We start from the raw sequence: 57671 nt of genomic DNA, 5'->3' as shown, positions 1-57671 counted from the left end.
CAAGCAATACTTCAGCTTTATCCTTTCTAAAAGCCACCATACCTACTTTATCCCTTTTTTCGTAAGCATCTGTAAGCAAAGACATGATAGCTCCCTTCACTGCTTTCATCCTCTGATTTACGCCCATGGAACTACTGGCATCCACTACAAAAACTATGGTAGCTCCAGTTCTTTTTTCTCTTACCTTTTCCTTTATATCTTGCTCTTTTATGCATATGCATGTGTTTCCACTGTGCTCTCTAAATTTTTGATATGGCGCTGCAGCTCTTATGGTAGCGTCAAATGCAAGATCTCTAACTGCCCCTCTGCATTCTTTGTATCTTATATACCTACCCTGTAATGCATTGGTCTTTGTTTTTGTTCGTTTTCCGCTACCCGCCCTCTTTTTTCTGTCTCTAACCTTAATGTTAAGCTTTTTTACTTTAAAGACTTTTCCTATATCAAAAATCTCTTCAGTTAAATCATCTACACCACTATTTTCATGATCATTCTCTTCACGTTCATTTTCCTCAGTGTCATTGCTATCGTCATTCTGATCATCTTCTTTGTTTTCTGTATCCTCTTCATCATGAGATAACTGTTCATCAGGATTTTTTTCTGGATTATCCCCATTTTTATTGTCTTCACTATTTTCCTCTTCATTGCCTTCTTGTTTATCATCCTTATTTTCATCCTGTGGTGGTTCCATTGGTGCTTCCTTCATCCTATGTGGCAGAGCTAGCTCCGATGCTTCCTTCAAATCCTCTACATTTACATACCTTCTATTGTCCATGGCGGCAATAGCCTTTGCAGTCTCAATAAGCACTAGTTCTCCTCTATGTCCATCACAATTTGCCTTGGATGCTAGTTGTGCTGCAAGATTTAAAGCTTGTTCTTTTACTTGTACACTTTCTAATTTCTTTCTCGCATTATTTATCTTTTCCCTCAAAATATTCTGCTCATCGCACCAAAGCTCTTCATAACCATAAGAATCTTTTTCAAACTCCATTCTTCTTTTGATAATTTCCACTCTGTCAGCTACACTTCCACAACTGGTTACTTCAACATAAAGCCCAAATCGATCGAGAAATTGACTCCTAAGAGCTCCCTCTTCTGGATTCATGGTTCCTACTAAAATAAAATTACATGGATGTTCCTCTGAAAGGCCCTCACGTTCTATCCTATTTGTACCAGAAGCGCCTAAAATACAATTTACTATATGTTCACTTAAAAGGTTTACCTCATCTACATAAAGTATATTATTATTAGCCTTTTTTAGAATACCACCCTCCAGCTCTCTTACACCTTTTTTTATGGCACTTTCAATATTTACACCGCCAATAAGCCTGTCTTCTGTTACATTCAGTGGAAGATCTACTACCTCCATGCCGTCCATAATCTTGGCAAGTCCCCTTACCGCTGTGGATTTAGCCGTTCCCTTTTCACCACATATAAGTACCCCGCCGATTTTAGGATTTATCACATTTAAGATAAGGGCTTTCTTTAGCTTCTCCTGACCTATAATGGCCGTAAAAGGAAATATACTATTTTTTCTCATAGTTTCATCTCCCTATTCTTCCATAATCCTTTTGACAAGTTCAAAATCAAAGGAATTTTCTTCAAATGGCCTCTTTCTCATTCTATGTGGCAGCACGAGTTCACTGGCTTCAATTAAATCTTCTGCTGTTATTTTTTCTTTTCCATTGAATGCCGCTATGGTTAGTGCAGTCTTTATCATGCTTATATCAGCTCTATGTCCATCCACTTGAAGTTCTATACAAAGTCTGGCAATTTTCTCTAAAAGTTTTTCATCCATATTTACTTTAGATAGCATTTCCTGGGCTTTTACTATTCTTTCCCTAAGCTTATGTTGATTATCTTCTTGCTTTGCTATGAATTCCTCTGGATTTTTTTCAAATTCAAGTCTATTCTTTATTACCTCTACTCTTTTATCCACACTTTTTTCGCCGATGACATCTACTACAAGACCAAATCTGTCTAAAAGTTGTGGTCTCAAATCTCCTTCCTCTGGATTCATAGTTCCTATAAGGACAAATCTTGCAGGATGAGAGTATGATATTCCCTCTCTTTCAATGGTATTTACGCCCATAGCCGCTGAATCAAGTAAAATATCAACTACACTATCTTCAAGAAGATTTACTTCATCTACATATAAGATATTTCTATTAGCTTGTGCCAGTATGCCTTTTTCAAATTTCTTTTCTCCATTTTTTATAGCATATTCAATATCAAGAGTACCTACCACCCTATCCTCTGTGGCACTGACTGGAAGATCTATGACTTTCATCTTCCCCATAACACCCTCTATTTTTTTACCCTTCTCCATTTTCTTCATACATTCCTCACAGGCATTTCCCCTATCATGAGGATCACAAGCAAACATACAACCCTTAACCTCTTCACGTGCTGGCAGAAGTTCAGCTAGTGCTCGTACAGCAGTAGATTTTGCTGTTCCTTTTTCACCTTTAATTAGAACTCCACCTAGTTCTGGATTTATTATATTTAATATTAACGCTTTTTTCATAGTATCCTGTCCAACAATTGCTGTAAAGGGATAAACACACTTTCTTTTCATTACTCTAATTCTCCTTTGTCCTTGGCTCTAACTCTTAATCTCTATTTTCCTCTGCTATGGAAAAGCATACCTTTCTCAATGCACATTCTTCTTTTGAAAGAATGCCATCTCTGCTATTTAATATAGCCCTCGATGGACATACCTTCCGGCACATCTCACAATAACTACAATTTTTGCATTCATCAAATTCAATATCTTTTAATGCCTTAAGGGCATAACTTGTGTTAATATTGCCAAGATAATACTCTTCTTTTCCCACCAATGATCCGCACAAATACATATCACCCTTGGGAGTAATAACAGCTGCCTGACCTTTTGATGCGTAACAGTAATTGCAAGCTTTATAGGAAGTATCTATTCTTCTTTTCGCATCTTCTATTTCTCTTATTAAAACCTTTCTACCTGTAAGAGATGATAACTTTTCAACCCTATTCCACATTTCCCTTATTCCTTGGTATACTTGAGTTTCGTTGACCCTAAGACTTAAATCATTACTTCTAAGCAAATCAAGACCTATGGCATTGACGTTTTCCATATAGTATGCAAGATCAACCAATTCATGAAGCTTTTCAATATTGTTCTTTGTTATAACAGCATTGAGATTTACCTGCACCCCTTGATTTTTCAAATTTAGTATACCTTCCATGGCCTCCCTACCCTTACTTCTGCAAAGATTATTAACTTTTATTTTTCCATCAAGACTTACGCCAACACCAATAGAAAGATTTTTAATCTCCCAAGCCATATTTTCATCTATAAGAGTCCCATTAGTCTGGATACTAACCTTAATATCTCTACTTTGGCTTTTTATATAGGAACAGATGTCTTTCACCAACTGAAAATTAAGTAAAGGCTCTCCTCCAGCCAATACCAAAGTTCCACGGTCCTCCAATATATCTATGGCCTTTTTTGCCGTGTCTAGGTCCATATCCTCATTTCCCAGATTATCTTTTGCATAACAATAAGTACATCTAAGATTGCACATATTAGTACACCATATCACCAAGTAGTTTACTTTTTCTTTTGCTTGCATAAGGTTAATGTTCTCCATATTAGATCCATGACCTATAAATTAATAGTCTTCTAGGTCACCCTCCGTATCCATGTATATTTTTCTTAGTTCCTTTAATCTATCCTCAGTTGTATTCCACATACCCCTTTGATTGGCTTCTAAAAGCCTCTCACTCATGTTGTGCATGGCCCATTTGTTCACTTCACTTATCCATTCTCGTCTTTCCTTATTTAAGACGTAGGCATCGCACATTTTATCGTACATCCAGTCCTCTACCACCTCTGATGTAGCATCCCAACCAAAAGCAATGTCAATCATAGCCGAAATTTCCTGTGCACCCTTATAGCCATGTTCTTTAAGTCCGTCAAACCACTTTGGATTTAAAATCCTTGACCTCATTATAAATGCAGTTTCTTCATTGACATCTTTCAGCTTTGTATCTGAAGGATCGCTAGTATCCCCACAATATGCTTTTGCATACTGCCCTCTAGCCATTTTAACAGCAGCCATGGCGCCTCCATGATAATTGTAAAAATCATCACTCTCCAACATGTCAATTTCCTTTGAACATTCATTCTTTACCGTAATATCTGTTTTAGATAACCTAGCAATAAAAGAAGATTCTAATTTCTTTCCATGAAGCTTTTTGCTATATGCATGGGCACTCCAATTTACATATGATCTCCCAAGGTCGTCACTGTTTTGCCACTGCTTACTTTCTATAAGCTGGGATACTCCAGCACCGTATGTTCCTGCAGGACATCCAAACACTCTTATGCCTGACATTTCTGAAGCCTCTTCCAGTGAAATTCCATCTTTCATAAGATTGCTTATCTCTTCTTCAATATTTTTCTTTATATAATTAACTTCATAGGACTCCTCCAATTGACTCACCAAAGTTACAGCCTCTTCAATAAGCTCAATTAAATTAGGAAATGTATCTCTGAAAAGTCCACTTATTCTCAAAGTTACATCTATCCTAGGCCTATTTAATTCCTCCATAGGAATTACTTCAAGATCAATAACTCTGTCCGTACCCTCTAGCCAAATTGGCTTAACACCCATTAAATTTAAAATTTCGGCAATATCGTCTCCATTAGTTTTCATAGTTTCCCCTGAATAAACGATAATCATGATACTGTCAGGATACTTGCCTTCATCTCTTATATACCTTTCTAACAAATCCTTTGCAAGAGAAGTACCAACTTTATAGCTACTTCTAGAAGGTACACAATTAGGATCTATGGAATAAAAATTTCTTCCACTTGGCAAAATATCTATATTCCCTCTAGTAGGACATCCTGATTTTCCTGGTTTCACGAATTCGCCCCTAGCACCCTTGCAGAAATTAGTTAACTCCTCTTTTGTGTCATATAATTTTCCAAGAATTACACCGCTAATGTATTTTAAAAGCTTGTTTATAGACACTCTTCCCTGTTGGCATTGGGCAAAGCCCATATTACTTATAGAAAGCACACCTTCATGCTTATTTAATGCCTCATCTATGCACTGATCTATAGTATCAATTTCAAAATCATGGATAGAAAATTCATCAATAATCTCTAAAGATAGTTTATTAATATCATCGAGAATCATTAGATTTGTAAGGCCGCCTTTATACATCTCTGTGCCATGTTCTTTCATATAAGTAAAATCCAATCCAAAAATTTCAGCTACAGCTCGTCCTATAGACGGCATATTGTGACTATCTATTCTAAGTAATGCAAATATCATATTGTTTAATTTATGCTCCTTAGGGCACTGTCCAAAAATATGAAGTCCATCCTTTATTATATTTCCCTTAAGCTCTTCAATATAAGCGTGAAGAGTGCTCATAAAATCCTGGAAATTTTTCTCCATATACTCTCTATTTACTTTAAGGTCCTCATCATATTTATTTTCAATGCAAAGGTCAATGATACTCTGCTTAATTAATGGCATTTTCCCCTGATCCATTATTACAGCCTGATAATACTGTTTTATAAGATCGTCTAGTTGTGATATGTCATCATAGCCTTCACTGAGAGTCATAGGTGCAATAAGATGGGACAATATAACACCATTAGATCTTCTCTTTACCTGTATACCCTCTCCCGTTACATTTATGCTATAAGGATACAGATGAGGGAGATCATCTATCATAACATCGGGATAGCATTGATTACTTAAGCCAACCTCTTTACCTGGTAGCCATTCCAGCGTTCCATGAGTCCCAATGTGTGCAATTACGTGGGCTCCAAAGTCCTCCTTAATCCATTTATAAAATCCGTAATACTGATGAGGTGGCACAAGCTCTGTGCTGTGATAAGCCTGTTCTGCCTTCTCTATATATCCTCTTGATGGCTGAAGTCCAATAAATACATTGCCATTTAAAATACCTGGTATAGGCATCTTTCCATCAAACACAAGGAAATCTCCAGGAGCCTCACCCCAGTCTCTTTCCATTTCAGATTTTACCTTTTCATCTAAGTTTTCAAACCATCCTCTATACTTATCTGCCTCAATAATATCAATGGATTTGTCTAAAGCTTTTTCCGCTGTGAGCCATCTCTTATCATTGGAAACACCATCAATGATTCTGTAGATGATTTCATCACCATTTTTAAAATCATAATCTAGTTTTACGCCCTCTTTTTTTAAATCATTCACAATGTTAAAAACTGTCGCTGGAGTGTCAAGCCCAAAAGCACATCCTATCATATCATTTCTAGGTGGCATGTTGTGGAAAATGATAGCAACCTTTCGTTCTTCTGGTTTGGTCCTCTTTAATCTTATCCAATTTTTTGTAAGTCTTACAATCTTATTAATTCTCTCTGGTATTGGCTTATACAAAATTCTATCGCCATTTTCATCACTTTCGTATTCAGCATAAGAAGCCGTAACGCTTATAATCTGTCCATCAAATTCGGGGTAGTATACATTGCTGGTAAGAGACATGGCATCAATTCCTTGCACACTATTCTTCCAAGTTTCATAGCTTTGATACGTAGTCATAGCTTGTATTACTGGCATGTCCAACTGTTCAAATATACTTGTATCTACAACCTTATTCCCATCACCTGGAGTAGATAGTATACTAGTAGACATACCCATGCAATTAATCACAGCCTCTGGCAAAAGTTTTCCCTTCACTGTAAATAGGTTGTCAAAACTCCATTGAATACCCTTAGCTCCTATTTCCTCATCTTTATTTGTATGCGTGAACACTGGCAATGCTGTGGCATTTTCACTTTCAATTTGTTTTATAATCTCGTCTACATGTTGTAAATTATCTTGGTGGACAGAACTTCCATAAAATAAAACTCCAATTACAGGCTTTTCATCACTATATACCCTATAAAGAAAGTCTTGCTGTTCTTCTTCTGAAAGTATCCTTCCACCATAATACAAACCTTCCCACTGTGGCAAAGTTACATTTCCATATTCTATGTCTATATGTCCCAATTTTCTAGCAGCAAACCTTATCATGTTCTCTATATTTTCTTCACCATCATTTAAGAAATAAGATAACATGCCATTGTAAACCACCTGTGACATATTTGATTTGTTCATTAATTCTTTGCACTCATCCTCCATGCCAGAATGCATAAAGAAATACTTATCTTTCCCGAATTTCATCATCATCTGAGGATAATGTTTAAAATTATTTATACCACCATGGGCAAAATAACAGACTAAATCTGCTTTCTCTATCTCATGAAATGCCTCATTAAGCACCCTATTATCATTGTCCATATAATAAGTAGAAATACTTTTAAAAGACAATATTCCTTGGTACTGCTGCTGCAATTTTTTGCTCACTTTATTTATGATGTAATTTGAATCGTGCATGGTTGTCAAAAAAACTATTCTAAACATATGCTTCCCTTCCGGCTGAGAAAGCCACTGTAACTACAAATGCATCTATGATGCCTTTTATTAACTCTTCCTTATCCTTAGAAGAACATTTTATATACCCATGATGTGGAGATGCTTGTCCATGCTCTTCCTTCCAATTCCGTATATTTTCTAGAATCATATTGCATCCACTAATTACATCTTCACTCTTTATCAAATCCCAATCGTATTCATCAATAAGATGGGCATACATGGTGGTAAAAGTAATAATTTTCGAATTTTTATCAAGAATGTGCACATTGTGCATAAATTCAGGAATAGTCATTTTAGCTTTATCCTTATCCTTCATATGGCTTTCGTATATTTTTTCATAACATCTCCATATAGAATCTTCAGTGACACCAAACCTTCTCATTCTCCTTAGCATGCTGTATTGCATATCTGCACATACTCCAGTTTGAAGATAAAGTGCTTCCTTTACGGCCTTCTTTACTACTCTTCCAATATATTCACCTAACTTAGAGTGCTTGCCAGCGTTAGTAAGCTTTATTTCAGACTCACTATTACATACCACAATGGTGCCATCTGTGCCAGATCCTGTTGCTATGCCCCTAGAATACCTACTATCTAGCATCAGTTCTTGAATAGCCGCAGTTTTAGCTTCAGTACAAGTAACCAGTGCCCTTGCCATGGTACCAGCAGGCAAATCGGCATCGATAACTAATATTATATTTATGGTACCCTCTTTGACCTTTGTAGCTTTTCCCTGCTTTTCATCATATGAGGCCACGTCACCCACACGTCCCCCATTGACTTCAATTCCCCCTGTTACAAGTGCAGTCACAGTGAAATCTTCATAGGTCTCACTCTGTATAGATAAATTCTCCATATGGGCTGCAGTCGATAAGCCGGCACAACTGTCTGGGTCAAGTCCTATTTCCTCTGCTATTATGCGCATATGTTCTTCATAGGTAGGTGCCTTCATTTTACAAGGCACACCAGCCCCTATGTTTCCATCATGATTAAATACGTACTTTAAATTCTCTTGATATCCACCGTTAAATGGTGAAGTACTCAGCACCTTTCTTTTTCCTTTAAATTGTAAAACTACACTTCTCTCATATCTGTGAACATCATCACCCGTAGACAATTTATAAATTCTCACCATCATTCACCCCACCGTTAATTTCGCTTACAATGCAAGAAATACTATCTTTGTATACAATTTTGGCGTTATATTTTCCAAACACATCTTTTCCTTCACTCTTCCTTCGAAGTGAATAAACCCTTTTACCCTGCTCCACAGCATCACAAATTATTTTCACGTTTTCTTTATTTATGTTTCCAATGGGAAACCCAGAATCAACAACGTAATCCATGCTTTTTAGATTTTCAATAGCTTTCTTATAAGCTTTTTCATCAATATTTTTAAAAGGTGCCACAGTACACATGCCTATTCCCATAGTTCTTCCAATTTCGTAATCAACATCGTTTTCATGCAATACCGCCGCGTAGACACCAATCTCCTTTTTTGTAAGGGCTCTAAAAATAGGGATAGCAGTACCAGCACCACCAACTACAAAAGTTTTCTTTTCACTAGGATTTTTTAATTCTATAGCTCCTAAGAGATTGTTGTAGTTCTTATTTTTAAGACCATAAAGCCCATTTAAAATTTCCTCATCTACCACATCCTCTGGCTCTCCATAAGCTGCCACCTTATTTCCCTTTATTAGCATAACTTTGTCGCAACTCTTTAGGGCTATATCGATTTCGTGCAAGGATAAAACCACGGCTATATTATTTTTTTTACTCAAAGTTTTAAGAATCTCCATGAGCTCTAGCCTATGCTTTATATCAAGGTGTGACGTGGGCTCATCTAATATTATTATTTCCGGCTCCTGTACTAGAGCTCTTGCCACAAGTACCTTTTGTTTTTCACCATCGCTTAGTTCGTCAAAATACCTTTGAATTAAGTTTTCAGCGTTTACAGTTTTCAAAGCTTCAAATACCTTGCTCTTATCATTGTCATTTAACTTTCCAAAAAAACCTGTGTGAGGATATCTACCCATGGAAACTATGTTATACACAGTCATTAAACTACCAGTAAATCTACTTGTAAGCACAAGGGCCATCTTTTTTGCCAACTCTTTCTTGGCAATATGACTTATATCCTTACCCTTAAACAAAACTTTTCCCTGCATTGGGTTTAAAAGTCCAGATATGGTCCTTAGTGTGGTAGTTTTTCCGGCACCATTAGCACCAAGGAGACACAATATTTCTCCCTTTTTAACTTTTATATTCACATCCCCTACCACAACTTTTTTACCGTAGCCAACATTTAAATTTTCAGTTTCTAACATAATCATAATGTGGTCTTCCTCCTCAATATAAGAACAATAACCACTGGTGCACCGATGAAAGCTGTAATAGAACTTATGGGAAGCTCCATAGGTGACAGCACGGTTCTTGAAATAAGATCGCAAAGGCAAGTTACAATTCCGCCTAAAAGCATGGTTCCGGGAACCAAGATTTTATTATCCGCTGTTCTAAATGTAAGGCGGGCAATTTGAGGCACAGCCAAACCTATAAATCCAACTGGACCTGCAAAGGCTGTCACTGCAGCCGCCAAAAGACTAGCAATGGTTACCACAGAAATTCTAAACAATTTTATATTAATACCCATACTTTTTGCGTATTCTTCACCTAGTAAGAAAGCATTTAGTGGCTTAACAAGAAACATACTTAAAAGCAATGCAGGAATAGCTATAATACAAAGCACCTTTACTTGCTCCCATGTAAAGCCTCCAAAGCTCCCCATTGTCCAAATTGAAAACCCTTTTATTTTTTCTTTATCTGCAAAAACTGTAAGTATACTTGTGACACCACTACATATGTAGCCTGTCATCATCCCAATCACTAGAAGGGTAACCACATTTTTTACTCTGCTGGCAAATAGAATAACAATCACCATGACAACAAGCGAACCACAAAAAGCACCTAAAAACATGGCAAAGGATGACATGCTGGTGATTCCCAATGAAAAGCCTCCTAGCATAACAAGTGCCACGAATAAAGTGGCACCCGATGATACACCTAGAACATAAGGCTCTACAATAGGATTTTTAAAAAATATCTGCAATAGCAACCCAGCAGCAGCCAAAGAACAGCCCCCAATAATAGATGCTATAGCCCTTGGAAATCTAATGCTCCATATTATTGTGTTGTAAGTTGAATCACCACCAGCTCCTTCCAATAGAGTGTGAACAACCTCCCTAGCTCCGATTCTTACAGAACCCATGGCTATACACAATATAAAGGATGCTATTAAAACCAACGTCAACATGACAAAAGTTAATGTAACTCTTATTTTTGACTTTTGAATAAAATCCATCAGCTTTCTCCTCTAGTATTATCCTTTGTTTATATACTTTAAAATTATTTTTCTAGCTTAACAAAATGTCTTGCACTCTCACCTGTTTTACCTGGGTGTAATATTTCCATTAAATCAACAATAACTTCATCTGTTTTATCAATAGACTGCCAGTAATCATTGCCTAAAACCCAAACCTTGTTATCTTTTATTGGCTTTGCATCCTTTAAAACAGGAGCGGCATCCAATATAGTCTTTTGGTCAGGTGTGTAGCTTTCAGTTGATGAGTAAACTAGAATATCCGCATCCTTAGCTTTTTCAAATAACTGTTCAATGCTTATCTGTCCTGAAGTATCTGCATCTTTAAAAAGATTTTCGCCACCAGCTAATTCAATCATCTTGTCTACATATGTGCCCTTTGCTGGAATATATGCAATTCCCTTGTACACAGAAGCCCAAGCAATTTTAGGCTTACTTTCGCCTTCAATTTTCTTTGCTGTTTCTTCTACTTTTTTGATAATGCCATCAAAGTGCTTCTCTGCCACATCTACCTTTCCATAAAAGGCTGCAATTAATTTTGTCCATTCCATTCTTCCATAAGGATTGTCTTCCATATACTCGTTGTCAACCACGTAATTTAATTTCAATTCCTCTAGTTTTGCAATCAAATCCTTTTGTCCATATGTACCTGTATAAACAATTGTAAGATCCGGTTTTATTGTTGCTAGCTTTTCATAATCTGGCTTTTCTCCACCAACAAATTGAATTTTACCATCTTCAATGGCCTTTTTTACTTCTGGAATCTGCCATGTCTTGGCATCTGATGTGGTGGCTACAATGCTGTTAAGTTCATCAATAGCTCTAAGTGAACATGCCTGTGTTGTAGAAGCTATAAAAACTTTTTTTACTGGTGCATTTATAATTGTCTCGTTTTTGTACTCCTCTGGCACACTCTTTCCATCTTTCGCTATAATAATAGTTCTGTTTTCGCCATCTACCACCTTTGTAACGCCGTCAGCAACGTATTCTATGCTAAATCCCTTTGCATACTTTAATTCTACCTTTTTCTTTTCAAAGCTCTTTTGCTCCGTATTGCTAGTCGAATTATCCTTCTTTTCTGTACTATTACCAGCTTTGCCACATGCCACCATGCTCATTGACATGACAATAGCAGTCATAAGGCAAATTATAGACTTTTTTATTGTACTTTTTTTCATTTTTCTACCTCCAGTTATATTCTTCACTAGTTTTAATAAAAATACGCATAAAAAAACTCCCTTTATTTCACAAAAGGAAGTTCTAAAAAATATCCACGACACAATAAAACACGTATCCTACACATTTAATACGACTCACACTGACCTCCCTCCGAAATCTTTGATGCATGTATGTTCATGGCAGGTCTCCTGACTTGCGATTTATAACCTCCATGACCCTTCCCAGAACTTTATTCCAGTGGTTATGTCACTTTGTAGTCGCTTACAGTAGCGGGGGCTGTAATGGTCTTTCACCACTTTCCCTATTAAACTTCAACACGAAGTACCAAAAACATATATTATTTAGTTCATTCATATTATATTGCATATTGGACAAGTTTTCAACTGGTTTCTTATTTTATTTTCACCTTATTGTTATTTATAGAGTCTTATTGTACTAAGCAAAAATGTATCTAATAAATTATAAAAACTCCTTTAATCTATTAAAATTATCCTCTTCAATTTTCAACAGATCATTACCCAATTTTGAGATTTCATCATTTTTTATATGATATTCTTTAAGCTTTTTGATTATATTTATAATACCCATAACACTGCCATTGATCATCATTTCTGCTATATGCGAAACAGATTTATCCATGATAGTTTTTATATTAATAGACATATCAGTGGATATTTTGGCAATCTTATTTATTTCCTTTATTTGTCCCCCCTTTTCACTGATCATTTTCCTTGCCTCTTCATATATACCAATATACTCTGCCAATTGATTTCTCAATTCCTGTCTGAATTTTTCATCTTCAGTTATAGAAAGTAATTGGTTTATGGTATCCTTGCCCATCTCCGCATTCTGCAAAATATAATTTAATAATTCGTTTTCACTACTCATAAGAAGACACACCCTTTACAAATTAATTTGTTAGTAGTGTGTCTCATGTTTTAAAAATTATTCAGCTTTAAAAGTCAACTCATCATTTTCAGCATCAATGATTATTTTCTGTCCTTGATAAACTTCATTTTTAATGATCATCTTTGCAATATTTGTTTCGATGTAGTTCTCAATATACCTTTTAAGAGGTCTTGCTCCATAAATAGGGTCATAGGCTTCCTTTGCAATGAGCTGGCTTGCATCATGGCTTATAGATAAAGTAATGTCCTTATCTCTTAACCTGTGTTCTGTATCCTTTAGGAAAATGTTCACAATATGTTCTACACTGTCCATGGCAAGTGGCTTAAATATAATAACATCATCCAACCTGTTTATGAACTCTGGTTTAAAATGCCTCTTCAGCTCATCTAGAACATTATTCTTAACTTCCTCTGGAATTTTTCCCTGGTGAATATTGTCCAAAAGATATTGGCTTCCAAGGTTTGAGGTCATAATGATTATAGTATTTTTAAAGTCTACCACTTGGCCCTTGTTGTCTGTAAGTCTTCCATCATCTAGGATCTGCAAGAAAATATTGAATACATCTTCATGAGCTTTTTCAATCTCATCAAAAAGAATAACACTGTAAGGGTTTCTTCTTACAGCCTCTGTTAGCTGTCCACCCTCTTCATATCCCACATATCCTGGAGGAGCTCCTACAAGCCTAGATACCGCATGCTTTTCCATATACTCGGACATATCAATTCTTATGATATTATCTTCACTGTCAAATAAATTGTTGGCAAGGGTTTTAGCTAATTGAGTCTTACCCACACCAGTAGGTCCAAGAAAAATAAATGATCCAATTGGTCTTTTTGGGTCCTTGAGACCTGAACGAGCCCTTAGAACAGAATTGCAAACAGCCTCCACAGCTTCTTCTTGCCCTATAACACGTTGCTGTAAGTCTTCCTGCAATCTTAAAAGTTTCAGCTTTTGTCCCTCCACAAGTTTTTTAACAGGAATTCCAGTCCACTTTGAAACGATATCGGATATTTCCTCTTCTGTAACCTCCAGTTTCAAAAGAGTACCTTTATCACTGCTATTTTGCTGTGTTTCCTTCTCCTGCAGCTGTTTCTCAAGGCTAGGGATAACTCCATACTGAAGCTCTGCTACCTTGTTTAAATCATATTCCCTTTGTGCCTTTTCCAATTCACCTTTTCTCTCATCTAGCTTCTCTCTAAGATCTTTTATATCATGTATCTGTGACTTTTCTCTTTCATATCTTGCGGTAAACTCTTTATCCTCATCTTTAAGATTACTTAAATCCTTTTCTACTTGTTTCAATCTCTCCAAAGATTTTTCATCCTTTTCATGGGATAAAGCTTGTTTTTCGATTTCTAAATTAAATATTCTTCTTCTAATATCATCCATTTCAGCTGGAAGACTATCTATTTCAGTTCTTATCATAGCACAAGCTTCATCTACTAAATCTATAGCCTTATCAGGCAAAAATCTATTGTTTATATATCTAGAAGATAACTTTGCAGCTGCTACCAATGCATTATCGTGGATTCTTATTCCGTGGAATACTTCAAATTTTTCCTTAAGCCCTCTTAGTATTGTTAAACACTCTTCCACGGAAGGTTCATCTACCTGAACTTGCTGGAATCTTCTTTCCAGTGCCTTATCTTTTTCCATATACTTTCTGTACTCATCAAAAGTAGTAGCTCCTATACAGTGAAGCTCTCCTCTAGCTAGCATTGGCTTAATTAGATTTCCTGCATCCATAGCTCCATCAGTCTTACCTGCACCCACTATGGTATGAATTTCATCTATAAATAAAATTATCTTGCCCTCGCTGGCAGATACTTCTTTTAAAACTGCTTTCAATCGTTCTTCAAACTCTCCCCTGTATTTTGCACCAGCAATTAATGCTCCCATATCAAGAGAAAATACTATTTTATCTTTTAAGCCATCTGGCACATCCCCACTTACAATCCTCTGAGCAAGGCCTTCCACAATGGCGGTTTTACCTACACCAGGTTCTCCAATGAGCACGGGGTTATTTTTAGTTCTTCTAGAAAGAATCCTAACCACTCGCCTTATCTCATCATCTCTTCCAATTACCGGGTTAAGCTTGTGCTTCTTTGCATCATTTATGAGATTTCGTCCATACTTGCTAAGAGCATCATAAGTACCCTCTGGATCATTGGTATCTACAGTTTGATTGCCCCTTATTTCCATGAGCACCTTCATAAATCCATCCTTTGTTATGCCAAAATTATTTAAAATCTTTCCCACAAGTCCCTTTTCGTCTAGGTCCATCATGGCAAGCATAACGTGCTCCACACTTATATAGCTATCATTAAATCTTTTTGATATTTCCTCTGCCTTTATAAAAATCTCTTCAAATCTTCTAGTTGGGTATATTCCTGAACTCCTTCCAGCCTCACCTAAAACTTTAGGAAGTTTGTTCAATTCCATGTTGGCATAGCTTCTCATAGCCTTAATATCTATACCCATTTTCTGAAAAACATTTGGAATTAACCCATCATCCTCTTCAATAAGGGCCATAAACATATGAATTATATCTAGCTGTTGATGATTTGATTTTACAGCTATACTATGTGCATCATTAATTGCCTGCTGAACTTTTACAGTTAATTTTTCAACATCCATAATATACCTCCTTATACTTATATTCTGTTTATACTTATTATAATACTACTATATAGAAAAATTAATACACACTTTGTATAGAATACAAAAAAATTATTAACTTTTTGTGTATACATTGTAAGTTAATAATTTTATATTTTAATAAAATGCAATTTCTCGCTTTAGCAAGAGAGCAGGCTCCCACTAAAGCAAGAAAATTGTATTTTAAATATATTTGCTAATGGCCAAGGCTTGATTAAAATATTTTAAGGAATCCTTCACATTGCCAAATTTGTAATACATATCGCCCAGCTTTATGTATCTTTTGTACAGTTCTTCCTTACTTCCTACTTTCTTTAAGTAATCTAAGGATATACTCATATTCATTTCTGCAGATATTTGGTTTTTTTGTTCTATGGCAACTAATCCACTTATATAATAAGCTTCTTCAATAAGCCTATTATTCTGAATCAAAATAGCCATATCCACAGCATTTTTTATTATTTCAGAACACTTGTCCACTTGTTTATATTTAATTAAATAATAACAAATTTCAAAAAGGAAGGATATGTATTCATCTTCTTTGTCCTTAGAATATGTTTTCATAGCTATTTCCATAGTTTTAAAAGCCTCTTCTTTATTGCCTGCTTCTAATTTTACAAAAGCATATTCAATATACAGCTTAGCTTCAAAAGCTTTGTCTTCTTCATAGCATAATTTAGCCTGCTCTGTGTACTGCTTGTAAGATGATTCCTGCATCTTATAACACAGGAAAGCCAAAACAGAATAGCATCTAAACTTAAGTTTTCTCTCGTTAGCTGGCTATATATATATCTCATTATTTATTAAAACATCATAAGACTTCTTGTACTGTTTAAGCAAGAAATAACAAATTGCTTCCCCATAAATCATTTCACAGATCATTGTATTTTTATCAAAAGACATCTTCTCTTCTTTTTTAGACTTCATAAGCAATAATCTAACACTCTTATAGTAGTTGGCTGCCTGCTCATACTGTTTTATAAGCTGCAAATAGTCAGCTAAATCTGCAAAATACAAGGCTTGGTTTTCTTTTGTACACACTTTTTCATATAATTCATAGTATTTGCACTGTATATTCTTTAGTTCTTCTTCATTTTTCTGTTCCAAATACTTTTTTGACAATACATGAATCAACTTTATCGCTGTATCATAGTATTGGCAGGATTCCGCATACTCTAAATTTACGATAATTTCTTCTACAACTTTATCTGAACCAATATTTTTCTTTATCATCTCGTAATTTTCATCTAGATGATCCTTAATGTCTTTTTGAAGGTATTCAAATTCTATATCCAGCTTTTTGCTAATATACTCTAGTATCCAAGGTTCAGGTTTTATCTTATTATTTTCAATACAACTCATTTTGGACACAGAAATTTTGTCTTCACACAATTCTCTTAATGTGAAGCCCTTGTAAATCCTTGCTCTCTTAATCTTTTCCCCCGTTGATAGTATTTCCATATTAACCACCTATCTGAACAATTTATATACAATCTACCATTCTTAATTCTTTTAATAGTTCCACACCCTCATTAAGGTATTTAGCTGCTAGGGTTTCGTCACCCTTATCTAAATAGAACTTTCCTAAAATCATACAAATTTGCTCCACTTCTCTCTTATACCCCATACTCTTTGAAAAATTTAAGCCTATTATTAAAGTGTTTTCAGCTTCAATAAAATTCTGTTCTTGAATATCTACTCTGTATTTTAGTAGATAGTAATTCACTAGAGCATGTTTATTTCCATTTTGTACTTCGCTCATGATGTCTTCAAGAACTTGTTTTGCCGAATCAAGATTTTTTGTTTTAATGTACTCTTCACATATACAGATAAGTGTATCCACAACCTTTGGATCTCTATTATCTCTTCTCATTTTTTCAGCAATTCCTAAGTGTAAAAATGCCTCTTGGCTGTTTCCAAAATTAGAGAATAACTGGCCAATATTGTTTTCTATCTCTGATATACACTTTACATCATCAAGTTGTCTGTATATACTCAATGATTTCTGTGAATACAAAATAGCCTTATCTAAGTCTTTTTTCCTAGAATATTGCTCTCCTATTAAAAGCAATGACTTAGCGTATTCGTGTTTGTCATTTAGCTGTATAAATTTCTTCTCAGCTAAATAAGAGTAATTCATGGACTTTTCTATGTTGTCTAGTTTGAAATAGGAATAAGCTATATAGTAATATATTTTTCCTATCATGGAATCATTTTCTACGTCGTTGTCCATATAAACTTTCTCAGCTTGTTTAAAATATGTATTGGCTAACTCGTAAGATTTAAGGATGAGGGTAATTTCCCCCAGCTTTAGAAACGTATTAATCGTCTCCTCTTGTCTGCTCAATTTTATAAATATAATGTTAGCGGACAAAAAAACTTGTTGTGCCAAAGCGTATTCTTTTCTTATAAAATGTATTTTGCCTCTAAGATACAGACACATTGCTTCTATGTACTCAAGCTTATATTGACTAGCATAAAAGAGTGCTTTTTCAATATACAGCTCGCTTTTTTCTGCATCTCCTTGTAATACATAGGTTTCAGCTACATTCTGAAAGAACTTACATACCTTCTCTGCCTGTGTTTCTTCTGATTCCATCAAATATTCTACAGTGGTATCTAGCCGCTCTGCTAAATACTCTAAAAGATCCATACTAGGATTGGACTTTGAAGATTCTACAAGACTTATTTGACCTGGAGTTATTCTATCTCCAGCAAGATCTTTTAAAGTCATGCTCAAATCCTTTCTTTTTCTTTTAATTTTTTCTCCTAAAGATAAAATTTCCATTTCCATATTAGGTTTTCTTCCTTTTCATAGCTAATGTTGTAACATAACTACATTATTTTTTTTAATTTAATAATATTATATCATAAATATTATCAATTTTGCAAAAACCAATTGCAAAATATGTACTTTTTATTGTTTTTTTTTAATATATAATTGAAATAGTCATGAAAAAATTTTTTTCATGACTATTTTGTACCTATTGCTTTAAAATTATCTTTCCACCATGTCTTTCATAGAACCTACTATATCTTCTGCTGTGCCTAACATGTACTTATTGGCTCTTCTTATCTTTCTTCTCGTAGTTCTACTCATAGATGGAACGAACATTATACCTGCTGCCATACCAAAAAGCGTACCAGCTGCCATGCCTCTTATAAATTTCATACTCATCACTACACATCCTTTCATAAATAATTATGTTTACCCTTAGAATGTGTATTTTTTTCATATTTAATCATAAATGTTCAATGCAAATTTTACCATACAACAAATTTCATTAATTAATGCTGTGCTTCTGGCTCACATTTCTTTTTTAAATGATTATTTATATATTTATAGATTTTTTCTATACTGTCAGTTCCAACAATGCCCTTTAGTATTCTAACGCCATTTCTTACTAAGTCTATTATATTGTCTTTTCCTTCCCAGTTCTCCAAAATGATATTTTCATCCTCATTGTTTAGTACCCTATCAAGGGCAAAGCATATAAGAGTGATCTCATCAATTTTTCCTATAAAGGGTATTTTATCGGGAATAAGTTCTATAGGAGATATTATGTAAGCACCTACAACTCCTAGCAAAACTTTATTGCTGTTTTTAACCCTAGGATCTTTTATCAACCTATAAACTAAGGATATCAAATCTGGAATTACCATGGAATACTGTAACAATTCCTTATACTGTGGGCTCACGCTGTCCTCTATTTTTTTTCTAATATTAGTATATCCATCAGTAACCTTGTTTTTAGAGTTCAACACAACCTGAATTATCTCCTGCTTTTTTTCAGGATTTAACTCCCTAACACTTTTAATTTTTTCATTTTTTTTCATCGCTTCTTCAAAGGGAATAAAGTTCTTATCTTGGTTATACTGAAGATTATCTAAAGATAGCTTTAGATAATCACCCTCTATATATATTTCCTTTAGAATAAAAGTTACATAAGGCACTATAGTCAGCACTGTATCCAGCTCTACATATATCATGTCTTGATGGGAGATAATGCCGATAACCATAAAATCATCTAGCAATTTTTTAAGAGCAGTTTTTCTAATAAGGGGAAGAATAGGCAACTTCGCAATGGATATCTTTGCTATTCTAAGCCTTAAAAAATTCTTCTCTACTCCCTCTATGTTCAATATACCTTTAAAGGGAATTTCCACTTTAAACTTATAAGACCCTTCAATAAAAAGCCTACTTTCCACATAGTCTATTTTGTATATTTTTAGCCCATCAACCTTTGCCAACACTAACACGTCTTCGATAATGCTTTTTAAGTCTTCCCTGCTAACATTTATATTTACGTTATTAACGTTCACCTCTACACCCCCACTCTATTTTTTCTTATAAGTATATACGTACATAAAAGAACTTATTAACATACCCGCCACCAGTCCAGCCATGTGGGCCATGTTGGATATATTTTTTACAGATAAACCAATAAAAATATTGATAGCTATTACACTTAAAATATTTAAAAGAAGACCCTTGCCAATCTTCTTTTTAGCTCTATATGCAAAAACTAAAGTAGCACCTAGTAATCCAAATATAGCTCCTGAAGCCCCCACAGCCACGCCTTCCAATGTTAAAGAAGTAAGTAAAGAGGCAATTAGCCCGGATCCAAAATAAATTATGAGGAATTTTTTCTCTCCATAAACTTGCCTTACAAGAGGTCCGATGGCAAACAAGGCATACATATTACTGGCAATGTGGAGTAGCCCCCCATGGAGAAACATATTGGTGATAAATCTATAAAATTCATTTCCAATGTATGAGATATTTGTAAGAGCCCCTAGCTTATAGACCACAGATATATCTATGTCTAGAATGCCGCCCCCAATCTTTATATTTGACACAATTTCAATAATATAAGCCAAAATATTTACAGCCATCAGTGCCACTACTATTTTATTTTCATGAAAGAATTCCCCTGAACCGCGGGATCGGCTTTTATAGTATTGCAAAGATGATTGTATTTCGTAGAGCACAGATTCGTCTACCATGCCATAAACTTCCATGGTCTCCTTTGAAAAATTAATTGCAAGGAGCTCCATGTGGGGATTGATTACATCTTCCACATTCTTTTTCAAAAAGCACTCATAGACTTGAACGTTCATATTTAATCCAGAAGTTTTCTCCAGTATACTTTGTCTATACTCATTAAAATATCTTTGTGTTCCACCCTCGGTAAACACAATATAATTTATTTTATCCTCATGTATCTTTGATACACACCAAGTATTGGGTACATTCCCTAGTCTTATTTCAGAAACACCATATCTGAATTCATCTATTAAATATTGAAGAATTACCTTGTCTGACTTTTCCATTTAAATTACCATCATTTCATTTTAATTATTTTATTCTGTTAGTAAATTCTCAAGCATTTCTACTCTCTCTGCAAATACGTCTAAAGTATCCTGTAATGGTTTTGATGTGGTCATATCCACACCAGCCCGTTTTAAAAGTTCTATGGAATTTAAAGAATTCCCACTCTTTAAGAAGGTAAGGTATTTGTCTACAGCTTCCTGTCCACCTTCTAGAATAGCCTTACTAAATGAATTACCAGCAGAGAATCCCGTTACATACTGATAGTTATAGTAATTTGAGAAATATTGTACTACTCTTGCCCACTCCATGTCAATATCATCATCCACCACAATATCATTTCCATAATACATAACATTTAAATCATGATAGATTTTGCAGATATCATCTGCTGATAATATATTTCCCTTTTCCAGTTCTAAATTTATACGATGTTCGAACTCATCAAATAGAGCTGCCCTGAATACTACTATTCTCATTTGCTCTAATTGTGCGGCAATGTAAAACATTTTTTTATTTTTATCTTCCTCTACATCTATAAGGTATTTAGCCAATAAGGACTCATTAGTTGTAGAAGCTACCTCTGCACAAAAGCCACTATGGAATGAATATATATATGGCTGATTGTGGTTTGAATAATAGGAGTGTATAGAATGTCCCATTTCATGAGCTAACATGGAAACATCGCTATAGTGATTGCTGTAATTCACATGTACATAAGCCTTTGTGTCGTAGGTACCCCAGGAGTATGCTCCACCCTTTTTACCCTTATTCTCGTAAACATCCACCCATCTATTTTCTATACCACTCTTAAATATATCAAGGTACTCTTTGCCAAGTGGTGCAAGCCCCTTTAATATAAGTTCTACACCCTCCTCGTAAGGTATGTTATCTTCTACTTTATCCACCAATGGTGCATACATATCGTACATATGAAGCTCGTCTACTTTCAATACCTTTTTCTTTAAAGCTATATATTTGTGAAGTATTGGCAAATTTTTATGAATGGTATCAAGAGTAATTTCATGAACCTTAACAGGTATATGATCTGGCTTTAATGCGTACTCCAATGCATTTTCATAATTTCTCATTTTTGCCTTTACACCGAAATTTTTAATGGATGAAAGCACCAAAGAAGCGAAGGTATTTTTGTAATCCTTAAATGCACCAAAGGCAGCTTTAAAGGCTTTAAATCTAAGGTCTCTATCTTTAGATTTAAGGTAAGCCGTAAAATTTGAATCACTGATTTGTATCTTCTCACCATTTTTTGTGGTTATGCAAGGGAATTTTAAATCTGCACTGAGAAGCATATTCCAAGTATTCTCTGGAACGCCAAAAGCAGAATCCAATTTTGACAATAATTCCTCTTGTTCCTTTGGCAATGTATGTGGCTTTTCATCTAATATGTTCATAAGATAAAACTCATAAAGCTTCAACTCTGGAACTTCATTGATTTCTTCCTTTATTCTCTCTTCACCAATCTCCAATACCTCTGGTACAAAATAAGAGATGATAGCATTGGTTTCACTAGATAGGACATCTGCTCTCTGCTGAAGTGTTTGATTTTCAGCTATCATGGTATTTTCATCTCGCTTTAAAGAAGCATACACGTATAATTTGTCAAGAACCCTATACACCTTTTCTTCTTGTTTTAAATAGTTATAAAGTTGCTGTCCCTGAGATAATTTTCCCTTGAAGTCCTTTAACTTTTCTTTCTGCTCCTTTACGAAGGCAAAGTCCTTTTCAAAGGCTTCTAAATCTGCATAGATCTCCTCAATAGCCCATCTGTACTTTTTGTCAATGCTCTCTCTATCCTTAACACCTGTTTCCATAGACATTTTATAATCCTCCCCAATAGGTTTTGATTTTTTCTATTTTTTTTTGTTATTATTGTTGTTATTATTGTCACTATTGCTGTTCTTATCTTCCTTACACTTGTGGCATATGCCCTCCAGTGTAATGTCCCCACAAGTTACATAAAAGCCAGTTTCTTTCCTCAATATTTCTTCAATCTGTGGCATAGGGCACTCATATTCTACTTCCTTATGACAAATTGAGCACTGAATTTTATGCTTATGTACATTCTTTTTTAATATAAATTTAAAGGTACCATTTTCACCTATTATCTTATTTACAATATTTTTTGTTTCAAAAACGTCTAGTGTTCTATATATAGTAGACAAATCCACCTTTACATCCTCATCTCTAAGAATAAAGTAAAGTTCCTCTGCTGTCATAGGAGAATTTTTTTCTAGAAAACAATCTAACACTCTTATTCTTCCTTTAGTAACTTTTATATTAAACTGTCTCAAATACTCTTCTGCCTTCATATACACCACCTCAGTATCATTTTACCACAGCACTCTCCATATTTCTATGAAGATTTAGCTTTTTCCAAAATATCATTAATACGCAACACATTGCCGATTATTTTATAAGTTTTTATCTCAGTCTTGTTTTTATAGATGGTGTAAATCTCCACCAAGTTGCCATTGTTTATGGTTATTGTCATCCCATCATCTAGACTGTCTCCATAAAAATTCATTGTATATGTATCTTCACCTAACAAAATATTTTCGTCACTAACTTCCACCGTAAATGGAATTATATAATTCATTATCTTATCCACTATTTTATCATCTTCAGTGATAAGTACAACATCCCCACTGCTTGTTTTATCTATTATAACCTTTGAATAGTTCCCCTCCATACCTTGTCGCCTTTTCTTTATGGCCCTGCCTATGGAAATACGGTTACCATAAAAATACCATATTACAAACACCGTGCTTAAAATCAACATAATATAAATATAAACTTTTTTCTTCATATGTTTTCTCCTGGAAATTTGATTTCTTTTATATTATGTGTAGAAAAAAACATATTATTAATTTTCCTATTTAGGCTGAATTGTAAAGAGCATCGTGTCATTGTGAAACCACTCAGTCTCATTGACAAAAGTAGCTTCACCACAGGATGCTCTTAACTATATAGCTATATTTATTGTTCTATATTTATCACTCTATATTTAATTTGGTATTTCTATTTTAGTTTTTTTAGAATCTCTATTAAGTATTGATACATTCTGTCGATGGAAGGAATGCTTATGTGTTCCTTTGGAGTATGAACATCAAAAGTATCTGGTCCCATAGAAATCATATCCATGTCGTCTCCAAATTTTCCACCGAATAATCCACATTCAAGCCCTGCATGAATTGCTGAAATTTCTGGTTCCTTTCCAAACATTTCCTTAAATACTCCAACACAAGTATCCCTAAGTTCAGAATCTTTTTTGTACTCCCATGCAGGATAGTCAGCTTCTTTTTTTAGTTCTCCACCACAAAGCTTTGCCAATTGCTCACTTCTAACCACAATTTCTTCCTTGAGAGTACTTACAGAACTTCTCACAGCACTTTCAAATTCTACCATGGAATCCTTTGTTAAAACTATTCCTAAGTTGCTAGAACTCTCCACAAGTCCTTTTATTTCCATACTCATAGTTTGCACACCATTTGGTATAAGAAGTAATGCTGATATTATATTTTCAGTGCTCTTCTTTGTAAAGCTTTTACCTTCATTTTTAACTGATTTAAAAGTCACCTTTACATCTTTATCTTGAGATGAAAATTCGTTAGATAGAGTTTGTTGCCATTTTACAGCAAATTTTTCTATGATTTCTTCCTTAGCATTGGTAGAAAAAGCAGCTGAACAACTTCTAGGAATGGCATTCATCTTTGCTCCACCATTGATATCTACAATTTTAATATCACAGTTGCTATTCAAATCGCTTAGCACGCGACCCATGAGCTTGTTGGCGTTACCTCTTTGCTTGTGGATTTCCATACCTGAGTGTCCACCTTGAAGACCATCTATGGTAATATTGTAGCATCTCTCCTCATTTTGTTCTCTCTCCACAGGAATATCTAAAATTGTTCTTACACCTCCAGAACAACTTACAAGCAATACGCCCTCTTCTTCAGAATCTATATTGATTAGCTTTCTTCCCTTTATCTTTGAAGGATCTAGGTTTTCTGCACCACCCATCCCCACTTCTTCCTCTGTTGTAACTAATAGCTCAATTGGTGGGTGACTTATATCCTTAGAATCAAGAATAGCAAGTCCCATAGCCACAGCAATACCATCATCTGCGCCAAGAGTTGTTTTGTCTGCTCTTAGCATATCTCCATCCACTATAAATGCAATTGGGTCCTTTTCAAAATCATGGTTGCTGCTATCTTCCTTTTCACAGACCATATCCATATGACCTTGAATCACAACTATAGGTGAATTTTCATATCCTTTTGTGCCTGGCTTTCTTATGATAACATTTAAAGCTTCATCTTGAATTACTTCTAGATTGCGTTGTTTAGCAAAATCTACAAGCCAATCACTTATAGCTTTTTCATTCTTAGATCCCCTTGGAATCTGGTTCATCTCTTTAAAAAACTTAAAAACTTCATAACTCTTAAGCTCTTTTAACTGTTCTAACATATATATCACGCCTTTCTATGTGTATTTTGTATGTCATAAGACTATTTAAACATAACACAATCTTATTATATACTATTAATTTCTTATGTAGTATACCCAATCTAAGCTTAATTAATTAAATAGAAGATTCTACAAAACAATTTATTTTATATACAAAAGTTTTCTGTGAATTTGGTATCAAAATCCCATATGTAAAATATATTAGTATTGATAATGTTTGAAAGGATGATTTCAATGGAAGTAAATATCCCCAATGCTATAAAATCATTTATACGTGTTTTGCACGCTTCTCCACAAACTCCCGCTGTAGATGTATATATCAACAGCATACCCACCATAAAAAATCTACAATACAAAGGATTCACCGAGTATTTGCCTATATCTTCTGGAACATACAATGTAAAACTCTTTAGAGCAGGCACTGCTGTGCTCATTTATGAAAAAGATATAAAAATTGCTCCAAATGAAATTTTAACAGTGTGTGCCATTGGAAAGGATGCAAAAGATTTATCACTTTTCCCTGTAAAAGATCCAAAATTACAGATAGACACCAGTAAATCATATTTAAGGCTTGTACATCTATCTCCTAATACTCTACCTGTAGATGTTATTACATCTCAAGGAATAGTTTTATTTCAAAATGTTGGCTATACTGAAAAGCAAGGCTATATATCTTTACAACCCAGTATTTACCACATAGATATTAACTTATCAAACACCACAAACTCAGTATTGTATGTACCAAATATGAAACTACTTCCAAATAAATTTTATACTATTTATTTAGTAGGGCTTTTAGATGACACCCCACCACTGCAGGTTCTTATACCACTAGACGGAAATTCCTATATATCATTTTTTAGCTAAAACAAAAGAGTTCTGCCTTTATATAATAGTAAAGGCAGAACTCCTATTTTATTTCAATCTTTCCATTAACTCTTCTCTAAGCTTTTCATGCCCTGGCTTTCCAAGAAGGGCAAACATGTTTTTCTTGTATGCCTCCACTCCCGGCTGATTAAAAGGATTGACCCCAAGCACATATCCACTTATACCACAAGCTTTTTCAAAGAAATAAACCATATAACCAAAATAATATGGACTAATTTCCGGTATTTCTATGACTATGTTTGGAACTCCTCCATCATTGTGGGCAAGCAATGTACCTTCATAAGCTTTTTTATTTACGAAGTCCACAGTTTTTCCCTTTAAATAATTCAAACCATCTAAATCTTCCTTAGCTTCTTTTATTTCAAGATCCCTTGATGGATTTTTTACAGTGATTACAGTTTCAAAGATATTTCTAAGTCCATCTTGTATATACTGTCCCATGGAGTGAAGATCCGTCGAAAAGTTCACAGAAGCAGGGAAAATTCCCTTCTGATCCTTTCCTTCACTTTCACCATAAAGTTGCTTCCACCATTCAGAAAAATACTGAAGTCTTGGTTCATAATTTACAAGAAGCTCCGTAGTTTTATTCTTTCTGTAAAGTGCATTTCTTGCTGCCACATATTTATAACATGGATTTTCTAGTACATCACCACATTTTAATTCTTCACGGGCCTTTTCTGCACCTTCCATAATTTCATCTATATTAACGCCTGAAACTGCAATAGGCAAAAGTCCTACAGCAGTAAGCACAGAAAATCTTCCACCCACATCATCTGGAATCACAAAGGTCTCGTAGCCCTCTGCATCTGCCAAAGATTTAAGAGCACCTCTAGCTTTATCTGTAGTAGCAAAAATTCTTTCCTTTGCCTTATCTTTACCATACTTCTTTTCCAAAAGCTCTTTAAAAACTCTAAAAGCAATAGCTGGCTCAGTGGTTGTACCAGATTTTGAAATAACATTAACAGAAAAATCTCTATCCTTCACAAGGTCCACAAGATCCATAAGATATGTAGAACTTATGCTATTTCCAGCAAAGTATATTTCAGGTGTTTTTCTATTTTCCTTTTTCATAGAATTGTAAAAAGAATTGTTCAGCATTTCAATGGCAGCTCTAGCTCCCAGGTAGGAACCTCCAATACCTATTACCACCAATACTTCCGAGTTGTTTTTTATTTTCTCAGCAGCTGATTTTATCCTATTAAATTCATCCTTATCATACTTTTCATGCAAATTTGCCCATCCTAAAAAGTCATTTCCTGCTCCGCTGCCTTCTTCTAACATTTTAGCTGCGCAACTAACAGTGCATTCCATATTTTTTAATTCATCCTCTTTTAAATATGGAGCTGCCTTTCTTATATCCACTTTTATTTCTGTCATACAAACTATCCTCCCAAAATAAATATAACTACCCTAGGTTCATATTTTACTACAAAACTATGATATTTTCAAACTCAGTTACATACTTGTTTATTGCATAACTATATATTTAGGGTACTCTTCTCTTACAAATTTTTCAAACACAGAAAGAGATCTCTTTACCTTGTCCTCATCGATGCAATAAGACATTCTAAAGTACCCAGGAGCACCAAAACTATCACCTGGTACTAGAATTAAATCATATTTCAATGCTTTTTCACAAAATAAATTAGCATCCTCCTCCAGTGCCTTAGGGAAAATATAAAAAGTCCCATCTGGTTTCACCATCTTAAATCCAAGCTTTGCAAGCTTCTCATATATTAAATTCATGTTTCTTTCATAAACCCCTAAATCTGCTGTAAGATTAATGGTTTTAGCAATGGCTAATTGCATTATGGATGAGGGACAATTGTGTCCAATACCACGAGATATCTGACCGCACATATTTACAAGGAGTTCAGACTTTCCACAGGCGGGATTGAAAGCTACATATCCTATTCTCTCTCCAGGTACAGACAAGGACTTTGAAAATGAATAACACATGATGCTATTATCATAATATTTGCATACACAAGGTAGCTTTGCCCCATTAAAAACTATTTCTCTGTAAGGTTCATCGGATATTAAGAAAATATCGTGTCCAAACTCTCTCTGTTTCTCATAAAGTATATTACAAAGCTTAATTATTGTTTCTTCAGAATATGCTACACCACTTGGATTGTTAGGAGTGTTAATAAGTATAGCCATGGTTTTTTCATTTATCATATCTTGGAATTTTTCAAAATCTATTTGGAAATTTTCATAATTGGCAGCTACAATTTTAAGAACTGCTCCTGTAAGGTTTACATAAGGCACATATTCCGGAAAACAAGGTGCGAAAGTTATTACCTCGTCTCCCTGCTCTGTTACACATCTTATGGCGTGAGCAATGGCACCAGCAGCACCACTAGTCATAAAAATATGGTTTAACGTGTAAGGAATTCCAAACCTTTCTTTTAGAGATTTAGCCACTGTTTCTCTTACAAAAGGGATACCAAGAGTAGGACTATACCCATGAAGTTTTACTGGATCTTCATTTTTAAGCATTTCCACCATGGCTTCAGTGAATTCCTTTGGTGCCGGCACTGAGGGATTTCCCAGGGAATAATCAAAAACATTATCATATCCAATCTCCTTCCCTCTTTCTGTGGCAAACTCTGAAAGCCTTCGTATAACTGATTTTCCTTTTAACATATTAGAATACTTCTCTGATATCATAATATCACCCCATCAACTTAATGTACCACTTTTCTACACATACCACTGCTGTTGAGCCTTATATAGTTTATAATACTCTCCTTGCCTTTTCATAAGTTCCTCATGACAACCTATCTCAGAAATTTTCCCTTGCTTCATCACCACAATTTTATCAGCTAAAGTGCTAAGCCCCACTCTGTGAGATACTATAATAGCAGTCTTGCCCTCTGAAATATCCATGAATTTTTTCAAGATTTCTGATTCCATTACAGGATCCAAAGCACTGGTAGGCTCATCCATAATAATAATTTCACTGTCTTTATAGATACCTCTAGCTATGGCAAGCTTTTGCCACTGTCCCCCAGAAAGCTCTCTACCACCAAAATCTCTACCTAATTTTTCATCTAAAGAAACCTTCTCCTGCTTAAACATATCTAAGCCCGCATAATTAAGTGCCCTCCATATGTTCTCATCGCTGTCCTCAAATTTTCTTTCACATAATGCCACATTTTCTCTTATGCTTAAATTGTACTTTGTAAAATTCTGAGCTATTCCAGATATCTTATGGATAAAACTTCCTCTTTTAAAATCCAACACAGAAATGCCATCATACTTTACTTCACCTGACTCTGGTTTATAAAATCCAAGTATAAGTTTTGTTAAAGTTGTTTTTCCGCTACCATTTTCCCCAAGAATCACAACCTTTTCGCCTTTTTTAATCTCAAGATTAATATTATCTATAGTGCTTTTTTTCGAGTTTGGATATGAAAAACTTACATTTTCAACAATTATATTATACTTTAATTTATCAAACTTTATTTCACCATATTCTTCTTCTTCTAAATCTATAAATTCAAAATAATCACTGGCAAAATTCACTTTCTCGTTAAAACCACCCATATTAATAAGGAATTTTTTTGTCTGTTCCTGCATCTGAAGAAATACAGATATACATGCCCCAAAAATACCAACATTTATGGTTCCATTCACCACCATAACAAGAGCCAATACAATACATACAAAATATCCCGTTATTCTTATAAAATCACAGAGCATAAGAGACATGCTATCTTTCCTACTCTGTTGCCATAATTCTTCATTTATCTGGTTTCTTATACAAAGCCATTTATCTTTCAAATATTGGCCAGAATCTGTTACACGCATTTCCTTTATGCTACTCTTATTTGTAAGTAGTTGCCACAAATAATCGCGTTTTCTAACATTTTCAGATTGCTGGTACTTTAGACAATAAAATTCATTTCCCCTTATAATTTTTGCAACAACATAGGGTAAAACACTGAAAATACTAACAGGTATAAACCACAGACTGTAAGAGGCCAACACGGTGATTATGGATAAAATCCCTATAAGGCTGGTGATAATTATGGAACCCGACATAAAGATTTGGCTCATAAATTCATTGTTTACACATTGTTTTGCCCTTTCTTCACGCTCCATAGTCTTGCTATTTTCATAGTCCACTAGAGATAATTTAGCTGCTTTTTCATAGATTTTTCTATTAAACTCACTATCATTTTTTTCATATAAATCAGCATTAATATAAACGCTAGATATAAGTTGAAAGATCAATCTGACAACATATCCTATAATCAATATAACACACATTTTTATAGCAAAAGATATGGACCTTGTCCCCAATGAATATTCATATATATAATTGAACAGTTTTGCCATAATAATAGCCGTAAATGCTGGGAAAAGTCCTTCTAAAATATAATATACTGGTGATGCTATGGCAGCTACCGGAGTGTTTTTAAATATTTGCCCACATATTCTTGAAATTATCACGTAACTACTGTATTTCTTCTTCATTTGCACTACCTCCGTCATACCAGTTACTCTGCACACGCCACATATCAGCATATAAGCCCTGTGCTTTTATAAGTTCAGCATGAGAGCCGTTCTCCACCACCACACCTTTATTTAACACTAAAATTCTGTCAGCCATTTTTGCACTGCCTAATCTATGGGAGATCACAATGGATCCTCTATGCTGAAGAACTTTTTGGAAACATGAATACATGTTACTCTCAGCTATGGGATCTAAAGCAGAAGTAGGCTCGTCCAATATTGTAAATTGGCTACACGCTACTAATGCTCTAGATATAGCAATTCTTTGCCACTGACCTCCAGATACATCTATACCATCTTCGCTGAGTTTTCCAAGGTTTACATCTATGTTTTCACTTATTTCTTCTGCCATACCATCCTTCAGTGCTTTTTTTATAAGTTCCTCATTATTTAAAGTTTGTATATCACCCAATGCTACATTCTCTCTCAAAGTAAGACTATATTTTTCATAATCTTGGAATACTAAGCTAATAGCCTTATGGATTTCTTTATAGCTCATATTTCTTATATTTATACCATTGATTAGAATTTCTCCCTGCTGTGGCTCATATAACCTACATAAAAGTTTTATCACTGTTGATTTACCAGCACCATTTTCCCCTACAAAAGCAATTTTTTCTCCCTTTTTTATTTCAAAACTAAGCCCTTTAAGTATCTCTTTTTCTGTTTTAGGATAAGCAAAGTGTACATCTTTAAAAACTATGTAATGCACATCTTCATTGTTACCATGTTCTTTCACACTTAAATCCATACTATCTTCAGGTAGATTCATGAATTTATGATATACTCTCATGTACATAGAATTCTGGGCTATAAGAGTAAAGGTATATGATAGATTTTCTGTGGTCTTTATAATGCTATCCGCAGAACCTGCTAACGCTACAAAAACCCCAAGAGATATGTCTTTTGAAATTACACCTTTTACAAGGAAAAATAGAATGCTAGCTACCCATATAATTATCATGATACAGCTTACCGCAAAATACCCCTGAGATTTTATAGTAATACGAAGCCGCTCTTTCAGCACTTTACTACTTCTGTCTTTCCAAAGTCCACTTATATAATTAACTGCACCAAATAACCTAAGTTCAAAAAGAGAGGACTTTTCTGACAATAATTGTCCTAAATAATCCATAAACCTTTCATCTACGCTTTGGTTGTTAAACATGGTATTCATAGTGTTCATAGCTTTAAAATCCATAATCATCATGACAATTATAATAGCAATAAATATAATACAAAATATTATTCCAATTTGCATAAATACAAGTATAAGACCCACAAGACTTACAAAAACGCCGATTATCTCTACAGCATTTATAAAAAGTTGAAAAACCTTCTCCTGAGGATTGTCTCCCATCCTCTTTAATATATCCTTTGTATGGCTATCTTCAAAACACCAAAACTGTATCCTAGCGTATTTGTCAGCTATATCCTCAGTAAATTCAGTATCTAACTCCCTCTTAATTCTTATATCTTCACAGTTATTTAAGAATGAACATACACAAGGAATCACCATAGAAGTTATTAAACACGAAGACCACATAACAACACTTCTAATGGGCTCCCCATTTAAAATACATAGCTGTATACTTTTTATCAATTTTTCAGTAAAAAAAAGAGACAATGGTGTCATCAAGGCCGCAATAACAACTACTATTAATTTTATAATAGCATGAAAGGGTGAATATCTAAATATCACCTTAATATTCTTCAACACATCTCTTAACATTCAATCACCCCCCGTGGTTTTATCTTCTGTTTTTCTACATATATTGTTTTAACATTTCTTCTCTTTTTGTCCATCCTGGCAAAAGAATGTCCAGCTCATCATAAAAACTCTTTGAATGATCTGGATGAAGGAAGTGGTTAAATTCGTGATATACTACATACTCTATACATTCTAGTGGAACTTGAAATAATTTGGAATTCAGTGTGATGATACCCTTTACTGGCTGACAGGACCCCCATCTGGATTTCATTTTACGTATTCTAATTAAAGGTTTATGAACAGAATATTTTTTAAAAACATCGTACACTTCATCACATACTTTTGAAAACACCAGCTGCTGATTTTGACGAATCCATGATTTCATAAGCTTTTCCCTGTTTTTATATTCATTTTTATCCCTTATATACAGAAGAAGTTGGTTTTCATCTACCATTACAGAGTTTTTCTTGCACTGGGGTATAACCTTTAGCACAAATTCTTGGCCTAAAATGAGAAAAACCTCCCCATCACCATAATTCTCTGATTCCAATCCATTTAGCACTTGCTTTTTCTCTAACCTATCTATAGCTTTTTTTATAAAGGCTGCTTTTGACCTTACAAAGTCGTCAACATAAGATGCAGACAAATTTTTACTAGCAGATACCATTACACTTCCATCGCTTCTTATCCTCAAATTAATATTCTTAACCTTTTTTGTCATAAGAGTATACTGAATGTGAATATTGCCCTGTGTTATATGGCGTACTTCTTCAATTACATTTTCGATTTTATTCATTATATCTCCTTTATAACTGTTTCCTTGTCTGATGGCTAACCGTTGTAACACTTCCTAGCTTGTCACTCATCTCCTAGCTATTATTTATTGAATAGTATATCACTTTTCACATCAATATCAAAGGTTTTAGTTAACTTCAGTTTGAATTTATAACATTGTGTCCTTTAATCTTTACTCTATGAATCTTAAACTTATTTTTAATTATTTTCTAATCTCTTCTAAGCAAATATAATTTTTTTGCTAAATCTAGTAGCTCCAAATCGTTAACAGATTGAACATTTTCATACCACTGATTATTTATTGTATTTGGAGAAATTGCGCCTGCGATAGACGCAGCCATGGAAGCAGCAGCACATATCGACATTTGTCCACCATGAGTTGGCATCTCCAATTGCTACTCCTTTTAAACATCCTATAATCCTATCTTTAGTCGTTTCTGACATATTATCACCTCAAAATTTATTTTTAATTCTTTCTACAACTTGTTTCCCTTTTATTAACAACAATTTGTAATCCACACATTAATAATGCCCCAATAAAAGCTAATATTCCTATAGGAATCCATAAAGCTTGTATACTAAAATGTTTCACATACACCCCTGCTAGCATAGGCCCCAGGATAAATCCTAATTTACGAATAATAGGAAATATAGAATTAAATCTTCCTCTATGGCTTATAGGCGCATTATCTGCAATATAAATATTAGTATTGGTAGCTACCAATATTTCTCCTATGGTCCATAGGACAGCAGATAAAATAAACATGCCATAGCTTGTTATAAAGGCCATCATGCCAAATCCCACGGTATAGAACAAACCACCCAGTGCAATACACATAGAAGGTTTTACATTTTTTATTACATAGGGAAGTAGTGGTGGTAACAGGCTACATAGTACAGTATTCACTGTCATAAGGGTACCAAACACCAGGGAAGCAGTATCTTTACTGAATACATCACCTAGCTGAAGTGATATACCAAAGTTATATTGAGAAAATACAAGAAAATATATTACCATGATAGCTGAAAAAATTAGGATCTGTGGCCTTTTTAGTAAAGCTTTCATGAGACCACCTTGTTCTGCCGTCTCCTTATGATAATCCTTCTCATTTTCCTCTGCATCAAATTCCCCAAACTTTGGCATAGTTTCTGGCACCATAGTAGCAACTAAGATAACAGAAATTATGGTGGTTACAGCATCTCCTATGAAAAGCAACCGAATGTATTTATTATATAAGAATGCTGCCATAAGCGGTCCCACAGCCATGCCCACATTCATAGCCATATAATGCAATGAAAATGCAGTTTTCCTCTTATCTCCCTTTGTTAAATCTGTCATTATTGTACTGTACACTGGAGACGATATTCCTGTAACAAAATTGGAAAGCATAATAAAAGCTACTATAATCCAGGTATCCTTAGCAAATCCGCAACACAGTATGGAAACTGCCGAAAGAGTTCTAAACACCATAAAAATAATTTTTCTTCCTATTTTATCGATGAGTTTGCCGCCAATTAATGTTCCAACTAATCCAGCTACACTATTGATGGCCACAATGGAACCTACAGTTGCCACACCCATGCCCACTTTATATGTCAAAAACATGGTGAGCAATGGATGTACGAAATTACCCATATTACTTATAACAGATGCAAGTAACATAATATAAACAGCCTTAGGCAACTCCAAATACGGCTGCAAAACTTTTTTTATTGTCATAATACCCTCCTAGGTTTTGTGGATTTCTTCTTTAATTCTGCCCTTCAATTAAAATTAATTTCTCACCAATTTAACACATCATCTTCATTAAATTGCTCTCCACAACGTTTTAATTCTCCTAACACTCTTTTTATTCCATATTCAGATTTAAACCAATTGTCCCTGTTAATATCATAACCTTCCACAGTAACCACATAAAATTCTGTGTTAGGAAATACGGACTTATAAAACATAAGGCTTCTACGAGCATGAAAAGTTTTGCATATCAATATAGCTTTTTCTACCTTTATATTGTTTTCTTCACAAACTACTTTGGCCATTTCAGCATTTTCTCTAGTCCATCCAGACTTATTATCTTCAATTATAGCTACCTCTGGTACTCCATTTTTCATTAAAACATCCTTAAAGAAATCAGCTTCCGTATCATATTGTCCATTGTATACGTCTTGTTTTGTTTTAGGCCCAGGAAATTTTCCAGTCTTAACGCTGACACCACCGCCTACAATACAATAGGGTGCATATCCTTCCTTCCAAAGCTCTGCTGCAACTTCACCCTGTTCTGAGAAAGAACCACCTACAATCATTATGGCATCAGATTTTTCTGGCATATGTTCTACAAATATAAATTCACTTATATCTTCAATAATACTGCTCATAAAAGTTACCCCTTTCTTTCAAAGATTATATTGTGTATTTAATCTTACAATATAATTCTATCTGAAAATTCATACCTTCTCAATTAAGTGTTATTGAATTATCCCGTGATTATCCTTAAAATTAATGATATAATATTTATATAAATTCACAGCATTATGTGAACTTATACTTGTTTCTTCATATTAAAGGTAGGCGATATAAATGAATAAAACCTGTTACATATTCGGACAACAAATTGAATACAATTTCCTGTCATCTTGGATCAAATATCTCCGCATGGAAAAATCCATTAGCCAGGAAGCTTTATGTTATGGTATCTGTTCAAAAAGCCATCTTTGTTACTTTGAAAATGGTAAGAGAACTTTAAGAGAAGACATTATAGAAGCTTTATTAAAAAAGCTGGGAATTGACAACATAAATAATATAAATCAGTTGGGTTCAATACGCCAAAAGCTCTATTCCATGATGCAAGAAATAGAGACTGGTGATAAGGAGCGTGCAGAGAGTATATATATGAAGCTCACATCTATGGAGGATTTTATTCAAGACTCCCTTTATAGTCTTGAATTTAAAGTCTATAAAATAGCTTATCTGTTTTTTGTAAAAAAAGAAAAGTATGACACTTTAAAAGACTATATTAAGATATTGGACAAGGCTCTAGTGAATTCAGAAGCTACTTTAAAGTACACTTATCTCCTTACTACTGGACGATGCATCTTTCGAGACAAAGACCATGGCGAAGGGCTTGCTCGTCTCTTACAAGCAAAAGAAATCATGGACACACCCTGGGTAAACTATATGCTTGGTTTCTCCTATTGTTTTAATAACGAACCACTAAAGGCCACTTATTTTTTAAACAATGCTTTAGATAGTTATGAAAAAAATGGTCACTACATGAATGCCGTAAAATGTCATGACAGTTTAGCTGTATGTTATGGCTATCTCAACATTTATGAAAAAAGCAAATTTCATCTAAGTGCTGCTCTCAACGGTGCAACATATTTTGATATGAAATCTACCCTATGTGGTATTTATATAAACTTGTCTGATGCTTATATGTGCACAAAAGAATACGAAAAATCCATGGAATACTCCAGATTAGCCATAAAAATGTGTGAACTTTACAATGAAATATTCACTCTTTTGGCAGTATCAAATTACATAGAAGCTGCCTTAAAATCTAATATATATGATGATATAGATAAATTTTTCAAAAAATATTTATGCACAGATTATGAGGATTCAATTTATTATAAATATCTTTATTATCTATATCTTAGTTATCACCACTTTTCAGAGGAAATTTTTTATACAACAATTACAAAAGATATATTGCCATTTTATAAAAAAATCAACTACATAGAATTTTACTCATCTATACAGTTAAAACTCATTGAACATCTTGAACTTAAAAGAAAGTATAAGGAAGCTAACATAATGTACAAAGACCTTTTATATAATGGGCATATTTTGAAGTTGTAAAAAAATTAAGGTATGCTTTTACATACCTTAATTTCTTTTTGTATCTATTCTACATCCGCCCATTTTTTAGCTATTTTTTCTAGTTCACCACTGCTTTTAATTTTTGCAAGTCCTTCATTTAGTTTTTTATTTAATTCATTATTTCCCTTTTTAGTCATTATAATCATCTCACTTGTTCCTAATGGCTCCTCCACAATCTTAACATACTTTCCCTTTTTCTTAATCTCATCTGTTGCAAAAGTATGACCAACTACCAACGAATCTATTCTTTTTGCCTTCAAATCTGTAAATGCTTCTGCACTGTAGTTGTATCGTTTTATTTCTTTAACATTTTTTACTTTACTATCTACCAATTTTTCTGCATATGTACCACTTTGAACACCAATTACTTTACCCTCTAAATCCGAAAGTTTCTTTATATCATTGTTTTCCTCTAAAACCACTGCTACGGTATTAATATTATAATAAGTATCGCTACCCTGTACATTACCTTCTGCAAGATTTTCTCTAAACATACCAGAAGCTAATAGATCATAATCCCCTTTTTCAACACCTCCAATCAAAGATACATATTCTGCATCTTTAAATTCCACCTCAACGCCGATTTCTTTGGCAATGGCTCTCATCATATCAAGATCAAAGCCTTCAATTTCTCCATTTTTCGAATTTCTATATTCAAATGGAGGATACATTGCACACATACCAACAGTAATTTTACCTTTTTTCTTCACATTATCCCATGACTTATCAACACCGTTATTAGATGAACTCTCACTATCTTTTTTTTCACATCCAAAAACTCCCAAGGACAACATGCTAATAACTAATATTAAAGAAAGTAACTTTACAATTTTTTTCATCACTACTTCTCCTTCTAATATATGTATTTTATAAATTAATTTTAATAATATGAACTACCATAAGTAATATGGCTAAAATCTAATCCTTCCTTTTCAGCTCGTGCAATAATCTCCCTTTTACCTTCATCTTTTTCCGTAGCATTTATAGTCTTCATAACACCGTCAACTAACATAGGAAATCTATTGTATGGGATACCAATAGCCATCTCTGTTTTATCCCACTTTGCCAAAAATCTTGTATTAGAACATAAAACCGAAACATTTATATCATTAGTTTCATACGGTCTTGTGGTGCACTCAAGACATAAAGCTTGATTACCATCAAATCTAATATTGTTACACAATCCATTATGATATGAATAACCTTGAATAATTCTCATCATGTTATATGGTATTGTTACCACTATAACTACATCTGGCTCTTCTTTAAACTCACTTAAAGGCTGAGCTACTACACCATATATTCGTTGTGAAACTATATTTGCTTCCTTATGTGTTTTCTTAGCAACACACATGCTATTATACATATTTAAATAATAATATCGATTTCCTATGTGGCATTGTTCATCTAGTTCTTCTAATCCCAAAGCTCTAGTAGCTCCACAGCATCCTGAATTTTCAAAATTAGCCTTAAGACATTTACCTTTAGTTGCTAATTGGACCATGGAGCAGTATGATAACTTATACTTTACTCGTGGTACTTCACATTCATCAAACTCACTTTCCGAATATAAAAATTTTATTCCAACAGGATTTCTATTTAAATCCAAAGCACAAACCAAATTTTTCTGTAAATCATCGTATAAACTCATTTTTACTCACCTTCCACGCTCTGTTTAATATTTTAAAGCCAATTTCCTCTCTAAAATTTTAGAGATTAAAGACGCCACATAAATTAAGACAAAATAAATTATTGCAATAACCGTGTATACCTCAAAAGGTCTTGAGGTACTCGTATATATAAGTTGTCCACATCTTGTTAATTCTGTTATAGATATAACTGTGATAAGAGAACTACTCTTTAGAAGATCTGAAAAGCTATTTACCAAAGCAGGAATTGAAACCACAAGTGCTTGTGGAATGACTATGTGCCATGTAGCTTGTAACTTGCTATATCCCATAGAATATGCTGCTTCAAATTGCCCTTTATCTACGCCTTTTATCGCTCCCCTTACTATTTCCGACATATAAGCTCCTGAATTTAAGGCTAATCCCGTAATCGCAACAGTATAACTATCCATAGTAATGCCTAAAGAAGGAAGCCCATAATATATAAAAAATAACTGAATTAATAGTGGAGTCCCTCTAAATGCTTCAACATAGAAACCAAGAAATTTTTTTAAAACACCAAAACTGTCATATGAACGTATAATTCCTACAACAAACGCTATAAAAAGTGCTAAAACAAAAGATATCAAACTTATTTCTATAGTTACTTTAGCACCCTTTAATAAAAAAGGTAGATTGTCAGTTATAATTTGGAAATTTTCAAATAAATCCATTTATTATCACCTCCCAACTTTATCTTCACATCTCAGCCATTTCATTCTAGATGATAACAACTTGAAAGTAGTTTGTCTAATAGTTTCTCTCTATGATTTTTTTACGTTTTATATATTTTTTCTATACTCTTATGTTTACGTTAATACAAAAAGAGCAATCAGATAAGTTGTCAGATTGCTCTTTTTGTATAATATTAATAAATTTTTCTTTCAAATTTTAAGTATCGCGTCCCCTGAAAAGTAAGATTTCCCACATCACTTTCTGCCATCATACCATATACATCACCAGTTACATGAAACTCCATTCTATCCCCACTATCCACCTGAAATGTAACATAATAATCAGTATCATGTAGCATATTATTCATGGAATTCTCGTTCATAGAATGTCTGCTATTCACATTTGTACGCTTTGTTACTACTTTTGCATTCACCGTAAGCACTGGCGAATTGTTATTTTTTATTGCTTGCTTAGAAGTTTTTACCATTTGAGAGATTATTAAAGAAAACATAACAATAAATATAATAACCATGAAAATCGGTACAATATTAAACATTATATTCATAGACGGCTCACCCCTTTTTAAAATATAATTTATATTATATCATATTCTAAATTTTTAAAAAAGGATTAACAAAGTATCACTTCATTAATCCTTTTTATTTAAATTACATGAATTTATTCAACCTCTATATCAGTAGCTACTACCTCATCTATGATTTTACTAACAACATGTATTGTAGGGACACATCCTTCCTCTGATGTTTTAAATTTAGGTTCAAGGAAAGAACACTTTTCATCCCCTAATCTTTCTTTTACTAGCTCCATCAATAGCTTGACTTTTGCCATCATAAGAGGACTTTCATATCCTGTCTCATCCATGTACAAATATCCCATAGCAGCAATTCCTCCGCTTATAGCACCACATACATTTCTAGTTGCCATTCCTCCACCAAAACCACCCATAGAAAGATAAACTGATTCATCTAAATTTAAACCCCATGCATCATTTGCCGCACGAAGAACAGTTTTAGCACAATTATAGCCCTTTTCCTTACAATAATAATCTAAATAACCCTCTATTTTCTCCATATTTTCCTCCATATATTTATCTTGTTAGAGCAAAGTTTTTTACAATAACAATTGTATATTATTTAATTACTTTATTTAAGCCTATCTATCCAATCATAGAAATAAGGTTACCATACATGCATTTGTCTGTCTAATTGAAAAGAATAATAGAACCCTATATATCTATTATATTTTTAATTGCATACAAAATAGATAGAGATAAATTCAAAACCTTCACTTTGGATCTATTTCTATCTAAATTTATAGTCTTTATTATGTACTTACTCATCTCTAATTTGCATACTGCAAATAGTATTTTCTAATCTAATTATTACTCCACAAATTCTATAATACCTTCACCTAATTTTGCTACTCTAGCTAGAGAATACACATCGTACCCCTTTTCATCTAGATTCTTACGGCCAGGTTGAAAGGACTTTTCAATTACAATTCCTATTCCACCTATTTTTGCCCCAACCTGCTCACATAGCCTTATGGCTCCAAAAGCTGCTTCCCCATTGGCAAGGAAATCATCTATAATAAGAATGTTATCCTCGCTACTTATGTACTTTTTAGACAAAGTTAACTCGTAATCCGTATTTTTCGTGAAAGAATGCACAGTTGTCTGAAGTGTATCTTCCTTAAGTATCTTAGATTTTTGCTTTTTTAAAATTATCATTTCAATATTCATTTGCATAGCAGTCATAACAGCCGGCGCTATTCCCGAACTCTCTATGGTTACTATTTTCGTAATATTTTTCTTTTCAAAGTATGACTTAAATTCTTTTCCCATATCATACATAAGTTGTGGATCTACTGCATGATTTAAAAAAGAATCTACCTTAAGTACCGTTTCAGATAAGGCATGTCCATCTTTTAATATGCGTTCGTGTAATTGCTTCATTTCCGCGTCCTCCATTTCCTAATGTATATTTTATTATACACCAAATTCTTTTACAAACAAGAAATTTGTTTTTTAAATATTATTTAGTGTTTTGTAAATTTTATATTGATTTTTTGTAAACAGTAGTTTATAATAAAAATATGAAATAGTTTTTTGTTCAACAACCCCATATATTGTAATGAAATCCCCCCCGTTGGAGGTGAAAACCTTCGGCGAGGGGATTTGACTCTTCATATTTATTTATTGTCTTCCACAACATTTCTTGTATTTTTTTCCGCTCCCACAAGGGCAAAGGTCATTACGCCCAACTTTATTTTTTGTGATTACACATTCTGTTGGCTTAAAGCCTCTGTTTTTCATCATTCTAGTATTATTCCACATTTCATTTATCAGGGAAACCATCTGCTTTACCTGTTGTTCACTCTCAAAATAAACCTTTTGTTCATTAATGACACTATACACTTCATTGATAGTAGAACCATGACGCATTGCACTTTGCATTTTTCTAATTACACAACTAATTCTTTCATTGTCTATACCCATATTTTCACTAAAAAAATTCATTAACTTTTGCACATGTTTATCGCTAGCAATGTAACCATTCAAAGCTATTTCTTCAATTTCAATTTCCGTTGGAATATAGAATTTTTTATCACCTTGGACCTCTGTAAAATTTTCAAGAACAAATTGTCCATTGATGAATGAAAAAGAATTAAACTCCTGTGGTATTTGCCCATAGTATTCCATAAGTTGTTCTTCATCTATAAATATGTTTTTGTGCCTGTTCACCACATTTACCATGACATCTAAAGGAACAGCTCCATAAAATTCTGCCGCCACCTTAAAACAATCTATAAGCCAACTTACTATTCTTCTTTTTTGAATATACTCTTCTGTATTAATTTTATTGTATAAAGATACCACATCTGCTGGAACAAAGGCAGTGCCATCTTTTCTATCTAATACGTAAAAAGAACTCTTTATCCTACTTAATAAGCTCTCCTCATTTTCTGCTATGTTATACCCTTCCCTATGCAACATTATTTTTTCTAATAAGGTCATTTCCATATCTCTTAAATGTATAAATGCCCTCTCCATTGTTTCTGCTTGTAGCATTTCACAAACTGTCTTATTTATCAATTCTCCTTTTCTCAAAGATGAGATCTTGGTCAATCTATACTTTTTGGCTATTCCCTTTATGTGTTCCTTTGTGTAGTTAGCCAATTCGTCCTCAAGTAAAACATCATCTGGCTTTATTACTTTTAGATGCTTGTCCAAAATACTAACACATTCTTCTTTTAAAACTCTGTTTTCCATATCTTCACTCCATTTTTAGGCCTATTAGTATATAATTTCAATATCATAAGTTAATTTCAAAGACCTTTGTTTATTTTTGCTATATTTATAGTATTATACCCTTTCGCCATTTTGTCAAGGTTTTTTTACAATATTTTCTATAAAGTGATTTTACAGCCAAAAAAACAAGTATAAATATCTCGACAATAAGCATACTAACTTTAAGATATTTATTACAAAACTTTAGGAGGTTCCCATGCCAAAATTATCATGTGGCGTATTCAATTGCGCCTATAACGACAGTAATCTATGTAGCTTAAATTCTATCAAAGTAAGTGGTGGTGAAACAAAATCAAACACATGCTGCAGTAGCTTTGCAGAGTCCAATGGTGTTACTAACTGTGTTTCAGGATTTGCAAGTCCTGATACAGACATACACTGTGAAGCCCATGACTGCATACACAATGAAAACTGTGCTTGTCATGCAGATAACGTAGATGTATCTTCCCTGGGTAGCGCTAACAACTGTATTGATACAAAGTGCAATAGTTTTACCCAAAAATAATATTAAACAATTATCCAAGACAAATCAACCTCCAGTATTTATATCTAGAGGTTGATTTATGTTATAACTATTCTCCTTTAGTTGCTGCCACTTCTTCCCCCTGATAATAATAAGAAAGAAATTTCAAAAAATAATTTTTCAGATCACTTTTTTCTATCATAGGAGATAGTACAATTGGATAACTCTTATTAAATTCAAAAATTACGCGTCGACCATATCTCTCATCCTTTCCAAGATCGTCTCGCCCTTTAATAGTAGATTTCATAATTTTACTGGTATTAGTTTCATCTACAATGTCTAATATATTAATAAAAAAATTACCATTTCTGAAAATTGGATATTTCATAATATAGTTAACCAAATCAAGATTATTAACAATTAGTTCATAGTAACGTTGTTGATCACTACCATTTGTATAATCATTTACATATTGGGACCCTAAAAGTGCTCTATAAATATGATTCTGCCAATCAAAATTTTTTATTACAATTCTATGAAAATAATTTTCACTACTTATAAGCTGAGGATATTTTTTTAAAATATATTCTCTCTTGTATAAACATAAAAATGAATGCCAAAAAATTTCATTAAAATAAATTTCACGATCAAGATTTAAAAAATAATCATGTATAACAGACATAAGTTGTATGAATTCTTTTTTTTGATCTTCATTGTTAATATCAGTAAAATATATTGGAAAATCAGGAATGTCATCTATAACTACAGAATCTCCTGAAAGATATTTATCATCATGTAAATTACCAACTAGAAAATCTTGATAAAATTCATCATTATTTTTATACCCCTCTTTTAATAATTTAATTTCCATTGCATAATCCCCTCACTGCTTTAGCATATTTTGATAGTACATGATCCGAAATCAAATAGACCACCTCATCTAAATTTTCTAAAGACACTTCTTTAATACTCTTTGATATCATTAAACCATATAATTTTTGGTCTAATGGTCATAAATCTTCCACTATATCATCTAACTTTACACCTTCATCTGGTGTGGCAGAATTATTTATTATAAATTTCATAATAGCTTTCTGCAAGCCCATATATATGTACGGATTATTCAAATCTCTACTAAAAGATATATCTCTAAATTGCATATCTTCATTCTTGTATACAATAACTATGGTTTCACTGTTCAACTCAATTTCTATATCTGATATAATAGAGGAATCTACTCTCTTTTCGAATAAATCAAAAGGTTTGTTTTGGCTTCCATCAAATAATATTGTATTAGAAAATCCCAATGCCATACCAGCATTTACTACAATATTATCCTTATATTCATCATAAAAGCAATTTATATCATTATTATCTTTGAAACCAATGTCTATTCTAGCTTGAAGCATAAGCTGTAATACTGTTCTACTGTCTAAAGACAATCTTGATTTTTTTACATGAACCACCGCATTATTCATGTCAGATATTACATGAAATTGATTATCCCTAGCCTTAATAATCAAAATAATTCTTGCTTTTTTATTTTTCAGCATATCTATTATGAAATCAGAACTAATATTATATTGTATTTCAAAAATATATTCGTCAGCATTCTCCTTTAACTCTACATCAAAATCAAAGTTTGCATTTTTATAATCATCAGTATTATTGATAAGCAACGGATATGGAAAATTTGCTTTCTTGGTATATATCAACTTTTACACCTCCACATAATATATGAATTTTAATGAACTGTTGTAACTCCTTGTAGTCTGTAATTTTAACTGAATTTTCTTGTTACAAATAGACACATTTTTAATGGTATTATTTTTCACAGAACATTGTAAATTCGTATTCATATCAACAATATTAAAATAGCTGTTATTAATATAAAATTCACTGCTGTATTCTTTACCGGTGCCATCTACAATATGTAATACAATGTCACATAGGTGTTCGTTACTGTATTGATAATTGTTTGAAAGGTCGATATATAGAATTTCTTTCCCAGGCAATACAAGTCGTTTTACTTCCTCTGGTTCAGCTCCAAATCTAACTCTGTTTAGATCTTTCCCGTCTCCATCTTGCCTTCTTGCAGACTTTTTTCTCTGTGTGCCAAAGGTATTTTGGTTTGTTTTAGCATTGTCATCACCATTATTACTTTTAACATGAGTTTTAACTTTCACTATATTTCTTTTGCTTTTACTATTACGTCTTGTTAACTGCACAGTAGAAATATCTTTTTGAAATTCCTTTTTAAAACTACTTTCCACTGAGTACAATATATCTGAAGTATCCATAGTTCCACCTACAGGATTTTCCATTTTCATTATATCAGAAATATACTTTCCAACTTCTTTAGATATATTATTAATGAATCTTTTAGCATTATTTTGGATATCTTGATCCTTAATATGATCACTGGATAGTGAAGTGTGAGATTCATTTTCTAGTGACTTAAGAAATTTATCCTCTTTATCAGATACAGGAATCATCACCGCATTAAAAGGCGCCGTAGCCATATTTTTTATTTTTTTATCCTCAATCTTCATGCCGATTCTTCTAACAATAGCCATACGCCCTTTTTTTATGTTACAATTATAGTCAAGATATAACATAAACTCGTATTGTTCTTTATCTTTATCCTCAATTTTTATCTCTTTTGGTTCTTTATTCATGTAGGTATTTATATATAATGAAGTAAAATTTTTCTTTATATTATCTATTTCTAAGCCTTCATAATAATTATTGTTTTTCACTATATTGATGATACTATCATTATCAATAATTAAGTCATTTACACGAACAACTAGTTTTTTTCAATAATAGCAATAAAAAAGTTATCACATACACTACATATAACACTTTTCTCATCATTATTTTGTTTTCTTAAAAAGGGAATAATAATCTTTAAACCTCTAGTATCTTTTTTAAATATATTACCAAACTTATTTTCATAAGGATATAATACATTCCCTATTTCATCAGAAAAATAACCGGTATCTCTATAAAATTCGCCATTATACTGGTGTTCTATCAGTTGTACTGTACCACCAAGATGCTTGTCTCCATTTTCATCACAATTAGCAAAAAACATAATATGAAGATCTGAAGCTGCATTAGATGCAATCTTTCCTATACCATGGGATCCACCTCTTAGACTCTCCTTTTCCTCATCATCTTCTTGGGGATGAACACCTTTCTTGTACGCGTATGCCCCCCACGTATCGTTTACGTGAAAATTTTGTCCATTTTTTGCTCCAGTAAGACCTCTAGTATTACTATCTTCAAAAGAAATATAAGGAACCAATAGTTTACCCTGTTCCCTCTTCATATGCTCGATGGTCCCTCTGCTGTAATTATTTTCGCCCTTAAGATGACAAATTCTATCCCTGATTTCGTCTATACCTGGAATATTGCTACTGTACACTTCCCCTAATTCAATATATACTTCCACTGGAGTAATGTTATCAATTAATTTTGCATCCATAGCATTCTGTATATTCTCTCTCACTAATCCATCCACACCAAGTCCATAAAATTTCTCTAATGCATTATTAAAAACTGTATTTTCTATAGCCTCTAAACGTGCAAATTTCCAAACACTCATCTTATTTGCCCTCCCCCTCTCTATAAGTATAAAGCCTTGAAAAATTTATTTACTCTTCAAGGCTTTATATTATTCCCAAATATTATGATACTATTATATATAGCATATTTCAACTTTAATCTACAAAATCTATAGTATATTTTGTAATTTCAAACTAATTTTCTATAGTCATAAGTGCAAAATAAAACAAACTCCCTTTACTCCAAATATCCCTTTTGAAGTAACTTCACTTTATCCTCATCTATGCCAAGTCTATTTCTTATATAACTGTCCACTGAGCCGTATTTATCATTTATCAAACTTATATATTTTTCAATACATTCACGTCTTACAAGCATGATTACTGTATATAATTCCAACTTATGTTTATCATTTAAAACTCCTTCATTCTTCAACCTGTCAAATTCAGGTTTCATAGCGTCATTGGTCATAAGATAATCATTTATAATATCCTCTCTATCAAAGCCAAGTACAGTAAGAAGCAAAAACATGGCAATACCTGTCCTATCTTTTCCTTGTTTGCAGTGTAAATATACACTAGGACAATTATTGTCAATTAATATGTGAAAAAACTTCTTATATGCATCTGCACTTTCTTCTGATAAAGCCAGCGCTTCATATATTTTCATAAACATTTCCATAGGTCTTTCCATTAACTGCGCAAACTCTTCGCTAGTATCGTTCTCCCCCTTTGGAATAGTTCCTGCTGGCAATGATGGTATATTGTAATAATGCGAAGAAGGTACAAGCTTATTGGGTCTCTCAGAACAAGCCGACTCTCCCCTAAAATCAACAATAACCTTTACTCCATATTTTCCCTTCAATAATTTTATATCATTTTCGGTAGCTTCTGATAATTCCGCCCCTCTAAATATTTTGTTTCTTTTTAATGCTTTTCCATCTGCTCTTCTTATCTCGCTTATATCTCTAACATTTTTTATTCCTTCAAAACTTAGTATCATATCCTTCCCCCAATATCTATTTTATTAGTGTAAAGTTTTTTACACTATATATCTACTTTATCACTACTGCGCATACCTCAATTTTAACACATTTATATGATTCTTATCTATATATCATCATTTTTTCAAAAATGTATAAAAACCCTGGTCCGAATTAAATCGAATCAGGGTTTATTTCTTTGTTTATTTTTATTTCATAGTAACTACATTATTTATATTTGTAGAATCCTTCACCCGCATTAATGCCTGTCTTGCCTTGATCTATATACTCTTTTAGCATGGCAGATATTTTGCCAGGAATTGATTCTGGATCTTGGCTTTTTGGATTCATACTATTAATATTATAAGCAGTAGTTAATCCAACTATATCAAGAATCTTGAAAGGTCCTGCAGGTGCTCCTGTAGCAAGCTCCCAAGTTTTATCAATGGTTTGTGGATCAGCAACACCTATAGCAAGTAAAGTTTCTGCTGCCGATAATAATGGAACTAACATAGAATTTAAGATATAACCTGGTTGTTCTTTTTTAAGCTTTAATGGAACCATGCCAATTGCTTCTGCAAACTTTACAGCTTCATCATAATATTTTTGCTGGGTTCCAGCATGACCCATGATTTCTGCTGTATTGAACCTCCATATTTCATTGGCAAAATGTAGAGCTAAATACTTTTCTGGTCTTCCAGTGTATTCTGCGAATGCACTAGGTAAAAGTGTAGATGAATTTGTAACAACAACAGTATGATCTGGAAGATGTTTCGACATCTCTTTATAAAATGCAATCTTTTCGTCAGGTATTTCTGCAATAGATTCAATTACAAAATCTGCATCTTTGAAAGCTTCTTCAAAACTTGCAGTTAGATGAATATTTTCATAAGCCTTAATTGCTTGCTCTTTTAATTCATCAATTTCAGTAGCTGATAAAACCTTTGAATCTGAAAATCCACGACAATACGCTGCTGGATTAGTTTTCCATGCTTCAAGAGTATTTAAATAAATGTTTTTAAGTCTCTCAAACTTTGGCTTAGCTCTTTCAATTGAACTTTCACTTCTTAACCAAACTTTCACATTGAAACCTTTAAAAGCAGTTTGATACGCTATTTGACTACCTAAAACGCCGCCACCTGCAACAACTACATTTTTATAATCCATGCTCTCATCTCCTATATATTTTTATAATTGATTTATAATATTGATATATTTTTAACAACTATTAAAGATATTATACCATACTAATTCCCTTCTGTTAAGACATATCAAAATAATTAGAGAAAACTTTTTATACTTTGGTATTCTAAATTTTTAAAATTCAAATACATAATTTAGTGTCATGTTTTCACTCAATATCCATTTTATTTTCTTTTTCATATTTATCAACTGCAATTTGTGCATATATTGCGCTAATTATGCCATCTACAACTAATATAGCAACCATAATAAAGGTGGATGCTACTCCGCCTATGAACAAGGTCTCAATGATAGTTATAATTCCAGAAATAACCAATGATTTTCCAGCAAATCTGTTGCTCATGGCCCAAACTTTATCATTTACCATACTTGCTTTTGTACGCAATCCAACTACAGAATTGCGCTTTGATTTTGGCAAAATATTTCCTATTGCAATAAAAAATATACTCATAAATATGTTAATAAACAAATACTTGTCAACATTAGACTGACTCATATTATTTTTAACTTCTAAAAATCCAGTATACATAGAAAAATATCCCATTATCCCAAACATAATAGATTGACCAATAGCCATATAATATATAATTTTTGCATTATTAGTAGCTTCTATAGCCTCTTTTTCGTCAGTAGCTGCTCTTTGTTTTTTCTCAAAGTGCCGTATAAATAAGCTCCAAAATAAGGTCAATACAATGATGATGCTAGGCATTATGAACCCCTCGTATTTTGATCCCCATCTGTCGATATTTCCTGACATATCATAATGTGCTGGAATTTTGTCTGGCATAAATTGCATGGCTACGGTAGTTACAATCATAGGTAATAAGGTAAAAAACCACAATAACTTCTTTTTCATTCTTCTCCACCTCCAAATTGTTTCATCCAAATTATTAATTCATCAAATACAGTGGTATTCAACTCGTAATAGATGAAATTTTTGTACTTATACTCCATAACCATATCTGTTTTCTTAAGCAATTTTAAATGATATGACAATGCTGCTGGAGTTATATTTAACTTTTCAGCAATTTCTCCCGCTGTCATCCTTCCAGATTTCAACATGGTGAGTACTTCACGTCTTATAGGGTCCGATAATGTTTTAAATGTATCTGCTATACCCACTTTTTTACCTCCATATCTATTTAAAATTCTATTTAAATAGATTATATGCTGGAGAATACAAAAAAGCAACACCTATTTAAAATATTTTTTAATTAGGTGTTGCTTAGACTATTTTACACAGCTTTGAATAATTTTATCAAATTCTTCTCCATCAACTTTAATAAAATACCACCCAAGATTTTGGTAACCTACATACCCATTCTCAAACAACCTAAGCTCTACTGTAGTACCGTCCTTCATATTGAAAAACAAATGGTATTGTTTATTTTCAGAATTATATATGCTAACTGTGTCTCCATTACTATATAAATATTGAAATTTACCTTGGTATAACCTTTGAAGAAATTTATTTATTTCGTCTTGTGTACAACCCAAAGATGCATATTCATATTCTTCATAACTGTTGTTGTCCCAATCATCATGAGTTACAAAGCTTACGCCTTTCCAATTTTCTTTTAAGTTCAACCTATTTTCCCCGAAGAGATCTTCACCACGATTAAAAGTTATACCGTTTAGCATTTCATAAAACTGTACACCAACTACCCCATTTTCCTCTTGGACTGTACAAATCCTAAAATTCTCGTCATACCCTTTAACCGTATATACGTCTCCCATTACTGTAGACGCAAGTTCCTTTGAATACTCATCTTTTCCCGAATATTCATCAATATTCCCTTTTGCTCTTCCAATATAATTGCCTACATACTTTTCTTTCAGCGATTTATCACCATTTATATACTGCGCTTGCGTATATATGTTATCCTTATATACAACAAGTCCAATCATACAAGTACTAATACCATTTTTACTTTTTTCAAGCCTTATTTTGGGTATATGAATCCCCATTTCATAATTTGCTTCTGTGTATTTCTTATTAGGATCCTGAAAATAAAATCTCCTATCTCCTTTTAGGAAAAATTTATCCCAATAGTTACCAATCAAAACAGCGATGCCACAACAAATTCCCAAACCAAATAAAAGACTTTTTTTTCTTTTCCTTCGTAATAATATTTTAGCATTTGCCTTTCTTTTTATGCTATTTATTAACTCATCAGTATTCTTCATATTCAAATCCCTCCTTTTCTAAAATCATCTTTAAAGATTTTCTGGCCGAATATGCTAAATTTTTAATCTGTTTATTAGTCTTCTTCAGTATTTTCCCCGCTTCATCGTAAGTTAATTGTTCAAAATACAGAAGATATAATAAAACCTTGTATTCAGACTTAAGATTGCACATGGCAGTATATACATGTCTATCATTTTCATCTTTAATTATGCTATTCTCCATCCTCTTATCACCAGTTAACTCATATGCCTTATCTATACTATAGTTTTCACGATTTCTATGCTTCATATAATCATATGCCTTATTTCTGGCTATGGAAAATAGGTAAGTTTTAAAGGAAGACTGTCCTTTATACCTCCCCTTGTATACAATAAGATCGCAAAAAGTGTCCTCCATAATTTCCTCAGCCACATCCATATTCATGACAAACCCTTTTATAAAATATACAAGTTTCACACTATACATCTCGATTATTTCCCGAAACCCTTCTTCATCTCCCATTAAAAAACGGTGGTAGCTACTTGCACCGTTATCCATAATCATTTACCCCCTTTACCTTTTTCTATTTGTTCTTATATAACTTAGTCTCTTAAACACCCCAAAAGTCTAATAATATTTTCTACACTTATATATTCTTCTTTATCCAACAATTCACCTTCCAACTTAACCCACAGTTATTCTTTTCTTTTTATTAGTTAACTACGCCTCCATTGTGCTGATGATAAACAGGATTTATACTTATAATATATTAAATAATGAAAAGGGGTGTTTTTAATATGGAAATGAAATTAGGTGACCGTATCGCAAATCTTAGAAAGGCAAAAGGCATGACTCAAGAACAACTGGCAAATTCAGTAGGTGTTTCACCGCCAGCAGTGAGCAAATGGGAGACTGACTCATCCTACCCTGATATAGCTTTGTTATGCCCACTAGCTAGGGCACTTGATACAAATGTAGATACATTACTTCATTTTGAAGAAACATTGACCTCTGAGCAAATTGCAGCTTATATGAAAGAAATCATGGATTATGCTACTAATGGAGATTTGAAAAGTGCTGAGGATTTACTACAAAAATTGCTTCATACTTATCCATCAAGCATAGAATTGAAGTACAATGCACATAATGCACTCTGTGCTTTCAATATGTTTTTTCCAAAAGAATCTGAAGAAAAACTAACACAGTGGGAAAGGGAAAAAGAAGTACTTTTGAATTATGTCCACCTTGCAGGAAATTCTCCCTATTGGCAGTATGCTGTATCTGGACTAGCTTCCCTTGCCATAGCAAAGGATGATATTGCAAAAGCTGAACCGCTATTAAAAGAATTGCCAGATCACAATATAGACACTACTATGCTATGGTCACAAATTTATCTAAAACGTGGTGAACCCGAAAAAGCCTTGGAATCAACTCAAAAAAAATTATATACCTTAGTACGACAAACACAATTATGTTTAGTTTCTATGATGAATAAAGAAATACTGCCCGACAACGAAAAAATGATGGAAATATGCAAGATTTACCGACAAATAGAGGATATATTTGGTATTGGCGGTGGTCTTAGTGAGGGTTTCTTTGTGGAAGCTTATGAACGCCTAGGTGATTCAGATAAACAAAAAGAAAGTCTTCTAAAAATGATGAAGGATGCCAATAAACCTCTTTTAATGCCAAACCCAGTTTTATTTTCTCCTGCTATAAAAATAAAAGATGAGCAACCAAGAATTTCAATGCTTCTAAGAAAAATGTTGCTACGTGGTCTATCAGAAGATAAGTCCATGGATGAATTCCAGGAAAATCCCGAAGTTCAAAGGGCTATACAAGAATTAAAGCAAAGTATTGAAGAAGATAAAATATAACCACCCTAACTCAAACAAGGCTCAACAATAAAGTTGGGCCTTAACTTTTCTGTTTATATCTTCTACGATAATATTCCATAGTTCGATACTCAATAATATCCTTCATTTGAGCTTTCAATACATCATTTCCAACAAACTCACTTAATTCCTTTCGCAAGGCAATTGCATATCCTTCTTTCTCCACAAAAAACCCTTTCCCTGAAGCTTTTAAAAATTTAATGGGATTTTTCTTAGCATTACTTAAATGTTGTCTATCCGAAATATTAAGATAATCCTCATAAGAAATACTAGCACCAAGGTCTTTCCAATTGGTACCTGTTCCAAAGAAAGCTTTCCAATGCTTTAGCACAGCCTTCTCCGTAACTTCCATGCGTATGTTTCCATTATTGTAAAAGCTATAAAGAATGGGCATCTTGTACACCTTTTGCATATCCGTGGTTTCCAGCACGTTTAGAAACTCTCGTCCAAGGCTATTGTAAATTTCAAGTTCCTCCTTGGATAACTCTTTCAGATCATAAAGGTAATCCATATATCTTCTAAAAGGATTTTCCTTGGAATTCTTCATGCAAAGCTCGTACACCTCATCTTCCATATAGGTGAACAATTCCATTCTAGTGGGAACTTTTCCCTCAAGCAATGATTTTACATCATAATATTGATTCTTTATCTTTTCTTTAATAGTTATTCCTCTTTTTTCTAATTCCTCAAATAAGTCCACAAGCCGCATATCAAAATCAACAATACAATCATCTGGATAATTAAGTTTATGAACCAAATCTGCCCCGTGGTTTATAGGATTGGAATTGCCAGCAATGCCACTAAGTAGCCATGGCGTCTTGCCAGCTTTCTCGTAATTGCCAATGAAATCTAGAACATTTAAATAGGTCTTTCCTTTGCTCTTACGCAGCCCTCTTCCTAGCTGTTGCATAAACACAATGGGGGATTCTGTAGGACGAAGAAATAGTACCATATCCACATTGGGAATGTCTAAGCCCTCATTAAACATGTCCACTGAAAAAATAACCCTGATTTCTCCATTTTTTAATTTATCTATAGCTTCCTCACGATTTTCTGAAAAGCCACCTTTGGCATCGCTATACACTGCAACTGAGGGAATCCCACGGCGACAAAATTCCTTAGCCATTTCCTCAGCATGCAATCTGGAACAACAAAACCCCAGTGCACTACTAGAATTATACTTCATATAGTATTTATATATTAAATCATAGCGCTTCACATTGCCAATGTATGTTTCGTTCAGTTCTTTTTCGTCATAATGTCCTCTCACCACATGCAATTTAGAATAATCTGTCTCATCATAAATTCCATAGTAATGAAAAGGAACTAACATCCCCTTGTTAATGGCTTCTTTCAAGGATAGCTCATAAGGAACATTGTAATCACATATCTCATATATATTTCTGCCATCCATTCTCTCTGGCGTGGCAGTTAGTCCCAACAAAAATTTAGGTTTAAAATACCGCACAATTCTCTGGTACTGCTCATTAACAGCATGGTGAAACTCGTCAATAACAATATATTCAAAATAATCAGGTGCAAAATATTTCTCTTGTAGATACTCAGCTCGTCCCAAAGTGGCAACAGAAGCAAAAATTACGGATTTATCTGTATCCTTCTGCTTACCATAAAAAAATCCATAATCTTCAGAATGCCTAACATTTTTAAAAGGTAAAGCGGCTTGGTTTAATATCTCCTCCCTATGTGCCACAAAAAGAACTCTATTGTACTTTGCTGAATCAAAGGCAGCTAGATAAGTCTTTCCTACCCCAGTAGCTGCTTGTACTAATCCCTTAGTAGCACCCTCTTTTCTGCTATCCTCTAAGGCGTATAAGGCTTCGATTTGTGCCCCTCTTGGTTGGAATATAAGCTGAACCTTAGCGTCTAAATCTTCTTCCTTTTCATTTTTCTCATATCTGTCCAAATCCTTTGATACCGCTGGCTTATGCCAATTTTTTGAGTATCTTTTTAATTCTGCATCATCTATTATAATTGAATGATGGTAAAATAGATCTTCAAAGGTGTCATAAAACTGCTGAAAATTTTTCTCGTCCAATAAGTTGTTAAATCTGTAATTCCACTCAATTCCCGATGTAAGTGCACTTCTAGACAAATTCGAAGAGCCTATATAAATATCGCTGCTATTGTCATAATGAAAAATATAAGATTTGGGATGAAAGGAACGACCCCTATCATTGTAAAACCTCAAATCAATGGAATCAGCCAGCTCTTTTTTGATTAAATATAGAGCTGAAGGCTGTGTGATTCCAAGATAGTTCCCAGTGAGCAGTCGTATTTTCACACCTCTATGTAATGCAGACTTTAAGTCATTCAATATCATTCTAACCCCTGACTCCATCAAAAATGATACTATTATATCAATTTTCTTTGCTTTTTGAATACTGGCTTTTAATTGATAATACAAGTATCTATTGCAATCATCACCGCCTGTCATCACATCAGTGGATTCTGCCTCTATAATTTTACACTCTATTTCTCTTTCTATCTCTTTCGAAGTAATAAGTTCAACCACTTCTCTTCTCCCCTTCCCGGCCTTGCATCCGAGGTTATCCAATACTCTTCTATAATAATGGACTCTATACCATAAAGCAACTTTTGAAACTTAGCTTCCGTCATATCCGTAAAGTGCCGTCCATTTCTCTCACCTTCATAAACTCCATATTTAAAGGAAGTATAAATGAGCCCATTATCTTTTAGAGCATTAGCCATTTTTTCAAGTACAACCTTCAATTCATCTGTAGGCAAATGCAAAATTGAAGAGCATGCCCATATACCATCATAAGCTTCTATATCACTTAATTCTTGAAATAACATGTGTTTTACATCTATTCCAGCGTAATCACTGGCCAGCCTGCACAACTCCTTGGAACCGTCAGTAGCGACAACATAGTACCCTTGCTCTAAAAAAAACTTGGCATCACGCCCGGATCCACAACCAAAGTCTAAAATAAAAGCTCCCTTATGAAGTTTTGATACAAAACGGTTTTGTATATCAGATATATCCACTAGAACAGTGCTGTTTGTAAATTTTTCTGCATTCTCATCGTAATAACTTATGGTAGTTGACATATAATATTCCTTCTCCTTATATATTAAATCTTCATATACAGCTAATCAATTTTCCTACTTTCATGGCATGTCATATATATTACTTGGTATTCTTTTGATATCTCATCCATGAATTTTAATGCACCCTCCATTTTCTTGGAGTCGAAATTGACAAAAGGATCATCCAGTAAAATAAAAGGCTTTTCCTTTTCGTACATAGCATCAATCATAGCCATCCTTCTACATATGCCAACCAAATCCTGATATCCTTCACTTAACAGTTCAATTTCTCTTTGTCCACCACATTCAGTCAATGACATATTCAAATTCGCATCAAGCTGATATTTTTTATCATCATTTTTCGCAATCATACCATAATATTTATCAAATGACTGCTTCACAGGATCCATGTATTTAGACGAAAAATTAATTTTAGCCTTTTCTAAATAGTCTCTAGTTTTCCCTAATATATCATATCTATGGTGCAATTCTTCATAGTTTTCTTTAGTTTTTATGAGATTTTCTTCACATTCATCAATTCTATCAAGTTCCGTCATGACAGCATTCTGACTCTGTCTATTTCCTAAGATTTCATCTTTTACATCATCTATTTTTTTCTTCATACTTTGTGACAAATCTACAAGTTCTTCCGATGTCTTTTCCACCGATGGCAAAGTATCATTATGTAGCAGTAAGGATATATTATTGTGCTTTTCAAAATCATTTATAGCCTCAGTCTTCTCTTCCATGTCCTTATTCAAAAACTCAATTTTATTTAATCTATCTCCAATAGCTCTTAATACATTACCAGCGTCATCATTTTCTGTAATCCCTAAAGAATTTAGAAAATTTTTAACCTCTGCACTCATAGCAAAATACTTATTTAGTTGCTCCTGATTTTTTTGTGCTCTCAAAACAAGATTTTTATATTCAGACACAAGATTTTTCAAATCCATAAAAACTTTTAAATAATCACACTGAGTTACATCTTCACAGTACATTTCTAGCACTTGCATAATTTTAGATTTCAAATTATCATATGTCTGTATATCTTCTGCTTTATTGCACTCCTGATACATAAACATCAACTTATTGTATTTTTCCACTTGATTTTTTAATAAATATAAGCTTTCAGAAACCTTCTGTTCACTTACATCACCTTGAAAGTTGTTCATAAACTCGCTTATTTCTTTATCAACATATTGAACAAATTCCGTATCCTTTGCGATTTCTTCCTCGTAATCTTCACATTGACATAATTCTTCCTTTTTTTTACTTAATGATGGTTTCTTTTTCAATAAAAGAGCAACACCTATAGCTATAAATATTATGCCCAATGGTAAAACACTAAAACATCCTATAACTCCAATAAAAATAATAAAAATAGCTAAGATCACTTTTATTATTTTTACTATTTTGCTAATGCTTCTCTTTGGCGCCTCATTAACACTT

Annotated in this window: 52 protein-coding genes and 1 riboswitch (2 of these 53 only partly in view); of the genes, 4 read left to right on the top strand and 48 right to left on the bottom strand. The window is 33.5% G+C overall.

The genetic code is table 11. From position 1 onward, the window contains the following. From BUA73_RS02605 to BUA73_RS02510, 20 genes are all read right to left on the bottom strand, one after another. Positions 1–1537 carry the 5' portion of a magnesium chelatase subunit D family protein gene (locus tag BUA73_RS02605; protein ID WP_072901997.1) on the bottom strand. 389 nt of this gene lie to the left of the window's left edge, so only the first 1537 of its 1926 coding nucleotides appear in the window; it begins with the start codon at positions 1535–1537; the stop codon falls past the left edge of the window. A 12-nt stretch (positions 1538–1549) separates the two neighbouring features. After that, positions 1550–2575 carry a magnesium chelatase ATPase subunit I gene (locus tag BUA73_RS02600; RefSeq protein ID WP_072901995.1) on the bottom strand — a complete coding sequence of 342 codons (1026 nt, stop codon included), beginning with the start codon at positions 2573–2575 and terminating at the stop codon, positions 1550–1552. A 34-nt stretch (positions 2576–2609) separates the two neighbouring features. Beyond that, complete coding sequence (locus BUA73_RS02595; protein ID WP_178139206.1) at positions 2610–3608, bottom strand: radical SAM/SPASM domain-containing protein; 999 nt, start codon at positions 3606–3608, stop codon at positions 2610–2612. Positions 3609–3647: 39 nt separating this feature from the next. After that, positions 3648–7445 carry a cobaltochelatase subunit CobN gene (gene cobN, locus BUA73_RS02590; RefSeq protein WP_072901991.1) on the bottom strand — a complete coding sequence of 1266 codons (3798 nt, stop codon included), beginning with the start codon at positions 7443–7445 and terminating at the stop codon, positions 3648–3650. Beyond that, positions 7438–8595 carry an adenosylcobinamide amidohydrolase gene (locus tag BUA73_RS02585; RefSeq protein ID WP_242942313.1) on the bottom strand — a complete coding sequence of 386 codons (1158 nt, stop codon included), beginning with the start codon at positions 8593–8595 and terminating at the stop codon, positions 7438–7440. The genes cobN and BUA73_RS02585 overlap by 8 nt, the downstream gene beginning before the upstream one ends. Beyond that, positions 8576–9790, bottom strand: coding sequence for an ABC transporter ATP-binding protein (locus BUA73_RS02580; protein ID WP_242942312.1), 1215 nt, complete (start codon positions 9788–9790; stop codon positions 8576–8578). Before BUA73_RS02580 ends, BUA73_RS02585 begins: the two co-directional genes overlap by 20 nt. After that, a complete protein-coding gene (locus tag BUA73_RS02575) occupies positions 9787–10815 on the bottom strand; it encodes a FecCD family ABC transporter permease (RefSeq protein WP_072901986.1) in 1029 nt (342 codons plus the stop codon). Before BUA73_RS02575 ends, BUA73_RS02580 begins: the two co-directional genes overlap by 4 nt. 44 nt (positions 10816–10859) lie before the next feature. Further along, positions 10860–12011 (bottom strand): ABC transporter substrate-binding protein, encoded by a 1152-nt coding sequence (locus BUA73_RS02570; RefSeq protein WP_072901984.1) that lies wholly within the window; start codon positions 12009–12011, stop codon positions 10860–10862. 162 nt (positions 12012–12173) lie between these two features. Next, positions 12174–12356, bottom strand: a riboswitch (cobalamin riboswitch). 115 nt (positions 12357–12471) lie between these two features. Continuing rightward, entirely contained in the window at positions 12472–12900 is a 429-nt protein-coding gene (locus tag BUA73_RS02565) for a hypothetical protein (RefSeq protein ID WP_072901982.1), read from the bottom strand. A 57-nt stretch (positions 12901–12957) separates the two neighbouring features. After that, on the bottom strand, positions 12958–15558 hold the full coding sequence (gene clpB, locus BUA73_RS02560) for an ATP-dependent chaperone ClpB (protein ID WP_072901979.1): 2601 nt from the start codon (positions 15556–15558) through the stop codon (positions 12958–12960). A gap of 204 nt (positions 15559–15762) precedes the next feature. After that, a complete protein-coding gene (locus BUA73_RS02555; protein WP_072901976.1) occupies positions 15763–16296 on the bottom strand; it encodes a hypothetical protein in 534 nt (177 codons plus the stop codon). Between the two features lie 63 nt (positions 16297–16359). After that, entirely contained in the window at positions 16360–17040 is a 681-nt protein-coding gene (locus BUA73_RS02550; RefSeq protein WP_072901974.1) for a helix-turn-helix domain-containing protein, read from the bottom strand. Positions 17041–17062: 22 nt separating this feature from the next. Then, positions 17063–18367, bottom strand: a complete 1305-nt coding sequence (locus tag BUA73_RS02545) for a helix-turn-helix domain-containing protein (RefSeq protein WP_072902065.1) — start codon at positions 18365–18367, stop codon at positions 17063–17065. Positions 18368–18577: 210 nt separating this feature from the next. Then, on the bottom strand, positions 18578–18757 hold the full coding sequence (locus BUA73_RS02540; protein WP_072901971.1) for a YtxH domain-containing protein: 180 nt from the start codon (positions 18755–18757) through the stop codon (positions 18578–18580). 110 nt (positions 18758–18867) lie between these two features. Beyond that, positions 18868–19902, bottom strand: coding sequence for a YkvA family protein (locus BUA73_RS02535; RefSeq protein WP_072901969.1), 1035 nt, complete (start codon positions 19900–19902; stop codon positions 18868–18870). A gap of 15 nt (positions 19903–19917) precedes the next feature. After that, a complete protein-coding gene (locus tag BUA73_RS02530) occupies positions 19918–20913 on the bottom strand; it encodes a rhomboid family intramembrane serine protease (RefSeq protein WP_072901967.1) in 996 nt (331 codons plus the stop codon). A gap of 30 nt (positions 20914–20943) precedes the next feature. After that, complete coding sequence (pepF, locus tag BUA73_RS02525; protein WP_072901965.1) at positions 20944–22749, bottom strand: oligoendopeptidase F; 1806 nt, start codon at positions 22747–22749, stop codon at positions 20944–20946. Positions 22750–22782: 33 nt separating this feature from the next. Further along, positions 22783–23241, bottom strand: a complete 459-nt coding sequence (locus BUA73_RS02520; RefSeq protein ID WP_072901962.1) for a Fur family transcriptional regulator — start codon at positions 23239–23241, stop codon at positions 22783–22785. A gap of 44 nt (positions 23242–23285) precedes the next feature. Then, positions 23286–23738 carry a hypothetical protein gene (locus BUA73_RS02515; RefSeq protein WP_072901959.1) on the bottom strand — a complete coding sequence of 151 codons (453 nt, stop codon included), beginning with the start codon at positions 23736–23738 and terminating at the stop codon, positions 23286–23288. A 212-nt stretch (positions 23739–23950) separates the two neighbouring features. Next, positions 23951–25399, bottom strand: coding sequence for an aminoacyl-histidine dipeptidase (locus BUA73_RS02510; protein ID WP_072901957.1), 1449 nt, complete (start codon positions 25397–25399; stop codon positions 23951–23953). Positions 25400–25633: 234 nt separating this feature from the next. Between BUA73_RS02510 and BUA73_RS02505 the strand changes: the two genes are divergently transcribed. Further along, the gene (locus BUA73_RS02505) at positions 25634–26266 is read left to right on the top strand and encodes a DUF4397 domain-containing protein (RefSeq protein ID WP_178139205.1); all 633 of its coding nucleotides are present in this window, start codon (positions 25634–25636) and stop codon (positions 26264–26266) included. Positions 26267–26314: 48 nt separating this feature from the next. Here the strand turns inward: BUA73_RS02505 and BUA73_RS02500 are convergent, their stop codons facing one another. The 8 genes from BUA73_RS02500 to BUA73_RS02470 form a co-directional block, all read right to left on the bottom strand. Continuing rightward, complete coding sequence (locus tag BUA73_RS02500; RefSeq protein ID WP_072901953.1) at positions 26315–27664, bottom strand: glucose-6-phosphate isomerase; 1350 nt, start codon at positions 27662–27664, stop codon at positions 26315–26317. 90 nt (positions 27665–27754) lie between these two features. After that, the gene (locus BUA73_RS02495; RefSeq protein WP_072901951.1) at positions 27755–28960 is read right to left on the bottom strand and encodes a pyridoxal phosphate-dependent aminotransferase; all 1206 of its coding nucleotides are present in this window, start codon (positions 28958–28960) and stop codon (positions 27755–27757) included. 33 nt (positions 28961–28993) lie between these two features. Then, positions 28994–30772 (bottom strand): ABC transporter ATP-binding protein, encoded by a 1779-nt coding sequence (locus tag BUA73_RS02490; RefSeq protein WP_072901949.1) that lies wholly within the window; start codon positions 30770–30772, stop codon positions 28994–28996. Continuing rightward, on the bottom strand, positions 30753–32543 hold the full coding sequence (locus BUA73_RS02485) for an ABC transporter ATP-binding protein (RefSeq protein ID WP_072901947.1): 1791 nt from the start codon (positions 32541–32543) through the stop codon (positions 30753–30755). The genes BUA73_RS02490 and BUA73_RS02485 overlap by 20 nt, the downstream gene beginning before the upstream one ends. Before the next feature lie 34 nt (positions 32544–32577). Beyond that, a complete protein-coding gene (locus BUA73_RS02480; protein WP_072901945.1) occupies positions 32578–33318 on the bottom strand; it encodes a M48 family metallopeptidase in 741 nt (246 codons plus the stop codon). A gap of 208 nt (positions 33319–33526) precedes the next feature. Continuing rightward, a complete protein-coding gene (locus BUA73_RS13845; protein WP_143146964.1) occupies positions 33527–33709 on the bottom strand; it encodes a hypothetical protein in 183 nt (60 codons plus the stop codon). A gap of 74 nt (positions 33710–33783) precedes the next feature. Beyond that, entirely contained in the window at positions 33784–35037 is a 1254-nt protein-coding gene (locus BUA73_RS02475; RefSeq protein ID WP_072901943.1) for an MDR family MFS transporter, read from the bottom strand. 62 nt (positions 35038–35099) lie between these two features. Beyond that, the gene (locus BUA73_RS02470) at positions 35100–35693 is read right to left on the bottom strand and encodes a YdcF family protein (protein WP_072901941.1); all 594 of its coding nucleotides are present in this window, start codon (positions 35691–35693) and stop codon (positions 35100–35102) included. 202 nt (positions 35694–35895) lie between these two features. On the opposite strand from BUA73_RS02470, the gene BUA73_RS02465 reads away from it, so the two are divergent. Beyond that, positions 35896–37176: a helix-turn-helix domain-containing protein gene (locus tag BUA73_RS02465; protein WP_072901940.1), complete on the top strand. Its 1281-nt coding sequence runs from the start codon at positions 35896–35898 to the stop codon at positions 37174–37176. Between the two features lie 44 nt (positions 37177–37220). On the opposite strand, the gene BUA73_RS02460 is transcribed toward BUA73_RS02465, so the two are convergent. The 7 genes from BUA73_RS02460 to BUA73_RS02430 all read right to left on the bottom strand — a co-directional run bounded on the left by BUA73_RS02460 (position 37221) and on the right by BUA73_RS02430 (position 42831). Beyond that, positions 37221–38036, bottom strand: a complete 816-nt coding sequence (locus BUA73_RS02460) for a transporter substrate-binding domain-containing protein (RefSeq protein ID WP_072901937.1) — start codon at positions 38034–38036, stop codon at positions 37221–37223. A 41-nt stretch (positions 38037–38077) separates the two neighbouring features. Continuing rightward, complete coding sequence (locus BUA73_RS02455) at positions 38078–38848, bottom strand: DUF169 domain-containing protein (protein ID WP_072901935.1); 771 nt, start codon at positions 38846–38848, stop codon at positions 38078–38080. Positions 38849–38872: 24 nt separating this feature from the next. After that, positions 38873–39538: an amino acid ABC transporter permease gene (locus BUA73_RS02450; protein WP_072901933.1), complete on the bottom strand. Its 666-nt coding sequence runs from the start codon at positions 39536–39538 to the stop codon at positions 38873–38875. Positions 39539–39732: 194 nt separating this feature from the next. Beyond that, entirely contained in the window at positions 39733–40104 is a 372-nt protein-coding gene (locus tag BUA73_RS02445) for a DUF2500 domain-containing protein (RefSeq protein WP_072901931.1), read from the bottom strand. Between the two features lie 113 nt (positions 40105–40217). Next, positions 40218–40631 carry a C-GCAxxG-C-C family (seleno)protein gene (locus BUA73_RS02440; RefSeq protein ID WP_072901930.1) on the bottom strand — a complete coding sequence of 138 codons (414 nt, stop codon included), beginning with the start codon at positions 40629–40631 and terminating at the stop codon, positions 40218–40220. A 310-nt stretch (positions 40632–40941) separates the two neighbouring features. Then, entirely contained in the window at positions 40942–41514 is a 573-nt protein-coding gene (locus BUA73_RS02435) for a xanthine phosphoribosyltransferase (protein WP_072901928.1), read from the bottom strand. A gap of 240 nt (positions 41515–41754) precedes the next feature. Then, positions 41755–42831 (bottom strand): YecA family protein, encoded by a 1077-nt coding sequence (locus BUA73_RS02430; protein ID WP_072901926.1) that lies wholly within the window; start codon positions 42829–42831, stop codon positions 41755–41757. A 235-nt stretch (positions 42832–43066) separates the two neighbouring features. Between BUA73_RS02430 and BUA73_RS02425 the strand changes: the two genes are divergently transcribed. Beyond that, positions 43067–43375, top strand: a complete 309-nt coding sequence (locus BUA73_RS02425) for a DUF1540 domain-containing protein (protein WP_072901924.1) — start codon at positions 43067–43069, stop codon at positions 43373–43375. A 67-nt stretch (positions 43376–43442) separates the two neighbouring features. On the opposite strand, the gene BUA73_RS02420 is transcribed toward BUA73_RS02425, so the two are convergent. From BUA73_RS02420 to BUA73_RS02380, 10 genes are all read right to left on the bottom strand, one after another. After that, entirely contained in the window at positions 43443–44204 is a 762-nt protein-coding gene (locus BUA73_RS02420) for a hypothetical protein (protein ID WP_072901923.1), read from the bottom strand. Between the two features lie 139 nt (positions 44205–44343). Continuing rightward, complete coding sequence (locus tag BUA73_RS02415) at positions 44344–45048, bottom strand: hypothetical protein (protein ID WP_242942311.1); 705 nt, start codon at positions 45046–45048, stop codon at positions 44344–44346. 3 nt (positions 45049–45051) lie between these two features. Beyond that, a complete protein-coding gene (locus BUA73_RS13675; protein WP_084671985.1) occupies positions 45052–46092 on the bottom strand; it encodes a hypothetical protein in 1041 nt (346 codons plus the stop codon). Between the two features lie 50 nt (positions 46093–46142). Next, positions 46143–46943 carry a hypothetical protein gene (locus BUA73_RS13670; RefSeq protein ID WP_084671983.1) on the bottom strand — a complete coding sequence of 267 codons (801 nt, stop codon included), beginning with the start codon at positions 46941–46943 and terminating at the stop codon, positions 46143–46145. Between the two features lie 197 nt (positions 46944–47140). Next, positions 47141–47905, bottom strand: a complete 765-nt coding sequence (locus BUA73_RS02405; RefSeq protein ID WP_072901921.1) for a tyrosine-protein phosphatase — start codon at positions 47903–47905, stop codon at positions 47141–47143. Between the two features lie 208 nt (positions 47906–48113). Next, positions 48114–49052, bottom strand: coding sequence for a 3-hydroxyacyl-CoA dehydrogenase (locus tag BUA73_RS02400; RefSeq protein ID WP_072901920.1), 939 nt, complete (start codon positions 49050–49052; stop codon positions 48114–48116). Between the two features lie 184 nt (positions 49053–49236). Further along, a complete protein-coding gene (locus tag BUA73_RS02395) occupies positions 49237–49944 on the bottom strand; it encodes a DUF1648 domain-containing protein (RefSeq protein WP_072901918.1) in 708 nt (235 codons plus the stop codon). Beyond that, positions 49941–50210, bottom strand: a complete 270-nt coding sequence (locus tag BUA73_RS02390; RefSeq protein ID WP_072901917.1) for an autorepressor SdpR family transcription factor — start codon at positions 50208–50210, stop codon at positions 49941–49943. Before BUA73_RS02390 ends, BUA73_RS02395 begins: the two co-directional genes overlap by 4 nt. Before the next feature lie 108 nt (positions 50211–50318). After that, complete coding sequence (locus BUA73_RS02385) at positions 50319–51275, bottom strand: hypothetical protein (protein ID WP_072901913.1); 957 nt, start codon at positions 51273–51275, stop codon at positions 50319–50321. Beyond that, complete coding sequence (locus BUA73_RS02380) at positions 51262–51813, bottom strand: RNA polymerase sigma factor (RefSeq protein ID WP_072901911.1); 552 nt, start codon at positions 51811–51813, stop codon at positions 51262–51264. Before BUA73_RS02380 ends, BUA73_RS02385 begins: the two co-directional genes overlap by 14 nt. Before the next feature lie 239 nt (positions 51814–52052). Between BUA73_RS02380 and BUA73_RS02375 the strand changes: the two genes are divergently transcribed. After that, positions 52053–53132, top strand: a complete 1080-nt coding sequence (locus BUA73_RS02375; RefSeq protein ID WP_072901909.1) for a helix-turn-helix domain-containing protein — start codon at positions 52053–52055, stop codon at positions 53130–53132. A 40-nt stretch (positions 53133–53172) separates the two neighbouring features. Here the strand turns inward: BUA73_RS02375 and BUA73_RS02370 are convergent, their stop codons facing one another. The 3 genes in view from BUA73_RS02370 to BUA73_RS02360 are tightly spaced (at most 47 nt apart) and all read right to left on the bottom strand, a layout consistent with a single transcriptional unit that may run on beyond the window. Beyond that, on the bottom strand, positions 53173–55605 hold the full coding sequence (locus BUA73_RS02370; RefSeq protein WP_093426667.1) for a DEAD/DEAH box helicase family protein: 2433 nt from the start codon (positions 55603–55605) through the stop codon (positions 53173–53175). 47 nt (positions 55606–55652) lie between these two features. Continuing rightward, entirely contained in the window at positions 55653–56240 is a 588-nt protein-coding gene (locus tag BUA73_RS02365; RefSeq protein ID WP_072901904.1) for a class I SAM-dependent methyltransferase, read from the bottom strand. A gap of 41 nt (positions 56241–56281) precedes the next feature. Next, positions 56282–57671 carry the 3' portion of an AAA family ATPase gene (locus BUA73_RS02360; RefSeq protein ID WP_072901901.1) on the bottom strand. It continues 1244 nt past the right edge of the window, so the window shows 1390 of its 2634 coding nt (coding positions 1245–2634); the start codon falls outside the window, past its right edge; it ends in the stop codon at positions 56282–56284.

The organism is Hathewaya proteolytica DSM 3090, from assembly GCF_900142225.1.
Classification (GTDB): domain Bacteria; phylum Bacillota; class Clostridia; order Clostridiales; family Clostridiaceae; genus Hathewaya; species Hathewaya proteolytica.
This window is presented reverse-complemented; position numbering and strand designations above follow the sequence as displayed.

Excerpts from the sequence above, each read along its gene's own strand:
- BUA73_RS02600 (WP_072901995.1), bottom strand. The coding sequence starts at position 2,575 with ATGAAAAGAAAGTGTGTTTATCCCTTTACAGCAATTGTTGGACAGGAT.
- BUA73_RS02595 (WP_178139206.1), bottom strand. The coding sequence starts at position 3,608 with ATGCAAGCAAAAGAAAAAGTAAACTACTTGGTGATATGGTGTACTAAT.
- BUA73_RS02420 (WP_072901923.1), bottom strand. The coding sequence starts at position 44,204 with ATGGAAATTAAATTATTAAAAGAGGGGTATAAAAATAATGATGAATTT.
- BUA73_RS02385 (WP_072901913.1), bottom strand. The coding sequence starts at position 51,275 with ATGAAGAATACTGATGAGTTAATAAATAGCATAAAAAGAAAGGCAAAT.
- BUA73_RS02570 (WP_072901984.1), bottom strand. The coding sequence starts at position 12,011 with ATGAAAAAAAGTACAATAAAAAAGTCTATAATTTGCCTTATGACTGCT.
- BUA73_RS02485 (WP_072901947.1), bottom strand. The coding sequence starts at position 32,543 with ATGTTAAGAGATGTGTTGAAGAATATTAAGGTGATATTTAGATATTCA.
- clpB (WP_072901979.1), bottom strand. The coding sequence starts at position 15,558 with ATGGATGTTGAAAAATTAACTGTAAAAGTTCAGCAGGCAATTAATGAT.
- BUA73_RS02515 (WP_072901959.1), bottom strand. The coding sequence starts at position 23,738 with ATGAAGAAAAAAGTTTATATTTATATTATGTTGATTTTAAGCACGGTG.
- BUA73_RS02425 (WP_072901924.1), top strand. The coding sequence starts at position 43,067 with ATGCCAAAATTATCATGTGGCGTATTCAATTGCGCCTATAACGACAGT.
- BUA73_RS02480 (WP_072901945.1), bottom strand. The coding sequence starts at position 33,318 with ATGAATAAAATCGAAAATGTAATTGAAGAAGTACGCCATATAACACAG.
- BUA73_RS02460 (WP_072901937.1), bottom strand. The coding sequence starts at position 38,036 with ATGAAAAAAATTGTAAAGTTACTTTCTTTAATATTAGTTATTAGCATG.
- pepF (WP_072901965.1), bottom strand. The coding sequence starts at position 22,749 with ATGTCTATGGAAACAGGTGTTAAGGATAGAGAGAGCATTGACAAAAAG.
- BUA73_RS02540 (WP_072901971.1), bottom strand. The coding sequence starts at position 18,757 with ATGAGTATGAAATTTATAAGAGGCATGGCAGCTGGTACGCTTTTTGGT.
- BUA73_RS02465 (WP_072901940.1), top strand. The coding sequence starts at position 35,896 with ATGAATAAAACCTGTTACATATTCGGACAACAAATTGAATACAATTTC.
- BUA73_RS02555 (WP_072901976.1), bottom strand. The coding sequence starts at position 16,296 with ATGCAGGAATCATCTTACAAGCAGTACACAGAGCAGGCTAAATTATGC.
- BUA73_RS02585 (WP_242942313.1), bottom strand. The coding sequence starts at position 8,595 with ATGATGGTGAGAATTTATAAATTGTCTACGGGTGATGATGTTCACAGA.
- BUA73_RS13670 (WP_084671983.1), bottom strand. The coding sequence starts at position 46,943 with ATGAGTGTTTGGAAATTTGCACGTTTAGAGGCTATAGAAAATACAGTT.
- BUA73_RS02435 (WP_072901928.1), bottom strand. The coding sequence starts at position 41,514 with ATGAAGCAATTACACGAACGCATATTAAAAGATGGACATGCCTTATCT.
- BUA73_RS02575 (WP_072901986.1), bottom strand. The coding sequence starts at position 10,815 with ATGGATTTTATTCAAAAGTCAAAAATAAGAGTTACATTAACTTTTGTC.
- BUA73_RS02550 (WP_072901974.1), bottom strand. The coding sequence starts at position 17,040 with ATGGAAATACTATCAACGGGGGAAAAGATTAAGAGAGCAAGGATTTAC.
- BUA73_RS02580 (WP_242942312.1), bottom strand. The coding sequence starts at position 9,790 with ATGATTATGTTAGAAACTGAAAATTTAAATGTTGGCTACGGTAAAAAA.
- BUA73_RS02400 (WP_072901920.1), bottom strand. The coding sequence starts at position 49,052 with ATGGATTATAAAAATGTAGTTGTTGCAGGTGGCGGCGTTTTAGGTAGT.
- BUA73_RS02380 (WP_072901911.1), bottom strand. The coding sequence starts at position 51,813 with ATGGATAACGGTGCAAGTAGCTACCACCGTTTTTTAATGGGAGATGAA.
- BUA73_RS02445 (WP_072901931.1), bottom strand. The coding sequence starts at position 40,104 with ATGAATATAATGTTTAATATTGTACCGATTTTCATGGTTATTATATTT.
- BUA73_RS02470 (WP_072901941.1), bottom strand. The coding sequence starts at position 35,693 with ATGAGCAGTATTATTGAAGATATAAGTGAATTTATATTTGTAGAACAT.
- BUA73_RS02505 (WP_178139205.1), top strand. The coding sequence starts at position 25,634 with ATGGAAGTAAATATCCCCAATGCTATAAAATCATTTATACGTGTTTTG.
- BUA73_RS02520 (WP_072901962.1), bottom strand. The coding sequence starts at position 23,241 with ATGAAGGCAGAAGAGTATTTGAGACAGTTTAATATAAAAGTTACTAAA.
- BUA73_RS02375 (WP_072901909.1), top strand. The coding sequence starts at position 52,053 with ATGGAAATGAAATTAGGTGACCGTATCGCAAATCTTAGAAAGGCAAAA.
- BUA73_RS02545 (WP_072902065.1), bottom strand. The coding sequence starts at position 18,367 with ATGGAAATTTTATCTTTAGGAGAAAAAATTAAAAGAAAAAGAAAGGAT.
- BUA73_RS02430 (WP_072901926.1), bottom strand. The coding sequence starts at position 42,831 with ATGGAAAACAGAGTTTTAAAAGAAGAATGTGTTAGTATTTTGGACAAG.
- cobN (WP_072901991.1), bottom strand. The coding sequence starts at position 7,445 with ATGTTTAGAATAGTTTTTTTGACAACCATGCACGATTCAAATTACATC.
- BUA73_RS02490 (WP_072901949.1), bottom strand. The coding sequence starts at position 30,772 with ATGAAGAAGAAATACAGTAGTTACGTGATAATTTCAAGAATATGTGGG.
- BUA73_RS02530 (WP_072901967.1), bottom strand. The coding sequence starts at position 20,913 with ATGGAAAAGTCAGACAAGGTAATTCTTCAATATTTAATAGATGAATTC.
- BUA73_RS02365 (WP_072901904.1), bottom strand. The coding sequence starts at position 56,240 with ATGTCAACTACCATAAGTTATTACGATGAGAATGCAGAAAAATTTACA.
- BUA73_RS02565 (WP_072901982.1), bottom strand. The coding sequence starts at position 12,900 with ATGAGTAGTGAAAACGAATTATTAAATTATATTTTGCAGAATGCGGAG.
- BUA73_RS02475 (WP_072901943.1), bottom strand. The coding sequence starts at position 35,037 with ATGACAATAAAAAAAGTTTTGCAGCCGTATTTGGAGTTGCCTAAGGCT.
- BUA73_RS02370 (WP_093426667.1), bottom strand. The coding sequence starts at position 55,605 with ATGACAGGCGGTGATGATTGCAATAGATACTTGTATTATCAATTAAAA.
- BUA73_RS02440 (WP_072901930.1), bottom strand. The coding sequence starts at position 40,631 with ATGGAGAAAATAGAGGGTTATTTAGATTATTATTGTAAGGAAAAGGGC.
- BUA73_RS02510 (WP_072901957.1), bottom strand. The coding sequence starts at position 25,399 with ATGTTAGAACAGTTAAAAGAGCTTAAGAGTTATGAAGTTTTTAAGTTT.
- BUA73_RS02450 (WP_072901933.1), bottom strand. The coding sequence starts at position 39,538 with ATGGATTTATTTGAAAATTTCCAAATTATAACTGACAATCTACCTTTT.
- BUA73_RS02495 (WP_072901951.1), bottom strand. The coding sequence starts at position 28,960 with ATGATATCAGAGAAGTATTCTAATATGTTAAAAGGAAAATCAGTTATA.
- BUA73_RS02395 (WP_072901918.1), bottom strand. The coding sequence starts at position 49,944 with ATGAAAAAGAAGTTATTGTGGTTTTTTACCTTATTACCTATGATTGTA.
- BUA73_RS02455 (WP_072901935.1), bottom strand. The coding sequence starts at position 38,848 with ATGAGTTTATACGATGATTTACAGAAAAATTTGGTTTGTGCTTTGGAT.
- BUA73_RS02500 (WP_072901953.1), bottom strand. The coding sequence starts at position 27,664 with ATGACAGAAATAAAAGTGGATATAAGAAAGGCAGCTCCATATTTAAAA.
- BUA73_RS02405 (WP_072901921.1), bottom strand. The coding sequence starts at position 47,905 with ATGATACTAAGTTTTGAAGGAATAAAAAATGTTAGAGATATAAGCGAG.